The organism is Janthinobacterium sp. FT14W (assembly GCF_009208755.1).
GTDB lineage: Bacteria > Pseudomonadota > Gammaproteobacteria > Burkholderiales > Burkholderiaceae_D > Janthinobacterium > Janthinobacterium violaceinigrum.
In genome coordinates, this window is sequence record NZ_WFLL01000002.1 from 113554 (window position 1) to 169013 (window position 55460).

General features: G+C 63.2%; 59 protein-coding genes (2 of these 59 only partly in view). 17 read left to right on the forward strand and 42 right to left on the reverse strand.

All coding sequences use genetic code 11. The annotated features are described in order from the left end of the window. A protein-coding gene (locus tag GCN74_RS02680) for a LysR family transcriptional regulator (RefSeq protein WP_152255242.1) crosses the window boundary here: on the forward strand, positions 1 to 474 show its 3' portion. The gene continues 417 nt to the left of window position 1, outside the view; only the last 474 of its 891 coding nucleotides appear in the window; the start codon falls outside the window, past its left edge; it ends in the stop codon at positions 472 to 474. Here the strand turns inward: GCN74_RS02680 and GCN74_RS02685 are convergent. Beyond that, positions 441 to 917: a PACE efflux transporter gene (locus GCN74_RS02685; RefSeq protein WP_152255243.1), complete on the reverse strand. Its 477-nt coding sequence runs from the start codon at positions 915 to 917 to the stop codon at positions 441 to 443. The genes GCN74_RS02680 and GCN74_RS02685 overlap by 34 nt on opposite strands. 182 nt (positions 918 to 1099) lie before the next feature. Here GCN74_RS02685 and GCN74_RS02690 point away from each other — a divergent pair, with 182 nt between their 5' ends. After that, a complete protein-coding gene (locus GCN74_RS02690) occupies positions 1100 to 1555 on the forward strand; it encodes a hypothetical protein (protein ID WP_152255244.1) in 456 nt (151 codons plus the stop codon). A 116-nt stretch (positions 1556 to 1671) separates the two neighbouring features. After that, positions 1672 to 3837 carry a putative bifunctional diguanylate cyclase/phosphodiesterase gene (locus tag GCN74_RS02695; RefSeq protein ID WP_319633444.1) on the forward strand — a complete coding sequence of 722 codons (2166 nt, stop codon included), beginning with the start codon at positions 1672 to 1674 and terminating at the stop codon, positions 3835 to 3837. Here GCN74_RS02695 and GCN74_RS02700 read toward each other — a convergent pair. From GCN74_RS02700 to flgB, 13 genes are all read right to left on the reverse strand, one after another. Continuing rightward, complete coding sequence (locus GCN74_RS02700) at positions 3822 to 4922, reverse strand: glycosyltransferase family 9 protein (RefSeq protein ID WP_152255245.1); 1101 nt, start codon at positions 4920 to 4922, stop codon at positions 3822 to 3824. The genes GCN74_RS02695 and GCN74_RS02700 overlap by 16 nt on opposite strands. A 152-nt stretch (positions 4923 to 5074) precedes the next feature. Further along, positions 5075 to 6118: a hypothetical protein gene (locus tag GCN74_RS02705; RefSeq protein ID WP_226938835.1), complete on the reverse strand. Its 1044-nt coding sequence runs from the start codon at positions 6116 to 6118 to the stop codon at positions 5075 to 5077. A 5-nt stretch (positions 6119 to 6123) separates the two neighbouring features. Beyond that, a complete protein-coding gene (gene flgL / locus GCN74_RS02710) occupies positions 6124 to 7035 on the reverse strand; it encodes a flagellar hook-associated protein FlgL (RefSeq protein ID WP_152255246.1) in 912 nt (303 codons plus the stop codon). 10 nt (positions 7036 to 7045) lie between these two features. Then, complete coding sequence (gene flgK / locus GCN74_RS02715) at positions 7046 to 8407, reverse strand: flagellar hook-associated protein FlgK (protein ID WP_152255247.1); 1362 nt, start codon at positions 8405 to 8407, stop codon at positions 7046 to 7048. A gap of 81 nt (positions 8408 to 8488) precedes the next feature. After that, entirely contained in the window at positions 8489 to 8881 is a 393-nt protein-coding gene (locus tag GCN74_RS02720; RefSeq protein ID WP_413541517.1) for a flagellar biosynthesis protein FlgJ, read from the reverse strand. Next, entirely contained in the window at positions 8878 to 9990 is a 1113-nt protein-coding gene (locus GCN74_RS02725; RefSeq protein ID WP_152252585.1) for a flagellar basal body P-ring protein FlgI, read from the reverse strand. The genes GCN74_RS02720 and GCN74_RS02725 overlap by 4 nt, the downstream gene beginning before the upstream one ends. A 9-nt stretch (positions 9991 to 9999) precedes the next feature. Then, positions 10000 to 10662, reverse strand: a complete 663-nt coding sequence (gene flgH, locus GCN74_RS02730; RefSeq protein ID WP_193316940.1) for a flagellar basal body L-ring protein FlgH — start codon at positions 10660 to 10662, stop codon at positions 10000 to 10002. A gap of 11 nt (positions 10663 to 10673) precedes the next feature. Beyond that, entirely contained in the window at positions 10674 to 11462 is a 789-nt protein-coding gene (gene flgG, locus GCN74_RS02735; protein WP_170909686.1) for a flagellar basal-body rod protein FlgG, read from the reverse strand. Positions 11463 to 11494: 32 nt separating this feature from the next. Further along, positions 11495 to 12223 carry a flagellar basal body rod protein FlgF gene (locus tag GCN74_RS02740; protein WP_152255249.1) on the reverse strand — a complete coding sequence of 243 codons (729 nt, stop codon included), beginning with the start codon at positions 12221 to 12223 and terminating at the stop codon, positions 11495 to 11497. A gap of 26 nt (positions 12224 to 12249) precedes the next feature. Beyond that, a complete protein-coding gene (locus tag GCN74_RS02745; RefSeq protein WP_152255250.1) occupies positions 12250 to 13428 on the reverse strand; it encodes a flagellar hook protein FlgE in 1179 nt (392 codons plus the stop codon). Between the two features lie 58 nt (positions 13429 to 13486). Then, positions 13487 to 14140 carry a flagellar hook capping FlgD N-terminal domain-containing protein gene (locus GCN74_RS02750; RefSeq protein ID WP_152255251.1) on the reverse strand — a complete coding sequence of 218 codons (654 nt, stop codon included), beginning with the start codon at positions 14138 to 14140 and terminating at the stop codon, positions 13487 to 13489. A 3-nt stretch (positions 14141 to 14143) separates the two neighbouring features. Continuing rightward, positions 14144 to 14560, reverse strand: a complete 417-nt coding sequence (gene flgC / locus GCN74_RS02755) for a flagellar basal body rod protein FlgC (protein ID WP_152255252.1) — start codon at positions 14558 to 14560, stop codon at positions 14144 to 14146. Between the two features lie 8 nt (positions 14561 to 14568). Continuing rightward, on the reverse strand, positions 14569 to 14931 hold the full coding sequence (gene flgB, locus GCN74_RS02760; RefSeq protein WP_034758109.1) for a flagellar basal body rod protein FlgB: 363 nt from the start codon (positions 14929 to 14931) through the stop codon (positions 14569 to 14571). 254 nt (positions 14932 to 15185) lie between these two features. On the opposite strand from flgB, the gene flgA reads away from it, so the two are divergent. Next, a complete protein-coding gene (gene flgA / locus GCN74_RS02765; protein ID WP_152255253.1) occupies positions 15186 to 15833 on the forward strand; it encodes a flagellar basal body P-ring formation chaperone FlgA in 648 nt (215 codons plus the stop codon). A 6-nt stretch (positions 15834 to 15839) separates the two neighbouring features. On the opposite strand, the gene GCN74_RS02770 is transcribed toward flgA, so the two are convergent. From GCN74_RS02770 to GCN74_RS02850, 17 genes are all read right to left on the reverse strand, one after another. Then, positions 15840 to 16592, reverse strand: a complete 753-nt coding sequence (locus GCN74_RS02770) for a glycoside hydrolase family 73 protein (RefSeq protein WP_152255254.1) — start codon at positions 16590 to 16592, stop codon at positions 15840 to 15842. Next, positions 16579 to 17019, reverse strand: a complete 441-nt coding sequence (gene flgN, locus GCN74_RS02775) for a flagellar export chaperone FlgN (RefSeq protein WP_152255255.1) — start codon at positions 17017 to 17019, stop codon at positions 16579 to 16581. The genes GCN74_RS02770 and flgN overlap by 14 nt, the downstream gene beginning before the upstream one ends. Next, a complete protein-coding gene (gene flgM, locus GCN74_RS02780; protein WP_152255256.1) occupies positions 17016 to 17306 on the reverse strand; it encodes a flagellar biosynthesis anti-sigma factor FlgM in 291 nt (96 codons plus the stop codon). Before flgM ends, flgN begins: the two co-directional genes overlap by 4 nt. A gap of 16 nt (positions 17307 to 17322) precedes the next feature. After that, positions 17323 to 18384, reverse strand: coding sequence for a flagellar motor protein MotB (locus tag GCN74_RS02785; protein ID WP_152255257.1), 1062 nt, complete (start codon positions 18382 to 18384; stop codon positions 17323 to 17325). Beyond that, complete coding sequence (gene motA, locus GCN74_RS02790; protein ID WP_034757817.1) at positions 18311 to 19225, reverse strand: flagellar motor stator protein MotA; 915 nt, start codon at positions 19223 to 19225, stop codon at positions 18311 to 18313. Before motA ends, GCN74_RS02785 begins: the two co-directional genes overlap by 74 nt. A 68-nt stretch (positions 19226 to 19293) precedes the next feature. After that, positions 19294 to 20037, reverse strand: a complete 744-nt coding sequence (locus GCN74_RS02795) for a FliA/WhiG family RNA polymerase sigma factor (protein ID WP_152255258.1) — start codon at positions 20035 to 20037, stop codon at positions 19294 to 19296. A 33-nt stretch (positions 20038 to 20070) separates the two neighbouring features. Beyond that, positions 20071 to 20541 (reverse strand): flagellar basal body-associated FliL family protein, encoded by a 471-nt coding sequence (locus GCN74_RS02800; protein ID WP_226938836.1) that lies wholly within the window; start codon positions 20539 to 20541, stop codon positions 20071 to 20073. Between the two features lie 5 nt (positions 20542 to 20546). Continuing rightward, positions 20547 to 21746 carry a flagellar hook-length control protein FliK gene (locus GCN74_RS02805; protein ID WP_152255260.1) on the reverse strand — a complete coding sequence of 400 codons (1200 nt, stop codon included), beginning with the start codon at positions 21744 to 21746 and terminating at the stop codon, positions 20547 to 20549. Continuing rightward, positions 21743 to 22021 (reverse strand): hypothetical protein, encoded by a 279-nt coding sequence (locus GCN74_RS02810; RefSeq protein ID WP_226938837.1) that lies wholly within the window; start codon positions 22019 to 22021, stop codon positions 21743 to 21745. The genes GCN74_RS02805 and GCN74_RS02810 overlap by 4 nt, the downstream gene beginning before the upstream one ends. 31 nt (positions 22022 to 22052) lie before the next feature. Continuing rightward, positions 22053 to 22442 (reverse strand): flagellar export chaperone FliS, encoded by a 390-nt coding sequence (gene fliS, locus GCN74_RS02815; protein WP_034757830.1) that lies wholly within the window; start codon positions 22440 to 22442, stop codon positions 22053 to 22055. 58 nt (positions 22443 to 22500) lie between these two features. Further along, positions 22501 to 23910 carry a flagellar filament capping protein FliD gene (gene fliD, locus GCN74_RS02820; RefSeq protein WP_152255262.1) on the reverse strand — a complete coding sequence of 470 codons (1410 nt, stop codon included), beginning with the start codon at positions 23908 to 23910 and terminating at the stop codon, positions 22501 to 22503. Between the two features lie 89 nt (positions 23911 to 23999). After that, positions 24000 to 24437, reverse strand: a complete 438-nt coding sequence (locus GCN74_RS02825; protein WP_070289072.1) for a flagellar export protein FliJ — start codon at positions 24435 to 24437, stop codon at positions 24000 to 24002. A gap of 8 nt (positions 24438 to 24445) precedes the next feature. Beyond that, positions 24446 to 25756, reverse strand: a complete 1311-nt coding sequence (gene fliI, locus GCN74_RS02830; RefSeq protein ID WP_152255263.1) for a flagellar protein export ATPase FliI — start codon at positions 25754 to 25756, stop codon at positions 24446 to 24448. Next, positions 25753 to 26442: a flagellar assembly protein FliH gene (gene fliH, locus GCN74_RS02835; RefSeq protein ID WP_077403169.1), complete on the reverse strand. Its 690-nt coding sequence runs from the start codon at positions 26440 to 26442 to the stop codon at positions 25753 to 25755. The genes fliI and fliH overlap by 4 nt, the downstream gene beginning before the upstream one ends. Further along, the gene (locus GCN74_RS02840; RefSeq protein WP_077403172.1) at positions 26439 to 27479 is read right to left on the reverse strand and encodes a flagellar motor switch protein FliG; all 1041 of its coding nucleotides are present in this window, start codon (positions 27477 to 27479) and stop codon (positions 26439 to 26441) included. Before GCN74_RS02840 ends, fliH begins: the two co-directional genes overlap by 4 nt. Then, complete coding sequence (gene fliF, locus GCN74_RS02845; protein ID WP_152255264.1) at positions 27457 to 29193, reverse strand: flagellar basal-body MS-ring/collar protein FliF; 1737 nt, start codon at positions 29191 to 29193, stop codon at positions 27457 to 27459. Before fliF ends, GCN74_RS02840 begins: the two co-directional genes overlap by 23 nt. Before the next feature lie 60 nt (positions 29194 to 29253). Further along, positions 29254 to 29592 carry a flagellar hook-basal body complex protein FliE gene (locus GCN74_RS02850; RefSeq protein WP_152255265.1) on the reverse strand — a complete coding sequence of 113 codons (339 nt, stop codon included), beginning with the start codon at positions 29590 to 29592 and terminating at the stop codon, positions 29254 to 29256. Between the two features lie 572 nt (positions 29593 to 30164). On the opposite strand from GCN74_RS02850, the gene GCN74_RS02855 reads away from it, so the two are divergent. The 7 genes from GCN74_RS02855 (at position 30165) to GCN74_RS02885 (ending at position 36593) form a co-directional block, all read left to right on the forward strand. Then, positions 30165 to 31013: a FliM/FliN family flagellar motor switch protein gene (locus GCN74_RS02855; RefSeq protein WP_226938838.1), complete on the forward strand. Its 849-nt coding sequence runs from the start codon at positions 30165 to 30167 to the stop codon at positions 31011 to 31013. Between the two features lies 1 nt (position 31014). Next, positions 31015 to 31380, forward strand: coding sequence for a FliM/FliN family flagellar motor switch protein (locus GCN74_RS02860; protein WP_046684914.1), 366 nt, complete (start codon positions 31015 to 31017; stop codon positions 31378 to 31380). Continuing rightward, positions 31377 to 32147 (forward strand): flagellar type III secretion system pore protein FliP, encoded by a 771-nt coding sequence (fliP, locus tag GCN74_RS02865; RefSeq protein WP_092715676.1) that lies wholly within the window; start codon positions 31377 to 31379, stop codon positions 32145 to 32147. The genes GCN74_RS02860 and fliP overlap by 4 nt, the downstream gene beginning before the upstream one ends. A 3-nt stretch (positions 32148 to 32150) precedes the next feature. Further along, entirely contained in the window at positions 32151 to 32423 is a 273-nt protein-coding gene (locus tag GCN74_RS02870; RefSeq protein WP_034757874.1) for a flagellar biosynthetic protein FliQ, read from the forward strand. An 11-nt stretch (positions 32424 to 32434) separates the two neighbouring features. Next, positions 32435 to 33232, forward strand: coding sequence for a flagellar biosynthetic protein FliR (locus GCN74_RS02875; protein WP_152255267.1), 798 nt, complete (start codon positions 32435 to 32437; stop codon positions 33230 to 33232). A 137-nt stretch (positions 33233 to 33369) separates the two neighbouring features. Beyond that, on the forward strand, positions 33370 to 34509 hold the full coding sequence (locus GCN74_RS02880; protein WP_152255268.1) for a flagellar biosynthesis protein FlhB: 1140 nt from the start codon (positions 33370 to 33372) through the stop codon (positions 34507 to 34509). Further along, entirely contained in the window at positions 34506 to 36593 is a 2088-nt protein-coding gene (locus tag GCN74_RS02885) for a flagellar biosynthesis protein FlhA (RefSeq protein WP_152255269.1), read from the forward strand. Before GCN74_RS02880 ends, GCN74_RS02885 begins: the two co-directional genes overlap by 4 nt. Before the next feature lie 83 nt (positions 36594 to 36676). On the opposite strand, the gene GCN74_RS02890 is transcribed toward GCN74_RS02885, so the two are convergent. The 7 genes from GCN74_RS02890 to GCN74_RS02920 all read right to left on the reverse strand — a co-directional run bounded on the left by GCN74_RS02890 (position 36677) and on the right by GCN74_RS02920 (position 46112). Then, entirely contained in the window at positions 36677 to 37774 is a 1098-nt protein-coding gene (locus tag GCN74_RS02890) for a hypothetical protein (protein ID WP_152255270.1), read from the reverse strand. 57 nt (positions 37775 to 37831) lie between these two features. Next, positions 37832 to 38707, reverse strand: a complete 876-nt coding sequence (locus GCN74_RS02895) for a flagellin (protein ID WP_152255271.1) — start codon at positions 38705 to 38707, stop codon at positions 37832 to 37834. Between the two features lie 181 nt (positions 38708 to 38888). After that, entirely contained in the window at positions 38889 to 39764 is an 876-nt protein-coding gene (locus GCN74_RS02900; RefSeq protein WP_152255272.1) for a flagellin, read from the reverse strand. A 242-nt stretch (positions 39765 to 40006) separates the two neighbouring features. After that, positions 40007 to 40882 (reverse strand): flagellin, encoded by an 876-nt coding sequence (locus tag GCN74_RS02905; RefSeq protein ID WP_152255273.1) that lies wholly within the window; start codon positions 40880 to 40882, stop codon positions 40007 to 40009. Between the two features lie 141 nt (positions 40883 to 41023). Further along, complete coding sequence (locus GCN74_RS02910; RefSeq protein WP_152255274.1) at positions 41024 to 41752, reverse strand: acetyltransferase; 729 nt, start codon at positions 41750 to 41752, stop codon at positions 41024 to 41026. Further along, a complete protein-coding gene (locus tag GCN74_RS02915) occupies positions 41752 to 42906 on the reverse strand; it encodes a DegT/DnrJ/EryC1/StrS family aminotransferase (protein WP_152255275.1) in 1155 nt (384 codons plus the stop codon). Before GCN74_RS02915 ends, GCN74_RS02910 begins: the two co-directional genes overlap by 1 nt. After that, a complete protein-coding gene (locus tag GCN74_RS02920; protein ID WP_193316942.1) occupies positions 42903 to 46112 on the reverse strand; it encodes a tetratricopeptide repeat protein in 3210 nt (1069 codons plus the stop codon). The genes GCN74_RS02915 and GCN74_RS02920 overlap by 4 nt, the downstream gene beginning before the upstream one ends. Positions 46113 to 46387: 275 nt before the next feature. Between GCN74_RS02920 and GCN74_RS02925 the strand changes: the two genes are divergently transcribed. After that, positions 46388 to 47050: a NeuD/PglB/VioB family sugar acetyltransferase gene (locus GCN74_RS02925; protein ID WP_152255277.1), complete on the forward strand. Its 663-nt coding sequence runs from the start codon at positions 46388 to 46390 to the stop codon at positions 47048 to 47050. A gap of 72 nt (positions 47051 to 47122) precedes the next feature. Here GCN74_RS02925 and GCN74_RS02930 read toward each other — a convergent pair whose 3' ends face one another. Next, complete coding sequence (locus GCN74_RS02930; RefSeq protein WP_193316943.1) at positions 47123 to 48799, reverse strand: electron transfer flavoprotein-ubiquinone oxidoreductase; 1677 nt, start codon at positions 48797 to 48799, stop codon at positions 47123 to 47125. A 251-nt stretch (positions 48800 to 49050) separates the two neighbouring features. Between GCN74_RS02930 and GCN74_RS02935 the strand changes: the two genes are divergently transcribed. Further along, complete coding sequence (locus tag GCN74_RS02935; protein ID WP_152255278.1) at positions 49051 to 49827, forward strand: SDR family oxidoreductase; 777 nt, start codon at positions 49051 to 49053, stop codon at positions 49825 to 49827. A 100-nt stretch (positions 49828 to 49927) separates the two neighbouring features. Here GCN74_RS02935 and GCN74_RS02940 read toward each other — a convergent pair whose 3' ends face one another. After that, positions 49928 to 50494, reverse strand: coding sequence for a LuxR C-terminal-related transcriptional regulator (locus tag GCN74_RS02940; protein ID WP_034784217.1), 567 nt, complete (start codon positions 50492 to 50494; stop codon positions 49928 to 49930). Positions 50495 to 50641: 147 nt separating this feature from the next. Here GCN74_RS02940 and GCN74_RS02945 point away from each other — a divergent pair, with 147 nt between their 5' ends. Both GCN74_RS02945 and GCN74_RS02950 read left to right on the forward strand, forming a co-directional pair. Next, positions 50642 to 51343 carry a CoA transferase subunit A gene (locus tag GCN74_RS02945; RefSeq protein ID WP_071077803.1) on the forward strand — a complete coding sequence of 234 codons (702 nt, stop codon included), beginning with the start codon at positions 50642 to 50644 and terminating at the stop codon, positions 51341 to 51343. Between the two features lie 20 nt (positions 51344 to 51363). Next, entirely contained in the window at positions 51364 to 52014 is a 651-nt protein-coding gene (locus tag GCN74_RS02950; RefSeq protein ID WP_152255279.1) for a CoA transferase subunit B, read from the forward strand. Positions 52015 to 52066: 52 nt separating this feature from the next. On the opposite strand, the gene GCN74_RS02955 is transcribed toward GCN74_RS02950, so the two are convergent. Next, a complete protein-coding gene (locus tag GCN74_RS02955) occupies positions 52067 to 52477 on the reverse strand; it encodes a DoxX family protein (RefSeq protein WP_152255280.1) in 411 nt (136 codons plus the stop codon). A gap of 234 nt (positions 52478 to 52711) precedes the next feature. Next, the gene (locus tag GCN74_RS02960) at positions 52712 to 54049 is read right to left on the reverse strand and encodes a dicarboxylate/amino acid:cation symporter (RefSeq protein ID WP_226938839.1); all 1338 of its coding nucleotides are present in this window, start codon (positions 54047 to 54049) and stop codon (positions 52712 to 52714) included. 261 nt (positions 54050 to 54310) lie between these two features. On the opposite strand from GCN74_RS02960, the gene GCN74_RS02965 reads away from it, so the two are divergent. Together GCN74_RS02965 and GCN74_RS02970 are read left to right on the forward strand one after the other, a co-directional pair. Next, positions 54311 to 55192 carry an alpha/beta fold hydrolase gene (locus tag GCN74_RS02965; protein WP_152255282.1) on the forward strand — a complete coding sequence of 294 codons (882 nt, stop codon included), beginning with the start codon at positions 54311 to 54313 and terminating at the stop codon, positions 55190 to 55192. A gap of 45 nt (positions 55193 to 55237) precedes the next feature. After that, on the forward strand, positions 55238 to 55460 hold the 5' portion of the coding sequence (locus GCN74_RS02970) for a RidA family protein (RefSeq protein ID WP_152255283.1). The gene runs 128 nt beyond the window's last position; the window shows 223 of its 351 coding nt (coding positions 1–223); the start codon lies at positions 55238 to 55240; the stop codon falls past the right edge of the window.

The window sequence follows — 55460 nt, forward strand, 5'->3', positions numbered from 1 at the left end:
CGGGGCCGCATCAGCGCCTGCATGGCCTTCGCGGGCGGGCGCATCAATCACGAGGAACAGTTCCAGCTGGTGGGCAGCGATGCCTTGCTGGCGATAGTCTCGACCCGCCATCCGCCCGACGTGGCGGGCCGGCCCTTGTATATCGAGGAATTGGTGAATTTGCGCCAGATCATCGTGGCCAGCCGCGAACTCGACCTGGCCGATGCGCGCCCCGTGGTGGGCCTGTCCTACTGGCGCACGGACAGCCTGCCGATGGCGCTGGCGATGGTGGAGGCGGGACTGGGCTGGGGCAACTTTGCCGCCTCGGCCATCGAGCATTCGCTGGCGGCGGGGCGGGTGCGCACGGTGGACTTCAAGAATACGGGCAACGGCCTGGTCGTGCCCATCCACCTGGTGTGGATGAAGGACCGGCCGCTGGGCATGGCGGCGCGGTCCTTTCTTCAGTTGCTGACCGAGGTGCCGGCAGCGCCCTGAAGGCCGGCCGGTTCTTCCTTCGGCTGCTGCGCCGACAGGGGCACGCCGAACAGGCCGTCGAAGAAATAGTTGAAGATGAAGCTGTAGCACGGGATGATCAGCATCAGGGCGAAGTCCAGCACGAAGGCTTGCCACAGGCTGATGTCGAGCCACCAGGCGATCAGCGGGATCAGATAGATCACCAGCGTGATCTGGAAGCCGATCGCATGCAGGATGCGGCGCCAGACGGTGCGCGTGCGCGACACCTGGCGGATTTCCCAGTATTCGAAGGCCGTGTTGTAGAGCAGGTTCCAGATCACGGCGATGGTGGTGATCATGATGGCCAGGGGGCCCGTGCTGGTGGGCGATTCGCCCGAGAGCAGGGTCAGCCAGGCCGTGGAAATGGCCATGCCGATGATTTCAAAGGCGGTGACGTAGACGATTTTGCGTTTGATGCCTTGCATGTAAAGCCTGTAAAGGTGAAGTGGCGGCCATTTTAAGTCAGGTATGTTGACGTTAAAAGTTAATAGCTGTCAGTTTTTCTGATTGATATGCGCCAGCAATACCATGCTGGCCGCGAACGGTGGATAATGGCGGCTGGCGGGCAACCGGTCCCGCCGCATCACCGCAGAAGAGGTCGACAAGCATGCAAGGCGCAGCAGACAGCAACATCCCCGATACCCCCGCCGATACCCCCGCCAGCGGGGATGAACGTCCCCGTTTCCGTCCCCGTCCGTGGGAACACCTGGAAACGCCGTACGACGTGGAAGTGTGGATCGAGGAACATAACCGCAGCATGCAGGACAATATCCGCGCCACGGAAACGGGCGTGGGCATCTGCTTTACCCTGGCCGAGGGCGGCGACATCTACATGCAGACGAGCGCCGACGGCGCCGTCGTGCTGGACGTGACGCCGGACGCGGCCTGGGTGTCTCCCTTGATCAGCGCGGCCACGGGCTGCGGGACGCCGGCTTCGTCGCTGTGGATCTTGCCTGACGATAAGTTGATCCAGCTGATCGTGGGGCTGTCCAGCCTGGTGGCCAGCACCTTGCTGGTGGTGGGCCATGATTTCGGCTTGCGCCGGCGGGGCATGGGCCGCTGACGGCCATGTTGCAGAAATGTTATGCATGGCAGGCATGGCTCGACACTGCGCGTGGCGCGTGTTAGTCTCGCTACTGCACCCACCTGTTTGCCTGGGCGGCGGTGCAAAGGACAGCCATGGACATGCCTCCGCAAGCGGTACCTGCTCCGGATTCCTCCCCGCGCGGCCACGACGGCCTGCTGCCGCATGCCGCGCCCCTGCTGGACGATGGCGTCTTCAGCCCGGAGCGGATGAAGGCCGAACGCGAGCAAGCCTATTTCAGCGATTTGTACCTGCTGGCGCCCGTCGCCTATTTCGTGCTGGGCCTCGACGGCGTGATCTTGCAGGTCAACCTGGTGGCGGCCGAATTGTTCGGCCTGGCGCGCGGCCATCCCGGCCATGTGCTGTTCCGTTCCTATGTGCATGAGGCGTTCCGCCACGATTACGACCGGTTCGTGCAGCGCGTGCTCAATAGCAGCGAGCCCGAGCGCATCCAGCTGCAGGTGCGGCCCCGTCCCGGCGCGCGCGAGGCGGGCATGCCCGTCAGCCTGCTGGGCAGCGCCGACCCGAACGGCCAGGCGCTGCGCCTCGTGCTGGAGCAGGCCGAGGGCAAGCTGGCCGCGCTGGAACGCAGCGAAGAGCGCTTCCGGCGCATCGTGCACAGCGCCGAGGAGGGCATCTGGGAAATCGATGCGCAGGCGCTGACCAGCTTTGTCAATCCCAAGATGGCGCACATGCTGGGCTGCCAGATCGAGGAGATGCTGGGCCAGCCGCTGGCCGCCTTCATGGATGAGGAGGGGCGGGCCCTGATGGCGCGCAACATTGCGCGGCGCCAGGACGGCATTGCCGAGCGCCACGAATTCAAGTTCCTGCGGCGCGACGGCAGCACCCTGTGGGCCACCCTGGCCACCAATCCCATCTTCGACTCCGGCGGCACCTACCTGGGGGCGCTGGCGCTGGTCAGCGACATCACGGCGCAGCGCGCGGCGTCCGAGCGCATCTGGCGGCAAGCCAATTTCGACTCGCTGACAGGCTTGCCGAACCGCCAGATGTTCCTCGACCGCTTGCAGCACGAGGCGCACCATGCGCGGCGCGAAGGTAATTGCCTGGCCCTGCTGTTCATCGACCTCGACCACTTCAAGCAGGTGAATGACCGCCTGGGCCACGAGAAGGGCGACATGCTGCTGCGCCAGGCGGCGCAGCGCATCAGCGGGCACGTGCGCGCCACCGATACGGTGGCGCGCCTGGGCGGCGATGAATTCACCGTCATCCTGGCCGGCGTGGGCCAGCTGGGCGGCATCGAGCGCGTGCTGCAGGAACTGACGGCCGCGCTGGCCCTGCCATTCGTGCTCGATGGCGATACGGCGCAAGTGTCGGCCAGCGTGGGCGTGGCGCTGTATCCGTCCGACGCGGAGGCAACGGACACCCTGCTGCGGCAAGCGGACCAGGCCATGTATGCGGCCAAGAGTGCCGGGCGCAACGGCTACAGCTATTTCACGCCCGCCTTGCAGCAGGCGGCCGACCTGCGCCGCCTCACGGTGCGCGAGATGCGCGTGGCGCTGGCGCAGGACCAGTTCGAAGTACATTACCAGCCCATCATCCGCCTGTGCGATGGCTCCATCGAGCGGGCCGAGGCGTTGCTGCGCTGGCGCCATCCTCTGCGCGGCTTGCTGGCGCCCGCCGATTTCATCGCCTTTGCCGAGGCGAACGGCCTGATCATCGATATCGGCGAGTGGGTGTTTCGCCAGGTCGTGCGCCAGGCGCGGCAGTGGCAGGACGAGCATGGCGCCGCGTTCCAGATCAGCATCAACAAGTCGGCCGTGGAATTTCGCTGCGACGCCGCGCTGTACCAGGACTGGGGCGGGCACCTGGCGCGCCAGGGGCTGGCGCCCGGCGCCATCGTCATCGAAACACGGGAGGCCGTGCTGCTCGACGAGGCGCGCCAGGTGGTGGAGCGCCTGCGCCAGTTCCGCGCCATGGGCCTGGCGCTGGCGCTCGACGATTTCGGCAGCGGCCAGGTGTCGCTCGCGTGCCTGAAAACGGCCGATCTCGACTTCCTCAAGATCGGCCGCGCGCTGGTTGGCGAACTGGACCGCGATGATGCGGGGCTGGGCCTGTGCGAAGCGCTGATCGCGCTGGCGCAGCGCCTGGGGCTCAAAGTCGTGGCCGAAGGCGTGGAGACGGCATCGCAGCGCGACCTGCTGCGCGCTGCCGGCTGCGACTATGCGCAGGGATATTTCTTTTCCCGCGCCTTGCCGGCGGGGCAGATGGACCGCCTGCTGGCGGCTCAATCGGCGGCCTGAACGGTCACCTCCAGCGGCCCGTCGCCCTCCATCAGCTGCTCCGCGGCGGCCAGGGTCTCGGCCGCGCTGACCTTGGCCAGGGTCAGGCCCTGCGCCAGGATGACGGCGTAGCGGCGGCTGGCCGGGTAAAACCAGCGGTAGTTGTCGGTACGGATGTAGTAGCCGATGATCTTCTTGTCATACGCCGAGGCGAGGTGGATCACCGACGTGTCGGGCGACACGACCAGTTCGCAGCGGCGGATCAGGGCCGCCAGTTCGAGGATGTGGCCCGTGGGCGGCGCGCTCATCACATTCGCATGGCCGGCGCCGCGCACGATCTCGGCGGCGCGCTCCTGCGTGCCCGGCGCGGCGACCACCAGCAGCGCATGGCGCGGATAGCGCGCGGCCAGGGCGGCGGCGCAGCGCTGGGCGTCGGCCACGCTGACCGTGCGTTGCGCATTGCTGCCCTGGAAATTGAGGCAGAACAAGCCCTCGTGCGTGCGCAGCAGGGTGTCGCAGGCGGCGTCGACCCGGGCAGCGTGCGCGTCCACGCCGAACAGTTCATAGCGCATGTCGATGTCGCGCAAGCCGAATTGCCCGAACGTGGCGAAAAAGCTGTGCAGGATGTGGCGGCTGCGGTCGCACGGCACCGTATGGTCGAACATGCCCAGATTGGCGGTCGAGGTGCCGTACTTGGGAATGGCAAAGCCCGTCAAATAGCGCGCGCCCAGCCATTTGATGCGCAGCAGCAAGGGAATCGAAAAGCGGTTGTAGGGGTTGAAAATGACGTCGTAGCGGCGCCGGCGCAGGTCGGCGATGGTGGTGCGCAAGTCGCGCAGCAGCGGCTGCTTGTCCCAGATGAGGATCTCGTTGACATGCGGGTTATCGGCGATGACATCGCGGTTGGCGCTGCTGGCGGCCACGTCGATCTGCCAGTGCGGATAGTTTTTTCTCAGCTCGCGCAGCAGCGCCGAGGTAACGATCATGTCGCCGATCTTGTCGTTGCGCAAAATCAATACCTTGCGCACCTTGGCGATATCGAGGGGCTGCTTGTCGGATTTTCCCAGCAGGGCGTAACTGAGCAGCCGGGCGGCGGTTTTTATCAAGGGAACTCCGGAAGTGGAAGACGGGATGCGCTGGCGTATTTGTCAATGAGCAAGCGACAGCAGCATCTTACGGATTTCCACGGCCCGCAGATAGGGGGCGCGCCGGTTTTATTGCTGCGTGCGCCAGGGCGGCGCACGCAGGGGGAGGGAGCTTATTCCAGGCCCAGCAGGGCGACCACCCGTTCGCGGCTGATGCCGACCAGCGCGGAACTGATCGCCAGCAGCGATTCATAGCCGGGCTGGCTGGCCTTTTCCGTGAAGTTTTCCGCCAGCGTATCCATGCTGACATTCACCTGCACCGGTTGCGCGCGGGCGACCCGTCCCGTGGCTTGCGCCAGGGCCAGGCTGACGGAGCTGCGCGCCGCCTGCAGTTGCGCCAGCGCCTGCACCACTTGCTGCAAGGTGGCGCGCAGGGCTTCCACGTCGCCCGTATTCCACTCTTCCGGGGCGATGGCGGCCGGCTCCGCATCCGTGCGCACGCGGCTCATCTGGCCGGTCGGGTAGCGCACGCCGCTGCCGCGCACGGACAGGCTGTCGCGCACGTTGTTCCAGTTGGCTTCCGGCGTGCTGAATACCAGTTCGCCGTTCTCGCCCCGCTTGACGCTGATGCCTGACGGCATCAACGCGCGGTCGAAGCGGGACACGATTTCGCTCTCGCTCAGGCCGGGTTCGATATTTACCGAACGCAAGGCCTGGTTGGCGCCGCCCACGGAAAACGCCAGCACTTCCTGCGGGCCTTCCTGCAGGCTGGCCATGGTCAGGCCGCGGATGCTGAACTGCTGCTGGGCCGCCTGCGGGCTGCTATAGCTGAGCTGCGCATCGAGCGTGCCGCCCGAGGCGCTGGCGCGCTGGCGCCAGGTATTGCTGAACTGGCGTACTCGTGCTTCGACTTGCCCCTCGCGGCCCTGGCGCGCGGCCAGCTTGGCCGCCAGTTCGCTCTTCAGCGCCTGCAGCTGGCTGCTGCTGCGTTCCAGGTAGTCCAGCGTTTGCTGCGCGTTGGAAATCTCTCCCTGCAGCTGGTGATCCCAGTTGCTCAGGCCACGCTGCAGGCTCGCCGTCGAACTCCTCGCCGCCGGCGCCTCGCTGCGCGCGCCGGCATTGCCGTTGATGGCGGCGGACGCGTCATCGACGACGCGGGCTGTGCCGGCGCCTTTGGCATTGACGCCGGAAGAGGAAGAGGTCTGAACGATTTGCATGATGGTCAGAGAAGATCAAACAGGGAAATGGTGCCAACCTTGGTGTAGGCCTTGTATGTAGCCTGCAGGGCCGTCTGGTAGCCGGTCAGTTCGATGGCCGCAGCACCCATGTCGGTCTTTTTCAGGTCCAGCAGGGCCGAATCGTTCGACAGCGAGACATTGGCCAGGTTGCCGGAGAGCGTGGTGAGGATGTTTTGCGCGCCGCCGAAGATGGCGATCTTGCCGGAGAGCAAATCCATGCCATCATCGGTGCCGCCCAGGCCGTCGTTGACGATGGCGCGCACGGCCGGATCGTTGGGGTTGACGCCCGGCGTGCCGAGGGTGGTGGCGACCAGGTCGATCTTGTTGAGCCACACTTCCAGGTTCTTCACGTCGACGTTGGCCGCCTGCGTCACGCCATTGCCGACCACGACGGTCTGCGTGTCGGTATTGCCGACGTAGCTGTAACGCGCGCCGGGCGCTGCCGCCGGATCGTACTTGATGGGCGCCTGGTCGGTGGCCGTGCCGGAAAACATGTAGCGGCCTTCCTGGTCCTTCAGGTTGGCCGTGTACAGCACGCTGTCGCGCATGGCGGTCAGCGATTGCGTCATCGCATTCAGGTCGCCCGGCGTATTGCTGCCGTCGGCGGCCCACACCAGCAGGTCGCGCGCCTGGCCCATGTCGGTAACCATGCTCGACAGGTAGTTCTCGTTTTTCAGCAGGCGCACTTTGACCGTGGCGATATTGTCCTGGTACTGGGTCACCATGGCTTGCTCGCGCGTCAGGCGCGAAATGCGCACGTTGCCGATCGGATCGTCCGATGGCAGCTGGATGCGCAGGCCCGACGACATCTGCTGGGTCAGGTAATTGATGCGTTCCTGGTTTTGCTGGAGTGAAATATTGATCAGCGATTGGTACTGGCTGCTGGCGACACGCATATGCTTCTCCTTAACCCATCATTTGCAAAGTGGCATCAAACAAGGTATTCGCCACGGAAATGACTTTCATGTTTGCCTGGTACATATTCTGGAATTCCACCAGGCTCATCGCTTCTTCGTCCTTGTTCACGCCGCTGGTGGACTTCCAGTCGTCGATGGCTTGTGCGCGCACCGTATTGGCCGTTTTCAGCAGGGCCTGGTTCTGCTGGCTGTAGATGGCCAGCTTGCCGACCAGTTGCGTATCCGCATCGCTCATCAGGACGGAACCTACCCAGCTGACCGTGATCGGCTGGTTCTTGATATCGATCAGTTTCTGCAGGTTGCCGCTGTCGCCAGCCGCGCCCGTCAGCGACAGGGCCAGGTCCTTGGCGTTGAAGCCGGGGGTAATGCTCAGCTTGCCGTTTGCATAGGTCAGCAGGGGACCGCCGGCGGTGCCCGCCATGGTTTTGCCCAGTGCCAGTTGCGCGTTGACCTTGTTGGTCAGCTCAGTGGCCATGTCCTGCAGCGACTGCTGCAGCGGTTTCAGGGTATTTTGCTCGAACTCGCCCAGGCCGCCCATCTGGCCGCCGATGGCCACCGGATCGAGCGTGTACGAGGACTTGGCGAAATCGAGGCTCAGGGTTTGCTGGCCCGTGTTCGTCATGTTGCTGCTCAGGGTGCCGGCTATGCTGCCGATGACCAGCGGCTGGCCCGATTTCAGCGAGACATTGCGCGAGCCGTCCGGCTGGTCGAGCACCTCGATGCTCATCTGCGCGGCCAGGCCGTCGATCAGCTGGTCGCGTGCATCCATCAGCGACGACACATTCGTGCCCGCGGCCGTGGAAGTGCTGATGCGCTGGTTCAGCGCGGCGATATTGGCCAGGGTGGTATTGGCTTGCGGTACGATCGCTGCCCGTTGCTGCTGCACCGACAGCAACTGGTTGCTCATGACGGTACTGATGCTGTTGAAGCGCTGCGCCATGGCGTCGGCGGAGGTGACGATCTGCTGGCGCAGCGGCGTCGACGTGGGGTCGACGGCCGAGGCATTGAGGGCGGCGAAAAAGCCGTCGATGCCGTTGCTGATGCTGGATGCATCGTCGCCCATCACGCGCTCGAGCTGCGTCAGGTAAGGCTGGGTCTGCGAACGGGCGCCCTGGTCGGACGCGGCGCGCCACATTTGCTGGCTTTTATAGGCATCGGCAAAGCGCAGCAGGGCCGACACTTCCACGCCATTGCCTGCCGAGCGCACGCCCACGCCTGCGCCAAGCGAGGTCAGCAGGACGCCCTGGCGGGTATAGCCTGCCGTTTGCAGGTTGGCGATGTTCTGGCTGGCCGCATTGAGTGCGGCCTGGGCGGCGATGCTGCCTGACAATGCATTGCTGATGATGCTCATTGGGCAAGTTTCTTTCGTGAAGAGAGTGGCGCGTGCGGGAGGGCAGGCATTGAATCGTTGTTACCTTGTACAGGCGACGCTTCAGACGGATTTATTAAGCGGCGCTGCAATATTGTCGGTCTTGACAGCGCTTTTGGCGGCCACGGGGCTACCCGCTGCCGGCAGCAGCTGGCGCAGGATGGCGTCGGCGATGCCGAAGGCGCGCTGGCCGGCCATCTTGTCGGCCACCAGGTTGTCGGCCATTTCCAGCATGTCGCTGTTGATGGGGTCCTTGAAGACGCTGTCCTCGCCCGCCATCTCGCGCGTGCCCGAACGCATCTGGCGCAGCATGTGCGAGATGAAGAACGCTTCGAACTTGACGGCCGCCTCGGTGGCCTTGGCCGCATAGCGCGGGTCGGCCGGCGTGGCCGCCGCAGGGGAGCGGTCGTCGAGCGCCGAGGGCAGGGCGCTGCTGCTGTCGTTGATATTCATCATATGACCACCAGTTCGCCTTCGATGGCGCCTGCCTGGTCGAGGGCTTGTAAAATTGCCATGATGTCATCGGGCGAGGCGCCCAGGCTGTTGACCACGTCGATGATGGCTTGCAGCTTGGCGCCGGCCGGCCATTTGAACATATTGCCGTTGCCCTGGTCGACGGAGACCTTCGACTGCGGCGTGACGGTGGTCTGGCCGCGGCCGAACGGCGCCGGCTGGCTGACGGCCGAGCTTTCGGAGATGACCACTTTCAGCGAGCCGTGCGTGACGGCGGCCGCCTTCACGCGCAAGCCTTCGGCGATGACCACGGTGCCCGTGCGCGAATTGAAGACCACTTTCGGCGTGTCTACGCCCACATCGACGGACAGCGCTTCGAGCTTGGCCATGAAGGCCACGCGCTGGGTCGGGTTTTCCGGCGCCAGCACTTCCACGCTGGTGGCGTCGCGCGTGGTGGCGACGGCGCCGAAGCGGCGGTTGACGGCTTCGACGATATTGATGGCCGTCTCGAAATGCGGGTGGCGCAAGTTCAGGGTGACGGTCGGCTTGGTGGAGAAATCGCTGAGGATTTCGCGCTCGATGTTGGCGCCGTTGGGAATGCGGCCCGAGGTGGGCGTGTTGACGGTGACGGACGAGCCGCTCTTGCCGGTGGCGTTGAGGCCGCCGACGACCACGTTGCCTTGCGCCAGTGCATACGTTTCATTGTCGGCCGCGCGCAGCTGGGTCAGCAGCAAGGTGCCGCCGCGCAAGCTTTTCGCATCGCCCAGCGACGAGACGGTGACGTCGATGGCCTGGCCACGGCGGTATCCTGGTGGAAACACGGCGCTGACCATGACGGTGGCGACGTTCTTGCTTTTCGCTTCGGCGCCGTCCGGCATCTTCACGCCGAACTGCTTGAGCATATTGACCACGGACTGGCTGGAAAACTTCACCTGGGTGGTGTCGCCGCTGCCGTTCAGGCCCACGACGAGGCCGTAGCCGACCAGCGGGTTGTCGCGCACGCCCTCGATGCTGACCAGGTTGCGCAGCACCTGCGCGGCGCTGGCGGGCAGGGCAAGGCCGGAGAGCACGGCCAGCATGGCTGCCAGGGGCAGGGCGGAACGAAATTTCATGAGGTCACCTTAAAACGGCATCCATGGGCCGACGAAGAAGCGCGTCAGCCAGCCTGGTGTATTGGCTTCGGCCAGGGTGCCCTGGCCGGAATAGGCGATCTGTGCATTGGCGATGCGCAAGGACGAGACCTGGTTGCTGGAATCGATGTCGGCCGCGCGCAGGTAGCCGCGCAGGCGCACGAATTCTTCGCCCTGGTTCAGGGTCAGCGTTTTCTCGCCCTGGACGCGCAGCAAGCCGTTCGGCAGCACTTCCTGCACGATCACGGTGATGGCGCCGGACAGCGCATTTTGCTGCGTGCTGGTCGAGTCGCCCGCGAAGTTGCGGTCGGCCGACAGGTCGACGCCCGTCTTGGGCAGGGTCTTGCCGAGGATATTGGCCGCCTTCACGCCGACGGACGAGCCCTTGTTGAACGAGGTGCCGGCCTTCTTGCTGGCCTGCGTGGTTTCCTGCAGGGCCACCGTGACGACGTCGCCCACGCGGAAGGCGCGGCTGTCCGAGATCAGGTCCAGGCCCGCGTCGGGATTGAAAACGCCGCCACCCGTGCCGCCGCGCGCAGCGCTGCGCGGCGCCACGGGCAGCGGCGTATCGGAAAAGCTGGGCGCTACCGGCGCGGCCGGCTGGCTGGCGCAACCGGCCAGCAATACCAGCAGCATGCCCGCCGTGGCTTTCATGGCGACTGTCATCAGCGTGCCGCTTGCGCCAGGTATTGCAGCATATTGTCGGCGGCCGACAGCACCTTGGTGTTCATCTCATAGGTGCGCTGGGCCGCGATCATGTCGACCATCTCTTCGACCACCTGCACGTTCGAGCCTTCCAGCGCGAACTGTTTCAGCTTGCCCAGGGCGCCTTCGCCGGGACGGCCTTCCGTCGGCGTGCCGCTCGATGCCGTTTCCTGGAACAGGTTCTCGCCCAGTGCCAGCAGGCCCGTCGGGTTGACGAAGCTGGTCAGGTTCAGCTGGCCCAGCTGGGTGCCGTTGACGTTGCCCGGCACGGTGGCCGTGACCATGCCGTTTTCGCCGATGGTGATGGCCGTGGCATTGTTCGGCACGGTGATCTGCGGCACCAGGGGCAAGCCCTGGGCGTTGACCATCACGCCGTTTTCATTGATGCCCAGCTGGCCGGCGCGCGTGTAGGCCGCTTCGCCGTTCGGGCGCAGCACTTGCAAAAAGCCGTTGCCGGTGATGGCCACGTCGAATTCGCGGCTCGTCGTTTGCAGGCTGCCGGTGGTAAATACCTTTTGCGTGCCCACCATGTGCGTGCCGTTACCCAGCTGTACGCCCGACGGCGACAGGGTGTTGTCGGCGCGCTGCGTGCCCGGCTGCTGCTCGACCTGGTAAAACAGGTCTTCGAAGACGACGCGGTCGCGCTTGAAGCCTACGGTATTGACGTTGGCCAGGTTATTTGCGATGGCTTGCAGTTTGGCATCTTGTGCCTGCACGCCCGTCTTGCTGATCCACATTGCTGGATTCATGGTTTACTCCTGATAATTGGTTGGCGTTGGGCTTAAGCGCCCAGCAGGCGGTTGCCGGATTCCGTCATCGAGTCGCTGGCCTTGAACACTTTCATCTGCATCTCGAAACTGCGGTTCAGGCTCATGGTGGCGACCATTTCCTCGACGGCCGAGACGTTGCTGCCTTCCAGGTGGCGGTCGCGCAGGCGTACCGTGGGGTCGGTCTGCAAGTCTTCGCCGCTGCGCGCCACGATCAGGCCCGCCTCGTTCTTGGTCAGCTCGCCCGCTTCCGCATTGACCAGCTTGAGCTTGTCGACCGTCTGCATTTGCGCGGTGCCCGGCACCTGGATGGAAATCGTGCCGTCGGCGCCGATCGACAGGCTGGTGTGCTCGGGAATCGTGATGGGACCGCCTTCGCCCAGCACGGGACGGCCGTTGATGGTCAGCGCGCCCGTTTCATCGAGGTCCATGGCGCCGGCGCGCGTGTAGGCTTCGCCGTTTTGCCATTGCACCGCGAGAAAACCGTGGCCCGTGACGGCCACGTCGAGTTCGCGTCCCGTTTCCTTGATGGTGCCCGTGCGCGTGCCGATGGCGCTCGACTGCGTCTGCGTCATGTGGCGGTCGTCGTAGCCGTAGCCGTTTTGCAGCGGCTGGGCAGTGGACACTTCCATGTTGGCGCGAAAGCCGCCCGTCTCGATATTGGCCAGGTTGTTGGCGTGTACCTGCTGTGCCCGCAGGGCGCGGTCGGCCCCGCTCATGGCGGTATAAATCAGCGCATCCATTGCTCTTTACCTTTGCGTATCGTGGATTACAGCGCTTGCATCAGCGATTGCAGCATGGCGTTCTCGGTCGAGATGACCTTCGAGTTGGCCTGGTAGTTACGCTGCGACGTCATCAGGCCCACCAGTTCGGAGGTGATGTCGACGTTCGACTGTTCCAGCGAGCTCGTCACCAGTTTGCCGGCCATGCCCACGCCGGGACGGTCGTACATGGCGGTGCCGGACGTGGTCGAGGCGACCCAGCTGGTATCGTTGACGGCAGTCAGCGCGCCTTCGTCAGGGAAGGTGGCCAGGGCGATCACGCCGATGCTTTGTTTCTGGCCGTTCGTGTATTTCGCCACGACGGAGCCGTCGTTGGCCAGTTCCACGCCCGTGTAGGTGCCCGAGGCATAGCCGTCGGCGCGGTCGGTCGAGGTGGTCGCTTCACCGGCGAACTGGGTGGTGCCCGTGTAGTCGATGGCGATCGTCATGGGCGCCGCGCCAGGCGGCGTGGGCAGGGTCGGCGAGGCCGTTTTTCCCGTCAGCAGATTGCCGGAGGTGTCGAACGTCATGTTCGTCACCGGCGTCACGTCGACATTGTCGAACGTGTAGTGCACGTCGACGCCCGTCGCCGTCTTGACGAAGAACTGGCCCAGAGAGTGCTTGGTGCCCAGCGAATCGTAGACGATCGAGGACTTGCCGCTGTTGTAGCTGAGCTCATTGCCCTTGTCGAACGCCGGGGTCTTCACGGTCCATTCGGACGACAGGTTGGCGGCATACGCCAGCTTGGTCGATGCCACGGCGGGAATCTGGCCCGTTGGAATGAGCATGTCGCCCATGGTGCCCAGGGTGGTGCTGCCTTTCACGGCGGCATAGCCTTGCACGAGGCGGCCATTCGCATCGATCAGCTTGCCTTCATTGCTGGCCGAGAAGATGCCGACGCGGCTGTAGTTCATGGTGTTTTGCGCATCGCGCGTGACGAAGTAGCCGCGGCCATCGATGGCCGCGTCGAGCGCGCGGCCCGTGTTCAGCACGCCGCCATTGAGCGACATGCTCTGCGTCAGCGAGCCGATTTCCGTGCCCGTGGCGCGCGAACCGGCGTACATGGCCGAAAAGTTGGCGCGGCTGCTCTTGAAGCCATACGTGCCCGCATTGGCGATATTGTTACTGGTGCTGTTCAACTGTTGGTTGATGGACTGGATACCGGACAGGGCGATGTCGAAACTCATGTTGACTTCCTTTAGTGAAGGACGAGATTAGTGTTCAGGAAACGAAGGGAAGGGCGGATCAGGCCGTCTTACCGTTAAAACCGGTGATCGCGCCAGGGTTGACTTCGCCCAGGTTCGACACGCTCAGGATCATGCTGCCGCTGGACGACAGGCGCACGCTGTTGAGCTTGCCTGCGATGTCGACCGTTGGTTTTTCGGTGCCATTGGTGGTGACCGCCATGGTGTAGGTGCCAGCAGGCAAGCCCAGCGCGACGGGATCGATGGTGAAGGGCACGGTGCCGGCGGTCTTGGCGCCCAGTTCGATCTTGTATTCCTTGTCGTCAATGCCTTTCAGGGTGACGGTGGTCTTGGTGGTGCCGGCGGCCAGCGCGATGCTGCCGCTGACCTTGCTCTTGTCGAGCTGCACCGTTTCGCTGTTGACCATCACTTCGGAACCCACTTGCGCGCCCAGGGCCAGCACCTGCATCGATTGCAGCACGCTGGCATTGGCGCTGGTCAGCGCCGACAGGTTCTGCATCGCTTCCGTCTGGGCCTGCTGCGTCAATTGGTTGACGAACTGGCTCGGGTCGGTCGGCGCGAGAGGGTCCTGGTTCTTGATCTGCGCGACCAGCAATTTGGTAAACATGTCCTGGGTGGCATTGCTCTGCGACTTGACGGCATTGCTGCCGCTGTTGCTGCCGCCGGTGTTGTTTGTAAAGAGATTAGTTTCCATGGATTATGCTTCACCTAATTTGAGGAGCGATTGCTGCATCGACTTGATGCGGCCCAGAACTTCAACATTTGTTTCAAACGCGCGCGAAGCGGACATCATGTCGGTCATTTCGGCAACCTGGTTGACGTTGGGGTAGAACACCATGCCATCGGCATTGGCCATCGGGTGGCCCGGTTCATAGACCTTGCGCAACGGTTCATCGCTTTGCACCACGTCGAGCACCTGCACTCTGCCGCCGGCGCCGCTGGCACCGGCGCCATCCATCACGGCGGAAAACACGGGTTTGCGCGCGCGGTAGGTTTCGGCTTCGGAGCCGGCAACGGAATCGGCATTGGCCAGGTTGCTGGCGATGGTATTGAGGCGCACGGTTTGCGCCGCCATCGCCGAACCGGCGATCTTGGAAATATCCTGGAAGCTCATGCTGATCCTTATTGTCCGGAAATGGCCTTGGACAGACCCTTCAGTTTCATGTTGACGAAAGTGAGGCTGGTCTGGAAGTCGGTGGCATTCTGCGAGAACGCCGCCTGCTCGACGCCGATTTCGACGGTATTGCCGTCGCGGCTGGGGTGGTAGGGCACGCGGTACAGGGCGCTGGCGTCGTCATCGGTCGACAGCAGGCCCGCTTCGTTGTCCTGCAACTGCTGCAGGGCGCTGCCGAAATCCATGTCCATGGCCTGGAAGCCGGGCGTGTTTTCATTGGCGATGTTGGCCGCCAGCACGCGGGTACGGTCGGCACGCAGCGCCAGTGCATCGGCATGCACGCCCAGCGCGTCCTTGAAATTAATCCCCATGGTCATCCTTTGTATTGAATTCGATCGTGCTTTTTGCGGTTCGGGCTAGAAAATAGGTGGTGCAGAGGTAAAATCCCAGCCTGGTCATGTTGACGCATGGTAAGGTCATGCCGCTTCAGTATTTTTGATTAAGGTTAGCAATGATTCATTTCAACAGCATTACGATGATCCGAAACAGGGTGCCACGTCCTCATATACTGCTTCCGGGCCTATTTTTTCTGACCAGCCTATATAGTAGTGCAGGACGCGCAGAATTGCCAGCCGACAATATATTTTCGCGTGTGGAACAGTTGGCGCGCGAGCAATTGACACAGCAGGCGGCCACGGCAGGGCTGCTGGAACCCCAGTTTCAAGTGACCGTGGTGAAAAGCACGCGCCCCTTGCCCGCGTGCGCGGCGCCCGTTGCGCTGGAAACGGCGGACAGCCGTTCGGCCCAGCGCATGCGCTTTGTGGCAGTGTGTCCTGGAAGCAACGGTTGGCGCTATGAAATGCTGGCGCGCGGCACGATCACGGCCCAGGTGGCCGTGACGAACGCGCCCGTCACGGCGAATACGCCGTTGCAGGCGGGCGACGTGACCCTGGCGCGGCGCGACGTGACGATGGTGCCGGACAGCATTTCCTCCTTGCCTGGCGCCATCGGCCTGTCGAGCCGGCGCAGCTTGCGTGCCGGCGAAGTACTGCGCCAGGGGCAGCTGGCTGCGCCGATGCTGATCAAGCGGGGCACCGCGGTGAGCATCGTGGCGCGCAAGGAGCAGGTGGAAGTGAGCATGGCCGGCGAAGCGATGGACCCGGGCGCGCTGGGCGAGGTGATACGCGTGCGCAACGCCACCAGCGGCACGGTGATACGTGCCAGGGTGGTCGATGCGGGCGTGGTGGAACCGGCCGAAATTCCCGGCCGTTAAGGAAGATCAGTCTGTGGCGGCCGTGCGCTGCAAGCGCGTCGCCAGCTGGGTCAGCTTGGCGGCGTAGTGGGGATCGGTGGCATAGCCGCCCCGCGCCAGGCCCTGCGCAAAGGCGCCCGCGTCCGTGCCCGTGTTCAGGGCGGCGCGGTAGCGGGGATTGTCCAGCAGCACTTGCGCATAGTCGCGGAAGGCGCTGGCCTGGTCCGGATAGCTGCGGAAACGCTCTGTTTTCTTCAGCGCCGTGCCGCTGCCCGCCTCATATTCGGTCGTCAGGTTGCTGGCCACGTCGCCCTGCCACTTGCCGCCAGCCTTGATGCCGAACAGATTGTTCGTGTCCGCGCCCGTGCCCTGGCGCAGCGGACGCTGGCCCCAGCCCGATTCCAGCGCCGCGTGGGCGGCGACGATTTCCGGCGCCACGCCCAGGCGCGCGCCCGTTTCTTCCGTCCACGGCTTGATCGAGGCGAGGAATTGCTGCTGCACTTCGCCGATCTCGCCGCCCTGGTTGATGCTGCCCAGCACATTGACGGGCTGGCTCTGCTCCAGGTAGGCGCGTCCTTGCGGGCTCAAATGGGTGGCGTTGCCGCCGCCCTGCTCGATGAAGCGGGCCACTTCGCCCTGTACCTGCCGGAACACGCTGCCGAAACTGCCGGCGGCCACGGTGGCAGGGGTCGCGTGCATATTGCTTTGCACGGCATGCGTCGCCATCGTCGACGGCGTGGCGGCCATGGCGCGCATCTGTGAAAAATCAGCCTGGCGCATACGTATCTTCCTCGCCATGCAGCACGCGCTGCATGATGCTGTACTGCTCTGTTAACAAATCGCTGTTGCGGGTATTCAGGCGCTTGCATTCCAGCACCATCTGTTCCAGCGCCGCCCAGTCGGCCTCGGCCTTGCTGCGCGCGTCTTCTTGCAACAACGCAAATAATTGTGCCATATCGCCTTGCGGGCCCAGCAGGGCGGTGACGAGGCTGACGCGCTGGCGGCGGCGCGCATCGAGGGGCTCGACGGCGGCGATCACCTGCTCGGCCAGCGCCGTCAGCTGCGTGCTGCGGTGGTGCAGGGTGGCCTGGAATTGTTCCTCCAGCAAGGTTTGCAGGGCGGCATAGCCGACGCTGTCTTCCTGCATGCCGTGCAGCACGCGGCGCACGGCTTCCTGGCGCGTGATGCCCTTGCGCGGCGCGGTCACGATTCACCGCCGTGGAAACGCTGGATCAGGCCCGCCAGTTTCGATGGATCGAACGGCAACTCGCCCTTGGCCAGCGCATCGCGCAGCATGGCCACGCGGTCGTGGTCGATTTCGGGCATGGCGCGCAGGGCGGCCATGGCCGGTTGCAGCACGGCCGATTGCAGTTCCGCTCCCGCCGACGAGCCTGCCATGGCGCCTGCGGCGCCCGCGTGCTCGGCGATCGCCTCGGCAGGCGCGACGGCGCTGCTGCGTACGGCAGCACCGGTATTGCCCGAGGAGATTTTCATACGTTGTCCCTTGCCCTTAATTTGCATGCTCATCCCGCTCCTTCTTTGCGGGCAGGCCCAGTTTTTCGCGCAGGCGCTGCAAGGTTCCCGAATCCGGCTCACCCACCTGCAGCTCTTCGCCTTGCACCTTTTGCCCGGCCATGCCGAACATGGCGGCAATGCTGTCGGCCTGACCACGCGTCAATATTAACAGTTCGATGCGGCGGTTGATGCCCGCGCTGGCATTTTTCACGTCCAGCGGCGCGCGGTCGGCCATGCCCACCACCTGCAGCACGCTGTCCGGACTCATGCTGCCGATCAGCAATTGCGCGCGCGCCGACATGGCGCGGTTGGCCGACAGGGTCCAGTTGGAATAGCCTTCATAGCCGTTATTGGCGTATTGCAGGGAATCCGTATGGCCCACGATCAGCATCTGGTTTTCCATTTGCGCAAACACGGGGCCCATCTGGCGCAGCAGCTTGCGGAATCGGTCCGTCGGCACGGCGCTGCCGCGCACGAACATGCCTTGCTTGTCCGTATCGTGCAGCATGACGCGCAAGCCGTACGGCGTGATCACCGACTGCAAGTTGCTCTTCAATCCCGCTTCATCGCTGAGCTTGTCGAGCGCGCGCGAAAGGGCCATCAAGTCTTCCGGCGACTGATAGCTGACTTTGGTCTGGTTTTGTGGCGCGGTGCCGGCCTTGCCGTCCTGCGACTGCTTGCCTTCCGTGCGCGTGTCGCCCGTGCCCTTGCGGGGCATGGGGAAGCGCTCGATCAGGCTGCCGCGGGGGCCGCCTTTCTGTTCCGGCATGACGCCCTGGCCTTCGCCCTGGCGGCTGCCCGCCGACGCATCCATCATGATTTCCTTCATCGCCTGCTGCTCGCGCGCGGCCATCAGCCACAGCACGAGGAACAGCGACAGCAGGGCCAGGCAAAAGTCGGCGAACGCTACTTTCCAGGCGCCGCCGTGGCCATCGTCGTCATGCTTGCGGCCGGCACGCTTGATGATGGCCTGTTCATGTTTCTCATGCGGCTTTAGCACGGCGGCCTCCCCGGCCTTGGCCTTGCTCTTGCTCGGCGCCGCCATCTTCCAGCGCATTGATCCAGCTTTCCAGCTGCGCGAAGCTCGGCTTGATGTTCAGCTGCACCAGGCGGCGGCCCGCATCGATGGCCAGCAGGGGCGGTTTGCCCGCCACGTGCGTGACCAGCACGACCTTCACGCATTCCATGGTCGAGCCTTCCTCGCCCACCAGCTGTTTCATCATGTTGCACATCGGATCGAGCACGCCGTAGCAGAAGAAGATGCCGATGAAGGTACCGACCATGGCGGCGCCCACTTTTTCCGAGATTTCCGCCGCATCGGCGCCGTCGGCCACGGAATTCATGGCCATCACGATGCCGAGAACGGCGGCCAGGATACCGAAACCGGGCATGGCTTCGGCGATCTTGTGCAGGGACTTCGACGGTTGCAGCAGTTCGTCGTGGATGGCTTCCAGTTCCTGTTCCAGCACGCCTTCGAGTTCATGCGCGTTGATCTTGCCCATCGCCATCAAACGGAAGTTGTCGACGATGAAGGCCAGCAGCTTCGGCTCTTCCAGCACCAGCGGATAGCGCTGGAACAGGGCGCTTTCGCGCGGCGCCTCGACGTGGGCGTCCAGCGCCTTCAGGCCGCCGGCGGCCGTTTGCAGCAGTTCATACATCAGCAGCAGCAACTGGCGCTGGAATTCCGAGCCTTGCTTCTTGTGCGTGACGATCTTGCGCATCTGGTGCAGCATTTCACCGAGTACATGCTTGGGGTTGCCCAGCACCAGGGCGCCGACGGCGGCGCCGATGATGATGATCAACTCGACCGGTTGCCAGATCGCGTGGACGGTGCCGCCCATCAGGGCGAAGCCTCCGAATACACACCCCATCACGATTAAGATACCGATAATTACCATGTCAACTGCCTTTCTGCGTCATTGTGCTGCATCAATTTGATGGATTTTGCTGAAACTACTACTGAAACTTATGCGTCTTGCAGCATGGCTTTCATCTTGCCCAGTGCCGTCTTGTTCAATTGGCAGACGCGGGCGTCGCTCAGGTCGAGTACGGCGGCAATTTCTTTATAGCTCAGTTCGAATTCGTAATACATCTGGATCACGCGCTGCTCGCGTTCATCGAGTGCCCGCAGCGCCTGCTCCAGGCTGCGCCGCACCATCAATTGCTCTTCCGGGCTCGGTGCGCTGTCGGCCTGTCCCAGGCTTTCCTGCAGCACTTCATCGAAACTGGCGATCAGCTCGGCGTTCTCTGCCAATTGGTATTCCTGGAAGGCTTCCGGCGTCAGCTTCAGGGCGGCCATGATTTCCGCTTCCTGCGGCTCGCGTCCCAGGCGCCGGGTCAGGGCGCGCACGCTGTCGCGCAGGCGGTGGCTTTCCTGGCGCACGGCGCGCGGGCGCCAGTCCTGGCGCCGCAGCTCGTCGAGGATGGCGCCGCGGATGCGCAGGCTGGCATAGCTGCCGAACGACTGGTCCGGCACGCCGTAGCGGCGCAAGGCTTCGAGCAAGCCCATCAGGCCGATCTGTTCCATGTCGTCGCGGTCGATGGCACCCGACACCTGCGAATTGAGCTGGCGCACGATGCGCTTCACCAAAGGGGCATAGGCCACCAGATGTTGTTGCTCTTCGGCAACACTGAGCATGGCCGCGCAAGCGCTGGCAGCCGCGTATTCGCCGGCGCCATACGCTTCCTGGTATTGCTCTACATAGGCCACGGGATCTCCCACTAGGTCGGCTGGCGTGTTGGCTTATTCAATGATCAGCTTGCCGACCATGACTTCCGTGAAGGGCTTTTCCATCTGTTCGCGCTCATAGCTGACATTGAAGGCCTTGTTGATCTGCTCGGCATACTGCTCCACCGTCATGGTCTGCGCCTTGTCCATTGGAAAGCTCGACAGGGTGCTGACGGCGATCGAACGCATCAGCGGCAAGTGGTCCTTGGTCAGCTTTTCCTTTTCCTCGGTGGTGGCGATCACCAGGTCGGCGGACAGGTAATGCGTTTCAGCATCGCCAGGGCCGCGGCGCAGCATCACGATGACCTTATCCAGGGTGATGAACTTGCGCGCCTTCTTGCCCGTGGCGGGCGGCGGCGGGGCTTTCGCTTCGGCCACCTCGGCATGTCCGGCTACGGGCTTGGCCAGGTACCACATGGCGCCGCCAGCCGCGCCGGCGGCCAGCACGGCCACGGCGACAAAGCCGCCTATCAGTTTCATTTTCATATTCATCAGGTGTACTCTCGCTCATGCATGGCGTAAGTGGTGCTGGAAGAAGTGCCGGTCGGCGTGCCGTCGGACAGGGCGCGGCCCGGCTCGGCATCGTCCTGCTGGCGGCCCGGTTGACGCTGGCCGCGCGCATCGCCTTCGGCAAAGGCCTGGGCGGCGGGGCTGCGCGGGGTGGCGCTGATATTGACGGCCACCTCGGTGTACTGGCGCTGCGCCAGGTCGCTGCGCATGTTCTCGCCGATGCCTTGCAACTGGCGCAACACTTCCGCATTCGACGCCGTGACGTTTACCTGCAGCGCGCCGGCCGTGTGGCGGATGGAAATTTCGATGCGGCCCAGCATGGGCGGGTCCAGGCGGATCGTCGCATGTTCGCTGTTGCGGCCGATCTGCGTCTGCAGCCGTTCGCCCAGCGCTTCGCGCAGCGGTTCCTGCCATTGCTGGGCGGGACCGTTGAGCTTGATCGTGTCGCCGGCCGCGGCCGCCGCCGCGGGAGTGCCTGCCGCGCCCGTCAAGGCCAGGTTGGGCGTGGATGATGCCGGCGTCGCGGCGCCGCGTTCGCCGTCGCGCGCGGCCGTGGCAACGCTAGCGGCAGGGACGGCGGCTATGGCCGGAGCGCTTTGCTGCAGCAGCGATTCGAACGGCTGCGCCGGTGCGCTGCCCTTGGCAGCCGTCGCCGGGTTGGCGGCGGCCAGCGGCTCGCGCGTATCGCGGCCTGCCGGTTGCGCCGTTGCCTGGGCCGTGATGGTGATGGCAGCCGGATGCAGGCTGATGTTGAGCGCCGGATTGGCTTGCGCCGCAGTCGCCTGCGTTTGTGTCTGTACTTGCGCCTGCGCGCTGGCGCGCGCCTCGGCCGCGGCAGCGTCTGCCGGCGGCAGCATGGCGACGGGCAAGCCGAGGAGGGGAGCGGCCATGGCCGGCAGGCTGTTGTCGGCCTGGCTGTCGCTGTCGCTCTCTTTGGCGGGCGCAGCCGTATTGCTCTCGCCGGCAGCGGTATCGGCCGTCTGCCCGCCCGTCACGTCGAGCACCTGCGCGAACAGGGGCAGGGCGGAGGGGGCGACGCCGCTGCCAGCGGCAGCGGCACTGCTTCCATAGCCCGGCGTGCCGGGCAAGGTGGTAATCTGTGCCGGCGCTGGCGCCGGTGCGGGGGCCGCACTGGCTGCCGGTACCGGAGCGGCCGGCGCCGTGTTGAAGTTCATGATCATGCTTGATTCCCGTCCGAGTCGTATTCGCCGAGCGCGGCGTAGGCGACCCAACCTTCCTTATTTGCCTGTAATGCACCCAGGTGTAAACCCAGGCGTTCTTTTTCCTCAGAGCAAATTTTAACCGCTTGCGCGTGAATTTTGCGCAATTGCAACAATTCTGTTTGTTCCAGCGCATTCCATGCGCCCCGTTCGGCCAGCAGCGGGATGTTTCTCGCCAGGCTGGCCGAGAGTTTTTCCAGCGCTTCCCAGTCCGGCTGCGCGACTGCCGCGCTCAATTGCCGGCTCAGCTGCTGCAGCGCAGCGCGCCTAGGCATTGTTGGCCTGGACGCCCACCCAGCCGCGCTTGATGGTCGTCATCAAGGTCGTCACTTCGTCGATCAGGGTCGGGTCCAGCTTGATCCCGGCCGTGTACAGGCGCGCCACGCAGTAGTCGTACAGGCGCGCCAGGTTGACCACCACTTCGCCGCCATTGTCGAAATCGAGCGAGCTCGACAAACCGTTGATGATCTGCGTGCACTTGTCCAGGCTGATCGCCTTCTGTTCGTAGCGCTTGCCCACGATATGCCCGCGCGCGCGCGCCAGTTCTTCCAGCAGGCCGTCCGTCAGCACCAGCACCAGCTCGACCGGTGTGGCGCGGGCGGTCTGGGAGTCCAGGTTGACGGCGTGGTAGCTGCCGTAAGCTTCATTGTTCAACATGTCTTGGTTCTCACTGTTTCACGGTTTAACTGGCTGCGGCGCGGCGGGCGCGCCCGCCTCAGGATTTGTTGTTGCCGAACATGGCATCAAACATGTCGGCGTTCTTTTGCATCTGCTCTTGCAGGATCTGCAAGCGGGTGAACTGGTCCAGATAGCGCTTGTAGGCAGTGTCGTACTGCGCGCTCAGGCGGTCCATGCTCGTGCTCAGGTTTTTTTGCAGCTTGTCGTTGGCGGCCAGGCGCTGGGTGATCTGGCCCTTGGTGACGTTGCCCCACTGGGCCAGCACCTTGTCCAGGCTGCCCAGCACGCCGGCAGGGGCGGACAGGCTGTTGTTGCCGAACAGTTTGTCCAGGCCGCCCGGGTTGTCGGCCAGCTTGGCCGTCAGCTTGGCGCTGTTCAGGCTGATCGAACCGTCGCGCTGCGCGGTAATGCCATACGACACCAGCGACACGCCGTCGACGGTCAGGCGCAGGGCGTCGCCCATGCTGGTGCGCAGGGAATTGAGGCCCGAGTCGTGGGCGAAAATGCCGGCGGCTACGTTCTTGGCCGGGTCGCCAGGGCTGGCCATGCCATCCATCAGGCTTTTCAGCTTGTTGTAGGCATCGACGAAGGCTTGCACATTGGCGATGGTGCCGGAATTGTCGGTGCCCACCGTGACGGTGACGGGATTGTCGCCGGCCGTCATGGCCTTGGTGAAGGTCATCTTCACGTCGGGCACGTTGGTGAAGGTATTCGATGCCTGCGTAATCTTGGTGCCGGTGCCCTGGGCGCCCAGCCAGACGACGGCATCCTTGGCCGCCACCATGGTCTTGATGTTGGCGGCGTCCGTCAGCGCGGTTTTCAAGGTGGCATTGGCGACGCTGTTCGCGTCCAGCGTGACGGCGTTTTCCACGCCGGTCAGGTTCGACGTCAGGACCAGCTGCGCCTGGTTGCCGATATTGATGATCGACGCCGTGACGCGCGCATTGTTCTTGCTGTTGCCATTGATGGCAGCGGCCATTTCCTGCGGCGTCAGCTTGCCGTCGCCATCCTTGTCGGCAGCGGCCAGGTCGATGTCGAGCGTGTTGTCGCCCACGCCATCGCCGATTTTCACTTTCAGGCTACCCGTGCCGTCGGCCACGTTCACCGTGCTCAAGCCGCCATACGCAACCTGGCTGGCAGTGGCCAGCTGCTCCACGAAAAACGAGTAGCTGCCCGGCGTGGCCTTGATCCCGGCCGTGGCCGTGCCATATGCCGTATTGCTGAAGGTGGCAGCCTGGCTCAGCACGGATTTGCTGGTGGTCATCGCCGTCATGGCAGCCTGGAAGGCCGAAATGGCCGACTTCAGGTTGCCCAGCGCCGTCGCGGTGTTGTTGGCCAGCGTATTCTTGGCGATCAGGTCCGCTTTCTGCGTCGCAACTGCCTTGGTCGCCAGCTTTTCAGCCGTGGTGATTGGATCGTATTGCGGTGCGGTAATTACGCTTGCCATGCCAGACTCCTGAATAAAGGGATATACCGGTACAAGGCGACCCCCATTCCCGTTTCGTGAAGTTTTCCTGAAAGAAACTTACACAAACCTCATTTTACCTGCCCGCGGAACCAGAATTGCGTCGCCAGTTCGTCTTGCCGCTTGGCATCGACACGTTGTTGCTCATTTGCAACATGTTTCTGTTTTTGCGTCAGCACCTGGTCCAGCACTTCCCGTTTGGCCCAGGCCGTATTCAGGGCGCGCTGCGAGACGGCCATGTTGGCCTCGTGCAGGTGCAGATCGGTACGGTGCTGGTCGGCCATCTGCATGACGGCCTGCTTGAAGTTGCCGCAGTTGACGGACAGGGCCAGGGGCAGGGCGCCGCTGGGGCCGCTATCCGTGTACAGGCCCGTCAGGCGCTCCAGGTTCTTCTGGTAGCGCTCGCGCACGGCCGTCTGCGCCGCCATTTCGCCTTGCAGGCGTTCCACTTCGGTGCTGCGCAGGCCGACCAGGGTGGTCAGGTTGCGGATGGTATGCGCGTCGCTCACGTATGCTCCTAGGCCATGATCTGTTCAAGTTGTTCGATGCACGGTCCCATCGGCGCCTCTTCCTTGGTGCCCTGGCACAGGAAGGCTTCGATGGGTGCGTGCAGCTGTACGGCGCGGTCGGTGATCGGGTCGGCGCCGGGCACGTAGGCGCCCAGCGGGATCAGGTCGCGCACGCGCGCATGGCGCGCCATCGACGCTTTCAGCGCGCGCGCCGCCTGCATGTGGGTGGGCGTGATCACCTGCGCCATGCAGCGGCTGATCGAGGCGGCGATGTCGATGGCCGGGTAGTGGCCCCGCTCGGCCAGTTCGCGCGTGAGCACGATATGGCCGTCGAGAATCGCGCGCGCCGTGTCGACCACGGGGTCCTGCTGGTCGTCGCCTTCGGCCAGCACCGTGTAGATGGCGCTCATGCTGCCGTCCGGGTGGGCGCCATTGCCGGCGCTTTCCACCAGTTGCGGCAAGTTCGAAAAGACGGACGGCGGATAGCCGCGCGTGGCCGGCGGCTCGCCCAGGGCCAGCGCCACTTCGCGCAAGGCCATCGCATAGCGCGTCAGCGAGTCGACCAGCAGCAGCACGTGCTTGCCCTGGTCGCGGTAGTGGGCGGCGATCGAATGGCACAGTTCGGTTGCCATGATGCGCATCAAGGGCGATTCGTCGGCCGGGGCGATCACCAGCACGGCCTTCTTCAAGCCGTCGGCACCCAGCGATTTTTCCACGAATTCGCGCACTTCGCGGCCCCGTTCGCCGATCAGGCCGACGACGACCACGTCGGCCACCGTCTGGCGCGTGATCAGGCCCAGCAGCACGCTCTTGCCCACGCCGGAACCGGCCATCAGGCCCACGCGCTGGCCCTTGCCCAGGGTCAGCATGCTGTTGATGGCGCGCACGCCCACGTCCAGCGGCTCGACCACGGGTTGCTTCTTCAGGGGATTGATCTTCGGCGGCGTGACTTCCAGGATGTGTTCGCCGCCGAGGCGGCCCAGGTCGTCGATCGGCTCGCCCAGGCCATTGACCATGCGGCCCAGCCAAGACGGGCCGATCTGCAGGCTGGCCTTGTCGGGCAGGGGCAGCACGCGCGCGCCGGTGGTCAGGCCCGTGGCCTTCTTGAACGGCATCAGGTAGGACAGTTTTTCGCGGAAGCCCACGACTTGCGCATCGAGCCACTCGCCGTTCACAGTTTCAATTTGACAACGCTGGCCCGTGTGCAGCCGGCAGCCGGCGCTTTCCAGCAGCAGGCCGGAAGCGCCGACCAGGCGGCCCGTCGGCGTCGCGACCGGGATATCGCCGATCTCGAAACTGCGCAGCGTGTCGGCGATCATGCAGGCGCGCCCTGGTCTGCATGTTCGGCGGCCAGCGCCAGGTGGCTGCTGACCTGTTCCATGCAGGCCGACAGGCGCTGGTGGCAGCCCGCGTCGACTTCATTGTCGCCCGCCTTGATGCGGCATTCGCCCGCGTCGAGGCGCGCATCGGCGATCAGGTTCCAGCGCTTGGCGCGCTTCGGATCGAGTTCGCTGATGCGTTTCAACTCTTCGGGATTGAGGAAGACGTCGATTTCTTCGCGCGTGGGCGGCATCGAGGCCAGGGTCTCGTCGACCAGGGCCAGCAATTGCACGGGCTGCAGCGCCAGTTCCGCGCGGATCACCTGGCGCGCCACCTTGGCCACCAGGTCGACCACTTCCTTGCGCTGCGCTTCGCGGTAGTCGGCGCGCACTTTTTTCAGGTCGCGCAGGATGGCGTCGACGGGGCGCGCCAGGCGGTCCAGCGCCACCAGGGTTTCATTGCGGCCTTCTTCGCGGCCCTGCGCCATGCCGTCGCTGCGTCCGGAGTCGTAGCCGTCCTGCTGGCCTTGCACCAGGCCCACTTCGTAGCCGTCGCGCTGGCCTTGCTCGAAACCTTCCGAGACGGACGCCTGCCACTGGCCATCCGTATCCTCGTTGGAGGCGCGCTGGCCGGCGGCGATGAATTGCGACAGGGGCGGGAAACGATACGAGCGGAAGTGTTTCATTCGATCACCGCTTCAGCAAACAGTTGCACTTCGATCTCGCCCGCGTCGGCGAGGCCCTTGACGGTGGCCATGATTTCCTGGCGCGTCTGTTCGATGCGGCTCAAAGGCACGGGGCCGGAGCGGCGCATCATGTCTTCGAAGCTTTGCGCCTGGCGGCGCGGCATGGTTTTCAGCACGGCGTCGCGGATCGACGGTTCCGCACCCTTGAGGGCGATGGCCCACTGTTCCATCGGCACGTCTTCCAGGATGCGCGTGAGCGTGACATCGCTTTGCGTGGCGAGGATCAGGAAATCGTACATGCTCAGTTCGATTTCCGACACCACCTCGGGGTCGTGCGCGCGCAGCAGTTCGACCAGCGCGGCGCGGTTGCCCGGCATGCGGTTGAGAATCTCGGCCGCCTGGCGGATGCCTTCCACGCTGGTGCTTTGCGTGTCGAGCGTGCCCAGGCAGCGGCCCACCAGTTCGTCGAGCTCGACCAGCAGGTCGCGGTCGATCTCGTCCAGGCGCGCCAGGTTCAGCAGCACCAGGTCGCGGCCTTCGACGGGCAGGGCGTCGAGGATCTGGCCCGCCAGCGCGGGCGGCAGGAAGGCCAGGAACACGGCTTGCATCTGCACGTGCTCGTTGACGATGTATTCGGCCAGCCATTTCGGCGAGGCCCATTGCAGGCGCGCCATTTTGGGGCGGATGGCGTCGCCGTAAATATTGTTCAGCACGCTATTTGCGATATCGCTGCCCAGCGCCATGTCCAGCGAGCGCTTCAGGTAGCTGCGCGAGGCGCCGTGCACGCCGCTTTGCTGGCGGTAGTCGTCGAAGAAGGTCTGCATGGCCGTTTTCACGGACTCGACCTTGATGCCGCTCATGCGCGACATCACTTGCGTGACTTCCAGCAATTCTTCGCGCGACAGGCAGCGCAGCACGTTGGCCGCCTGTTCTTCGCCTATGCTCAGCAGCACGATGGCAGCCTGTTCCACGGGGTTCAGGCTGGCGCTTTCGTATTCGGCGCCGTCGGAGGGATTATTGTTGTTGAGTTCGGCCATTTTTCTGCATCCATTGTTTGACGACTTCGGCGACACGCTCGGGTTCTTTTTCAGCCAGCACTTTCAGGTGGTCGACCATCACGTCGACCGCCGAGCCTGGTGGCGGCAAGTCATAATTTTCCAGCAGGGGCACGACCGGCATGCTGCCGGCAGCGGCGGCTGCCGCCTGGCCTTCCAGGGCGGGCAAGCCATTCAGGCCCAGCGCCGGCGCACCGGCGGCGGCCACGCCATTGGCGCCGGCGGCAGTGCTGCCGGCCAGTGCCAGGGCGGGATCGATCTGTTTCAGTGCCGGCGGCGCCAGGCGCGAAGTCAGCAGGCGCATCAGCGGACGCAGGATCAGGAAGTAGCCGAGGACGGCGCCCAGCGCGTACAGCAGCCAGCTACTGAAATCGACGACGGTGTCGCGCTCTTCCCACCACTGCGCCACGGGTGGCTTGGCAGGGAAGGGCAGCGCCGTCAGGCTCAGGCTGTCGCCGCGCTGGGCGTTGATGCCCAGGCCGCTGCTGAGCATTTTTTCAATATTGCCCAGTTCGGCAGGAGTCCAGCCCGTCTTCGGATTCGGTGCGGCGGCGCTGTTGAGGACGACGGCGACGCTGAGTTTTTCCAGGCGGCCACGGCTGCGCTTGATCTGCGTGATGCTGCGGTCATACGCGTACTGGCGCGTGGTGGCGTTCTTGCGGGCCGTGCCGTCGTCGGACGGTTTCGGTGCGCCATCGGCGGGCGCGGCGCCCGCGGCGTCGGCCGGGGCCGGCACGGCGGCCGCTGGCGGACGGTTCGACAGGCTGCCGGGAATGCCGGCCACGGTGCGGTTGCGTTCCTGCTCTTCGCGCATCGCCTCGCTCGTCACTTTCGGGGCTTCGCCGTATTTTTCCAGCGTTTCGTCCACGCGGTCGTTGTTCACGGCGGCCGTCACGCTGAGCTTGAAGTTGTCTTCGCCGATGACGGGACCCAGGAGGCCCGAGACGTTGCGGCGGATCTCATCCTGGAAGCGCTTCGCGCCTTCATTGCCGGCGGCCGAGGCATCGAAGCCGTCCGTCAGGTCGACGTGCGAGGACAGCAGGTTGCCGCCCTGGTCGACCAGGCTCACGCGCGTGGGCGCCAGGCTGGCGACGCTGCCGGCCACCATGTTGATGACGGCGGCGATCTGTTCCGGCGCCAGGGTGCGGCCCGGTTTCAGCGCCACCACCACGGAAGCGGACGATTTGTCGCCGTCGCTGGCGACGAACGAGGTCGACTTGGCAATCGACAGATGGACGCGCGCCGAAGCGATCGCGTCCATCGTCATGATGCTTTGCGCCAGTTCGCCTTCCAGGCCGCGGCGGAAGCGCACGTCCTGCACGAACTGGGATACGCCCAGCGGGTCATTCTTGTCCATCAGTTCCAGGCCGGCCGGCAGCTGCGCCGTCACGCCCTTCGAGGCGAGCAGCATGCGTACCTTGCCCAGCATGGCGTCGGGCACCAGCACCTGGCCGCTGTCCGGATGCAGGCGGTAAGGGATGTGCTCGGCGTCCAGGGTGGCCATCATGTCCGTCACGGCCACTTTTTCGCGCGCGCCAAACACCGGCTTGTAGTTGGCCTGGTCGCGCCAGGCATACATGGTCACCATGGCGGTGATGCCGATGGCCAGCACGACGATGGGAACCAGGTTTTTCAGCAGGGCGGGCGGGATGGCGGGCTGGGCGCCAGGGCGCCAGCGCGCAAATGCGGACTTCATGGTGGTAATCACTTGGGGTAACTTTCGCTGGGAGGCTGGGCGGGGATCAGGACGTGAAGATTACAGAGGCAGCTTGATGAGTTCGTCGACGGCACCCATGACCTTGTTGCGCACTTGCATCAACATGGAGAAGGACAGGCTTGCTTCCTGGCTGGCCAGCATGGCGCCGACCATGTCGTCGCTCTTGCCGCTGTCGACATCGCTCATTTTCTGTGCGGCCATGCGGTCATCGCCGTTGACCTTGCCGATGGCGTCTTTCATGCTTTGCGCAAAGGAGAAGCCGGCTTGTTCCGGCGCGCCAAACTGGGCGGCGGGCATGATGCTGGCGCCCAGGGCGCGCGCGTCATTGCTCAGTGCTGCCAGATCGGCCTTGATCAGACCTGCGAGTTCGTTGCTCATCTTGCCCTCTACTTTCAATATGCGGTGACGTATCAATCAGAAATACTGGTGTTGCCATTCCGGCAGTCGTGGATGGCATGCCATCCTGCCCGGCCCGACCTGCAGACCCATCAGTTTTATCAGTTGCCACACCATCCGCTCAAGCAGACTCAAACAAACCCAGCAAACCCACACCGACATGATTTACATGGCCATGATAACTAATATTTAACTGATAAGAGTTTCTGCTGGTGGCAATAAGGGGACTGGAAACTGCCATAAAAACCGGAATCAGGTAAGCGGAATGGCGCACTGCAAATCACTATTTTCTCGCTATAAGCTTACCTCGGGGCAACTATAAAGTAAAGAGAGGATTGGCTCAAGGAATATTGATACATGGCAATATTTAGCATTTTCATGTATTGTTCAGCACCGTAGTCATCTGGCATGCGATACGATGCGCAATCGTTTGCTTGCGGACCCGCCGGCAAGGTCAAGATGATGCTGTATTTAATTTCGGGCGATCCGTATAATTTGTTCTGCCACCGCAATACGACATGACCCACATGATAACCACTAAGACAGATCAAACTGTGCGCCATCAAGTCCTCGATTCCTGTCTGCTTGGACGTCCTGTCCATTTGCTGCATGTATTCGGCGCCCAGCTGCGCGACGACCTGGCCGTGGCCCTGCGCCAGCCGATGAGCCGTCGCTATTGGGGCAATTTCCAGATCGACGCCGTGAACTTGTCGCGCGTGGAAGACGAGGACAGCGTGAACCGCTGGCTGAGTTTTTCCACGCCGGCCAGCCAGCTGGGCTTTACCCTCGAACGCCAGATACTCTTGAGCGTGCTGAACTATCGCTATGGTAGTGCCGGCGCCAAGGGCGTGCTGCCCGATCCCGCGCAGGTCCGCGTGACGGCCACGGAGGAGCGCCTCGCTGTGGTGCTGGGACAACAGTTGGTCAGCAGTTTGTTCGCCCGCGTCCACAAGAACCTGCAAACCCTGGGCAAAAGCAGCGACATCGACACCAGTGCCGAAGTCGCCGTGCAGTCCGGCGTGCCCCCGGCACGCGGCAGCTGGATCGTCACCGTGGCGCTCAGCGACGTGGAAGCGGGGCAGAGCGGCCACTTCTGGTTCTCGCTCGACAAGCGCCTGATGGCCGACGTGCTGCGCGGCTTGCTGCCCGAGCGCGCGCAGGCGAAGAAAGCCTTGCGCGGCAGCGTGCGTCCGCTCGCTTCGCGCCTGCAAGTGACCCTGGAAGGCCGTCTCGTCAGCAAACAGGTGCAACTGGGCGCCTTGTTCGACTTGCGCGTGGGCGACGTGATTCCCGTCAGCCTGAGCCGCACCGACGTGATGCTCGACGATTCCCGTTTATTTACAGCTGCTGTTTCCGAACACAAGGGCAAGCTCTGTTTAACCTCATTTGAAGATGTCGAATAATATGAATATGACCGATACCAACCAGAGCGAAACCCTGCTGGAAGACCTGGGCGATGACATGATCATCGACCAGGGCGACGTGTCCGACGTGGCCAGCACCCGCGCACGGCGCGACATTCCCCAGATGATGCGCAAGATTCCCGTCACCCTGACCCTGGAAGTGGGCTCGGCCCGCATTTCGCTGGAAGAGCTGATGGCCATCGGCCCGGAAAGCGTGATCGAACTCGACATGCTGGCCGGCGAACCGCTGGTGATCAAGGTCAATGGCACGCCGATCGGCCGTGCCGAAGTGGTGGTGGCCGGCGAGAACTATGGCCTGAAAGTCATCGACCTCGACGGCCTCAATCTCGACCTGATGACAGCATGAAGCTGGCGGTACCCGGTTTGAGCCGGCGCCGCGGCGCGCTGGCTGCCGCGCTGGCCGTGCCCGTTCTGATGCTGTGCTGCAGCGCCGCCGGGGCGCAGGATCTGCTGTCCGGCGTAGTGCCGGGCGCGAAGACCGACCTGTCGGTGAAGATGCAGATCCTCGTCGTCATGACCCTGCTCGGGCTGCTGCCCGTGATGGTCATGATGATGACCAGCTTCACCCGCTTCGTCATCGTGCTGTCCCTGCTGCGCCAGGCCCTGGGCCTGCAGCAGGGCTTGCCCAACCGCATCGTCACGGGCATCGCCCTGATTCTCACCTTGCTGGTCATGCGTCCCATCGGCGACCAGGTCTGGAAGGAGGCATTCGTGCCCTACGACCGCGACCAGATCGGCATGCAGGAAGCGCTGAAGATCGCCGAAGTGCCGATTTCGCGCTTCATGCTGGCGCAGACGAGCAAGGCGGCGCTGGCGCAGATCGCGCACCTGGCCGGCGAGCCGTCCACCATGCGCCCGCAAGACCACAGCTTCACGGTCAAGCTGGCCGCGTTCGTGCTGTCCGAACTCAAGACGGCGTTCCAGATCGGCTGCATGCTGTTCATCCCGTTCCTCATCATCGACCTGGTGGTGGCGTCCGTGCTGATGGCCATGGGCATGATGATGCTGTCGCCGCTGGTGATCTCGCTGCCGTTCAAGCTGCTGCTGTTCGTGCTCGTCGACGGCTGGACCCTGACCGTCAACACCTTAGTAACCAGCATACAGGGCTACTGATCCATGTTTACCCCTGAAGTCGCCGTCGACCTGATCATCGAAGCGCTGCATGTCGTCATGCTGCTGGTGGTGATCCTGGTCGTGCCGGGTTTGCTCATGGGCCTGCTGGTCGCGCTGGTGCAGGCGGCCACCTCGATCAATGAACAGACCATGAGTTTCCTGCCGCGCCTGCTGGTCACCCTGCTGGCCCTGATCCTGGCCGGACGCTGGATGGCCGGTTACCTGATGGATTATTGCGTGTCCATTTTTCAGCGCGCCGCCACCCTGGTCGGATAGCGCCGCGCGCCATGGATCAGATTTTCAATCAGGTGCTGCCGTTTCTGCTGGCCGTGTGGTGGCCGTTCTGCCGCATCCTGGCCATGCTCAGCGCCTCGCCCGTGATCGGCGACGCCATGGTGCCCGTCCCCGTGCGGGTGCTGCTGTCGCTGGTGCTGGCGATCCTGATGCTGCCCGTGATGCAGGCGTCGGGCATCTCGCAGGACTTGCTGAAGATCGATCCGTTTTCCCTGCACGCCCTCGTGGCCACCCTGGAGCAGGCCGTCATCGGCTTCGTCCTCGGCCTGGCCTTCCACTTCGCCATGTCCGTCATGTCGGTGCTCGGCTATCTGGTGTCGAGCCAGGTGGGCTTTTCCATGGCCGTCATGAACGATCCGCTCAACGGCACCTCGTCGGACGTGATCACGGGCCTGCTCACCATCATGTGCATGATCGTCTTTTTCGCCATCGACGGCCAGCTCGTGCTGACGGGCGTGATCGGCGCCAGTTTCACGGCCTGGCCCGTGGGGCAGGGCTACGGGCCGCTGCTGCTGCAGACGGTGGCGTACAACGTGGCGTGGATCTTCGCCGCCGCCATGCTGCTGGCCTTGCCCATCGTCTTTTCCACCATGGTGGTGCAGCTGGGCTTCGGCTTCCTGAACCGCGTGGCGCCGTCGCTGAACCTGTTTTCGCTGGGCTTTTCCATGATCACCATGTTCGGCCTGCTGATGCTGGTGCAGATCGTGCGCTTTATCCCGGAACACTATATCGCCATGACCAACCGCGTGCTGGACATGATCGCCGAACAGATGCGGGTGGCCCATGGATAGCGCGCGTGCCAACAAGCTACTGCGCAGTCCACTTCCGGGCATCCGTTGCTCGCTGTACCTCCGTACAGCTGCGCTACTCAACCCGGCATTGAACTTGCTCGCTACGCTTGTAGGGCACGTGCGGAAAGGTGTGGCCCATGGCCGATAGCAGCACGGGCGACAAGACCGAAAAGGCTTCAGCGCAGAAGCTGAAGAAATCGCGCCAGGAAGGGCAGGTGGTGCGTTCGCGCGACCTGTCGACGGCGCTGGGCATCCTGATCAGCATGAAGGTCTTCATCTACCTGCTGCCCGGCTATCTGGTGAGCTTCCGCGAGCTGTTCGCCATGGCCTTCATGCCGCTCGACAGCAAGGGGGCGCTGGAAAATGCCATGTCGATGGCGTTTACCACGTCCGTGGGCTTGCTGATCAAGATGATCGTGCCCCTGTTCTGCGTGCCCCTGTTCGTGGTGCTCGGCTCCTTGATCCCCGGCGGCTGGGTCATCAGCACGAAGAACTGGATGCCGAAGATGGAGCGCCTGAGCCCGGCCAAGAACCTGGGCCGCTTGTTTGCGCCCAAGCATGCTTTTGAATTCGGCCTGTCGATTGCCAAGGCCGTCGTGCTGGGCATGGTGCTCGTGCACGTGAGCCGTTCCAGCCTGACGCAGTACGTGGACCTGCAACACCGGCCCCTGCAGCAAGCCATGCTCGACGGTTCGGCGCTGATGCTCGACGGCCTGATGGCGCTGATCTCCGTCTTCGTGCTGTTTGCCATCATCGACGTGCCGGCGCAGGCGTTCTTCTTTGCCCGCAACCAGCGCATGAGCAAGCAGGATGTCAAGGAAGAGCACAAGAGCAGCGAAGGCCGCCCCGAAGTGCGCCAGCGCATCCGCCAGCTGCAGCAGCAGATCGGCCGGCGCAGCGTGCGCAAGACCGTGCCCGACGCCGACGTGGTGATCGTCAATCCCGAGCATTACGCCGTGGCGCTGAAGTATGACCAGGACCGCGCCGAGGCGCCGTTTGTCGTTGCCAAGGGCGTCGACGAGATGGCGCTGTATATCCGGCAAGTGGCGAAGGAACACAATATCGAGACGCTGGAGTTGCCGCCGCTGGCGCGCGCCATCTACAACACCAGCCAGGTGCAGCAGCAGATTCCCGTGCAGCTGTACCAGGCCGTGTCGCAGGTGCTCAACTACATACTGCAGCTGAAAGCATTCCGTACTGGGCAGCGTGCCGCCCAGCCCCCATTTCCCACCGAGGTGGTCGTGCCATCTTATTTGAGCGAGGTAGTACCTTCATGAATTTCCTGAACCGGTTGGTTGCCGAAATGCGCCGCCACAAGTTCGCCACGCCGCTGTTCCTGCTGGTGATCCTGGCGATGATCATCCTGCCGCTGCCGCCCGTGCTGCTCGATATCTTGTTCACATTCAATATCGTGCTGGCACTGATCGTCATCCTGGTCAGCGTCTCGGCCAAGCGGCCGCTCGATTTCTCCGTCTTCCCGACGGTGATCCTGGCCACCACCATGCTCAGGCTGACCCTCAACGTGGCGTCCACGCGCGTGGTATTGCTGCACGGTCATACGGGGGCGGACGCGGCCGGTAAGGTGATCGAGGCCTTCGGTAATGTGGTGATCGGCGGTAACTTTGTCGTCGGTATCGTGGTCTTCGTGATCTTGATGATCATCAACTTCGCCGTCGTGACCAAGGGTGCCGAGCGCATCTCGGAAGTGTCCGCGCGCTTTACCCTGGACGCCTTGCCGGGCAAGCAGATGGCCATCGACGCCGACCTGAACGCCGGCCTGATCAACCAGGAAAAAGCCCAGATCCGCCGCAAGGACGTGGCTGCCGAAGCGGATTTCTACGGCGCCATGGACGGCGCCTCGAAGTTCGTGCGCGGCGACGCCGTCGCCAGTATCCTGATCCTGATCATCAATATGGTGGGCGGCGTGGCCATCGGCTCGCTGATGCACGATCTGTCGTTCGGCGATGCTTTCCGTCAATACGCACTGCTGACCATCGGCGATGGCCTGGTGGCGCAGATCCCGGCGCTGCTGCTGTCGGCCGCCGCCGCCATCCTGGTTACCCGCATCAGCGATTCGGGCGATTTCGAACAGCAAGTGGCGGGCCAGGTGCTGACCTCGCCGACGGTGATCTTCAGCGCGGCCGGCATGATGGTGGCGCTGGCCCTGATCCCGGGCATGCCGTGGTTCATGTTCATGACCTTTGCCGCCGTGCTGGCGTTCGTGGCGTGGCGCCTGACCAAGCGCGTGAAGGGGCCCGACGCGGCCGGCCTGGCGGCCATCGAGGCGGCCTTGCGCGACGAGCGCCCGGCCGAGCTGGAATGGCAGCAACTGCCTGCCGTGCAGCCGTTGATGGTGATGCTTGGCTATAAGCTGGTGGGCATGGTCGACAAGACGCAGGGCGAGCCGCTGAACAAGCGCGTCAAGGGCGTGCGCCAGAGCCTGTCCGAGTCGATGGGCTTGCTGTTGCCGAACATCGGCGTGCGCGATGACCTGGCCCTGAAGCCGTCGCAGTACGCGATCGTGCTGTCGGGCACCGTGGTGGCGCAGGCGGAGGTGCAGGCCGACCGCCTGATGGCGATCCCGTCGCCGAACGTGTATGGCCAGCTCGACGGCATCCCCGGCATCGAGCCCGCCTACGGCATGCCCGTCACGTGGATCGAGCCCGGCGAAAAGGCGCATGCGCTGGGCCTGGGCTACCAGGTCATCGAGGCGCCCAGCGTGATCGCCACGCACTTGTCGAAGATGGTGCGCGAATACCTGCCGGAGCTGTTCCGCCACGAAGACGTTTCCAACATGATGGAACGCCTGACGGCCATGTCGCCGAAACTGGCGGGCGCGCTGGACAAGGCGCTCACGCACACGCAGCTGCTGCGCGTGTTCCGCGTCTTGCTGGCAGAAAACGTGTCCCTGAAGGATATCGTGCCGATCGCCACCACCTTGCTCGACAGTTCGGAAACCACCAAGGACCCGATCCTGCTGGCGGCCGAAGTGCGCTGCGCGCTGCGGCGCCAGATCGTCAGCGGCCTGTTCGGCCAGAAGATGGAAATGCAGGCATTCAACCTTGGAGGGGAACTGGAAAACATGCTGCTCGGTTCGCTGAACCAGGCGCGCCAGTCGGGCAAGGTCACGCTGGATAATTATCCGATCGACCCGCATCTGCTGTCGCAGCTGCAGGTGAACATGCCGGTGGCGCGCGAGCAGATGAAGCAGCAGGCCACGCCGCCGCTGCTGCTGGTGCTGCCGCAGATCCGTCCGCTGCTGGCCCGCTACGCGCGCCTGTTCGCGCCCGGCCTGCATGTGCTGTCGTATAACGAAATCCCGGAAAACCGCGAAGTGAGCATCATCGGCACGGTGGGCTAAACAAAAAAAACGGCGCTGCGGGCGCCGTTTTTTTTGCTGCGTCAATTGTGCCGCATCCATGGTGCTGCATCTATTGCGCTGTATCAATCCTGCTCGTCGATCGGCGGCAGCAGATCGTGTTCCTGGCCGTCGGCCAGCAGCAGCACGGTACTGCCTGGCGCCGCGTCTTCCTCGTCGCCATAGTCGTAGCCGAATGGCGCCGCCACTTCCTTCGAGACGACGACGGGTTCCTCTTCGGCTGCGGCCGGCGGTGCAGGGGGCTCGTCGGGATTGGCCGCCGCTTCCGCCGGCGGCTGCGTCAGCAGCAGCGCCACTTCGGCCATGGCGCGGAACAGGGGCAGCGACAGCGAAGCGGCCGCCGCCTGCATCGGATAGTTGCCGTGCACGCGCTGCGCGTGCAGCTGGCGGTTCAGGCGGCAGCGCACGACGCGCAGTCCCGCGCGCCGCACGGCGTCGGCGATCTTGGGCAGGGCCAGGCGCAGGTGGCGCAGGGCGCCGTCTTCATCGGCGGCAAGTTCCAGCAGCACCCCATCGCCGGCCGGTTCCATCTGGATCACCACCCGGCCGATGCCGATGATGATCACTTCGACGCGCAGCGCCACCTTGCCGCGCCGCTTCGGCGCGGCGTCTTCATCCTCGTCGCTGGCCAGCACGCGCAGCAGCAGGCGCTGGCCGGCCCAGCCATACACGGCAAAGCGCCACGCTTCGCTGTCCACCGTCAATGGCGGACGGGGGCCTTCGCGCAGCAGGGCCGGCTGCTGTTCCGCCATGAACAGGTTGCCCGGCACGTGCTGGCCGCGCGCCTGTTCCTGCAGGGCGGCGTACTGCTCGCCATAGGTCTTGACCATCACGCGCCACGAAGCGGCCAGCTGCGCCGCGTCGGGCGGCTGCCATATCAGCTGGCGCGTGAAGAACAGCTGATTGACTTGCATGGCGCTGCTGTCGCGCGGCATGGCGCCGCCCGCACCGTCGGCATTGGGCTTGATGAGGGACGCCAGGCCGTCCTGGCCCTGCTGCAGTTGCGCGGGCAGGGTGCCCGCGTCGGGCGCGGGCGCCATGTAGGGGCCGATGGGCACGAGCGGCTGCACCACGCCCGGCACCATGGGCGTGGCGGGGCTGACGTCGAGGCGCTGGGTAATCAGGGGAGCCGGATTGCCCGATGAAATACGGTCTATCGCCATGCCATTGCTTCCAGGTGGTAAGTATGAATAAGATCCGCCATCGCGCCCGGCCAGCAATTATTGTAGTAGAGAAAGAATCAGCTTGCTCATGCTCTGGCTTTGCTTGAGCATGGCCGTACTGGCTTGCATCAGCATCTGGGCCGAGGTCATGTTGGCGCTTTCCGCCGCATAGTCGACATCCATGATGCGGCCGATGGCGGTCTTGGTGTGGGTGATCATGTTGGACAGGTTATTGTAGACATGTCCGAGCCGGTTTGCAGTGGCGCCCAGCGCCGAGCGCACGCTGCCGACCTTGTCGATGGCCGCCGCCAGCTGGTCGATCATGCCGTTGGCGCTGCCGTTGCTGGCAAATTCGCTGCCCGCCGTGGCGCCTGGCGCGAAATTGACCGAGATCGCCTGCAGCGCCGCATCCAGGCTGCCCATGTCGCCGGACACATCAAATTGCATGGTCTCGCTGCCGCTGGCGCCGATCTGGAACGTCATCGCTTGCGACAGGGTGCCCTTGCCGGCGCTGCCATTGCCCAGCAATAAAGTGCCGCCATAGCGGGTGTTCGTCATCACGTTGTACAGTTCGGCACCCAGCGCATCGTATTCGCCCTGCATGGCGTCGCGGTCTTTCTGGTTCGACGAGGCGTCTGCCGCCTGCGTGGCCAGGTCCTTCATGCGCACCAGCATGGCGGTGACTTCGCCGAATGCGCCTTCGGCCGTCTGCAGCAGCGAAGTGCTGTTTTGCGTGTTGCGCATGGCCACCGCCATGCCGCTGGTCTGGGCGCTCAGCCTGGTGGCGATCTGCAGGCCGGCCGCATCGTCCATGGCCGAGTTGATGCGAAAGCCCGTGGAGAGGCGCGTCATCGACGTCGACAGCATTTGCTGGGCCCAGCCCATGGCCCGCTGGGCTGACAGTGCGGCAGTATTGGTATGAATGCTCAGCACGTGGCGGCTCCGGTAGGCGATTGTTCGGTGTTCTACCTTGTATAGGCGACTATGCCGGCAACATCGTTAAACGTGATGGCAATTTAGCTAAAAATGCCAGGAATGCATGCTGGTGCGGGCGAAAAAAAAGCCAGACCGGAGTCTGGCTTCGAGGTACGGGCCGCAAGCGGCCGGGCCGATATTATTGCAGCAGGGACATGACCATCGAGGACATGCTGTTGCTTTGCTTCAGCATCGCGGTGCCGGCTTGCAGCAGCATTTGCGACGACGTCATGTTCGAGCTTTCGGTAGCGAAGTCGGTGTCCATGATGCGGCCGGTAGCGGCTTTGGTGTTGGTGGCGATGTTCGACAAGTTGGTGTTGACGTGGTCCAGACGGTTAGCCGTCGCGCCCAGTGCCGAACGCACGGTGCTGACGCTGTCGATGGCGGTAGCCAGCAGGCCGATGGTGGCGTTGGCGGTGGCGGTCAGTTCCGTTGCGCCCGTCGATGCTGCCGACGAGAAGTTTTTGCTCAGGCCGGTCAGGGCTGCGTTCAGTGCGGTCAGGTTGCCCGACACGTCGAAGCTCATTTTTTCCGTCGAGCTGGCGCCGATCTGGAACGTCATCGAGGTCGACAGCGTGCCGGAGGCAGCAGCCGCGCCGTCGCCCAGCAGCTTGGTGCCGCCGAACGTGGTGTTGGTCATGACGTTGTACAGTTCTTGGCCCAATGCATTGTATTCAGCTTGCATTGCGGTTTTGTCGTTGGCGGTCGACGAGGCATCGGAAGCTTGGGTAGCCAAGTCTTTCATGCGCACCAGCATGTTGGTGACTTCGGCGAATGCGCCTTCAGCCGTTTGCAGCAGCGAGGTGCTGTTTTGCGTGTTGTTCATCGCAACGGTCATGCCGCTGGTTTGTGCTTTCAGGCGGGTTGCGATCTGCAGGCCGGCAGCGTCGTCCATTGCCGAGTTGATGCGGAAGCCGGTGCTCAGGCGCGTCATCGAAGTCGACAGTTTGGATTGGGTATTCGAGATCGAATTTTGTGCCGACAGGGAAGCAGCGTTGGTGTGAAGACTCAGCATGGTGTCATTCCTAATTGGGTGGTTACGGTGAGGAGCGACGGTTTATCTGCTCCTATCAGTACAAGACGACCGTGTCGCCACCTTAATTAAATGCTTTAAGGAAATTTCTTAAAATAATTGGTATTTCTTGCTTCGCCGGCCCGTTCGACTGGTATCGCAGCATGCCTGCGTCTGCTGCGCACGAAAAAAAGCCAGACCGGAGTCTGGCTTCGAGGTACGGGCCGCAAGCGGCCAGGGCGATATTATTGCAGCAGGGACATGACCATCGAGGACATGCTGTTGCTTTGTTTCAGCATCGCGGTGCCGGCTTGCAGCAGCATTTGCGACGACGTCATGTTCGAGCTTTCGGTAGCGAAGTCGGTGTCCATGATGCGGCCGGTAGCGGCTTTGGTGTTGGTGGCGATGTTCGACAAGTTGGTGTTGACGTGGTCCAGACGGTTAGCCGTCGCGCCCAGTGCCGAACGCACGGTGCTGACGCTGTCGATGGCGGTAGCCAGCAGGCCGATGGTGGCGTTGGCGGTGGCGGTCAGTTCCGTTGCGCCCGTCGATGCGCCGCTGGAGAAGTTCGCGCTCAGGCCGCTCAGGGCGGTGTTCAGCGTGGACAGGTCGCCCGATACGTCGAAGCTCATTTTTTCCGTCGAGCTGGCGCCGATCTGGAATGTCATCGAGGTCGACAGCGTGCCTTTGGCTGCGCCGCTACCGTCGCCCAGCAGCTTGGTGCCGCCGAACGTGGTGTTGGTCATGACGTTGTACAGTTCTTGGCCCAATGCATTGTATTCAGCTTGCATTGCGGTTTTGTCGTTGGCGGTCGACGAGGCATCGGAAGCTTGGGTAGCCAAGTCTTTCATGCGCACCAGCATGTTGGTGACTTCGGCGAATGCGCCTTCAGCCGTTTGCAGCAGCGAGGTGCTGTTTTGCGTGTTGTTCATCGCAACGGTCATGCCGCTGGTTTGTGCTTTCAGGCGGGTTGCGATCTGCAGGCCGGCAGCGTCGTCCATTGCCGAGTTGATGCGGAAGCCGGTGCTCAGGCGCGTCATCGAAGTCGACAGTTTGGATTGGGTATTCGAGATCGAATTTTGTGCAGACAGGGAAGCAGCGTTGGTGTGAAGACTCAGCATGATGTCATTCCTAATTGGGTGGTTACAGTGAGGAGCGACGGTTTATCTGCTCCTACCAGTACAAGACGACCATCCTTTCCGTTTTATTAAATGCCGTATGGAAATTTATCTTCCATTGCCTTCATGGCAATATTGGCAGATTCAATCCGCCACGCCGCCGTGTTCCGCCTCCCATTGCCGGCGGCTGCTTTTCAGGATGTCGATGACCAGCAATGCCTTCGCTTCGTCGGCGCACAGGTCTTCCATGAACATGGCGTTATTGTTGCGTACCCATGGCAGCGGCATTTCCCACCATGCCAGTTCCAGCAGCGCGGCACGGACTTTTTCCGTGAAACGGTAGCGTATCAGGCGCGCCGGCGACCCCGCGTAAATACCATAGGGTTCCGAGCGGAAATTGGGTGGCAGCAGCGAGCGGGCACCGATGACGCAGCCGTTTTCGATCACGCTGCCGCCCAGCACCATCACTTCGTCGCCGATCCAGACATCGTTCTTGATCACCGTGTCGGCATACTGCGGCGGGGGCGCATTTTTCAAGCCGCCGCCGAGGATGGACAGCATGTACGTCGAGATCGTGCGCATTTCATGCTGGCCATTGAGGATGAAACTCAGGCGCGAGCCGCCGGCCACATAGCGGCCGACGCACAGGCTTTGCTGGCCGCTGTCATATTTCACCAGCGAACCGACGCCGAAACAGGAGCCGCGCCCGATATAGAAGTGGCCGCTATCCGCTTCCTGGTCCAGCCAGTTGCGGAAAAACTGGTGGGGCAGGGTGCTGATGGCGCCATCCGCGTAGCCCAGCACCGTGAATTGCGCCGACCAGGGGTGGTTTTCCGCCACGCCGGAAAAATTGGTTTCTGTGGAAATTTGCATCAGGCGATATTCCGTACGGGTTCTTGTTGCAGGGCGGGGGCGGCGATCATGGCGATAATGGCGTCCACGGTTTCCATCGCCAGGTCCGGATAGATGGGCAGGCAGATCACCTGCGACGACGCCAGCCGCGCCACGGGCAGGTTCGCGTGCGCGGCGGACGGCATGCCGCGGTACATGGGGAAGTCGCTGATGAGCGGATAAAAATAGCGGCGCGCATAGATTTCCTGGTCGCGCAGCAGCTGGAACAGGGCGTCGCGCGACAGCGGGTAGCCGGGGCCCACGAGGATGGGGAAATACGCGTGGTTGGCCGCCTCGCCATCGCCCTGCTGCAGGCAAGTGATGCCGCCGATGCCGGCCAGCTGCTGGCGGTAACGCGCATCGATCGCCTTGCGCTTCTGGCGCGCGCCGTCGATGCCCTTGAGCTGCAGCAAGCCGAAGGCGGCGTTGATCTCGCTCATCTTGCCGTTGATGCCGGCGGCCACGACCGTGACTTCATCGACGAAGCCGAAGTTTTTCAGGTGGTCGATGCGCTGCTTGGTCTTGGCGTCGGGACAGACGATGGCGCCGCCCTCGAAGGTGTTGAAGATCTTGGTGGCGTGAAAGCTGATCACGGACAGGTCGCCGTGATTGAGCACGCTGCCGCCCCGGTGGCGCACGCCGAACGCGTGTGCCGCATCGTAGATCACCTTCAGGTTGTAGTTGTCGGCGATTTTTTCGATCGCTTCGATGTCGCATGGCCGGCCGTAGCAGTGCACGGGCATGATGGCCGTCGTCTGCGGCGTGATGGCCGCTTCTATCTTGCTCGGGTCGAGGTTCAGGCTGTGCGGCTCGATGTCGGCAAACACGGGCTTGATGTTATTCCACAGCAAAGAATGAGCGGTAGCGACGAACGAATACGGCGTCGTGATCACTTCGCCATTGATGCGCAGTGCCTGCAGGGCCGTCATCAGGGCCAGCGTGCCGTTGGCGAACAGGCAGATGTGCTTGACGCCCAGGTAGTCGCACAGCGCCTGCTCCAACTGTTGGTGGAAGGGGCCGCCATTGGTCAGGATCTTGTTGTCCCAGATCGTCTCCAGGTACGGCAGGAAGTCCTCCAGCGGCGGCAGCAGGGGCTGGGTGACATAGACGGGTTTGTTTTTTTGAGCGCTCATCATAATCCGATCGGCGGGTTGGGCACGGCAACGGGGGCTTCGAACGAGACGGGCGGCAAGCCTTCGCACCAGCGTTGCCAGATGATGCGCAGGCCGTTTTCCAGGCCTTCCGTGATCAGCTTGGGTTTGCCCAGGGTGGAGCGTTCCAGGCGGTGCCGCATGCTGAAGCGGTAGGCGCCCAGCAGCATGGGGTTGGCCGCCATGGCCATGCTGCGGCGCACGAAATCATCTTCGTCGGTGGCGACGAAGTCATCGAGTTCGACCTGGCGCATGATCATGTTGCCGGCGCGGCTAGGCATGGTCGGGCCTGCCGTCGTGAGCGTGGGCACGCCCATCCACAGCGCATGCAGGGTGGTCGTGCTGCCGCAATACGGGAAGGCATCGAGGCAGATATCGATGCGGTGATGGATGGCCATGAACTGGGCCATGCCCGTGCGGCCTTCGAAGGTCAGGCGCTCCGGCGCAATGCCTTCTTCCGCGAACCAGGCCGCCAGTTGCGGCGGCGCCTCCGATTTCGGCATGGCCGCCACGATCATCTTGGCGTCGGGGACGGCGCGCAGCACCCTGGCCCAGCGCGCGATGACCTGGCGGTTGATCTTGTTGGTGCGGTTGAAACTGCCGAACGTGATGTAGCCGTTGGTCAATACGGGCGCGGGCTGGACGGCGGGCGCCAGCTTGGACGGCAGGAAGGGCACGCAGGCGGGGAGCAGCAACAGTTTCTCGGAGAACTGGTCGCCCAGTTCGTCCGGCGGCGTGAAGAACTGGTCGCCCAGATAGTAATCGATCGATTGCAGCCCTGTCGTGAGCGGGTAGCCGATCCAGCTGACCTGCACCGGGGCGGGCTTGGCGGCAAACATGAGCAGGCGGTTCTTGCCCGTGTGGCCGGACAGATCGATCAGGATGTCGATGCCATCGTCGCGGATCAACTGGCCCAGGTCCGGATCGGACAGGTGCTCGACCTGGCGCCAGTGGGGAATGACTTCCCGCAGGCGCTTCGTGATATCGTCGTTTTGCGGATTGTTGTGGTACGCATACAGCGACAACTTGGCGCTATCGGCGATATTTTCCAGTATCGGGATGAGGAAATGCGGCACCGGATGGTTGTGCAGGTCGCCCGACACGAAGCCGACTTTCAAGGTGCGCAGCGGGTCGCGGACATTGCTGTGCCCAGCGTGTTCCTTGGCGATATGCGTTTCAAAGGTGTCGCTGAAGCGCTGATGCTCCGCATACAGCGCCTGCGGATCGATCTCGGTGCTGTGCGACAGCAGGAACAGGTAGTTGCTGAACAGGGTTTCCCACAGGGGGCAGACGGCCAGGCCCTTGCGGCAGGCTTCGATGGCTTCTTCTATCCGGCCGATATTGCTGAAAGTGGCGCTGATGTTGACGTAGGCATCACGATAGTCGGGATTGATTTCCAGTGTCTTGTGGTAGCACTCGAGCGCCAGCAGCTGTTCGTTCATGAGCACGTAGCAATTGCCGAGTGCAAAGTATGCGCGCTCGAATGCGGGGTCGATCTCGAGCACGGCCAGATACGTCTGCTTGGCCTGTTCCAGCTGCTTTTGCGCCTGCTGCGTCGAGCCCAGGTTGCACAGCGCCGAGATGTTTTTCGGTTCCAGTGCAAGCGCGCGCTCATAGGCGGCGGTGGCTGCGTCGTATTGCTCGAGCTCTTGCAGGGCGACACCCAGGTGGTTATGCGTTTCGCTATCGCCGGAATCGAGTTCCAGGGCGCGGCGGTACACCTCCACTGCGAGGGGATGGCGCTTGATGGTGCTGTAGTAGTCGGCCAGCTGCCGGTGGCTCGCGGCGCTGGCGGGGGCCAGGTCGATGGCTTGCTGGAAGTATTTCAGGGCGTTGTCGCGGTCTTCGGCGGCGCCGTAGGCGATGGCGAGCTGGCCGCTCGCTTGCGCATCGTCCGGCTGCAGGCGCAGCACTCTTGCGCAGTACTCGATGGCGGCCGTGTAATTCTTCTGTTTGCATTGCAGCAACCCCAGATTGCTCAACGCCTGGGTGAAATCGCCATCGAGCGCGATCGCCCGTTCATACGCGGCGATGGCTTCCTCGGCCTGGTCCAGCGACTGGAGCGCGCGTCCCAGGTTGTTGTGCAGCTTGGCGTCGTCGGGATGCAATTCGATGGCGCGCCGGTAGCTGGCCACGGCGCCCGCGTAGTCTTCGGCCCCATGCAGCGCCGCGGCCAGATTCGCATGCGCCGCCGTGGTGTGGGGCGCCAGTTGCAGCACGGCCCGGTAGCTGACGATGGCCGCTTGCCATTGCTGCAAGTCTTGCTGGGCATTGCCCAGATTCAGGTAGATTTCAGCATCGCCCGGCAGCAGGGCCAGCGCGCTTTGATAGCACGCGACGGCTTCGGCGCTGCGCTGCATCGATTGCAGTGTATTGCCGAGATTGAAATGGCCCTTGGCGTAGTCGGGGCGCAGCGCCAGCGCTTGCCGGTATGCCTCTTCGGCCTGCTCCAGCTTGCCCTGTGCCTGCAGCGCCGCCGCCAGGTTGCCATGCGCCTCGACAAAGTCCGGATTCAGTTCCAGCGCCCGCGTATAGCTGTCGATCGCCTGATCGTACATGCCCCGTTCCTGCCATGCGGTGCCCAGGTTGCCATGCGCTTCGGCATCGTTGGGCGCCAGTTGCGCGGTTTTTTGCAGGGCTTCGAAGGCATCCTTGCCCTGCAATTGCAGGGCGGTGCCCAGCACGCTCCAGGCAAAGTCCGATTCGGGGTAGCGCTGCGTCAGGGCGTGGCTGGCCGCTTCCAGTTCGGCATGGCGGCCGGCTTGATACAGCTCAATGACGTGTTGCGTTTCCTGCGCCGTCGGCGTGCCTGCGATTGCCGTTTCTATACGGCTGCGCAAGCCCTGCGATTGTTCGTTGTCGAGGCCGCGCGCGATGGCCGCCGTGACGATCTCCAGCGCCTGTTCGCGTTCGCCCGCCTTGAGCAAGCCATCGGCATACGACAGCCAGAACTGGCCTTCGTCGGGGTTCACCGACAGCGCCTTGTGCAGATATGGCAAGCCGGCCTGGTATTGCCCGACCTGTCCCGCCAATAAACCCATATTGTGGTTGGCAATGGCGTGATATGGCTGTGCCTGCAAAATCGCCAGGTAAAGCTCTTCCGCCTCGGCAAAACGGCCAGCCTGGTGTTCGGTGATTGCCTGCTGTAATTCGGCGTCGAGGGGCACTGTGGGAAGGGCGGTTGCGTTCATGGGCGGGCGGCAGTTGAAATATTTAGCAAAGGGAATTGTAACTGGTGGAAGTGCTTCTGAGAAACTTTCCAGGTGGAATTTATCCGGGAATGCTGTCGCAATGCAAACTTGGTGTTGCTGGCTGGTCAAAGCATGGGGGAAAGTGGCTGTTTTAGAACAATCCGGACGCCGGACGGGCGGCATGCCTAGCGCCGGGCTGCTGGTATGATGCCCGGGATGGGCCCATTCCTTGCCGGATGGCTGCCGCCCGATATCGTTCACTTTTCAGCTTGAATATGCAAAACATTTTAATCATAGGCTCGTCTGGCCACGCGAGGGTCGTCATCGACGTGGTCGAACGGCAGGGGATATTTCACATTGCGGGCTTGATCGACGCGTTTCGGACGGTCGGCGAGGAAACCTCGGGCTATCGCGTTCTTGGCGCCGAGTCCGATTTGCCGCTCCTGGTGGAACAGCTCGCTGTCGCAGGCGTGCTGGTGGCCATCGGCGACAACTTTGTAAGGGCAAGCGTGACCGCCCGCGTGGCGGCATTGTGTCCGCAACTGCCATTCGTCAGCGCCGTGCATCCTCAGGCCAGCGTCGCCAGGGCCGTGCGGCTCGGCGCGGGCAGCGTGGTGATGGCGGGCGCGGTGATCAATCCCGGATGCGACGTCGGGCAGGGCTGTATCGTCAATACGCGGGCCTCGCTCGATCACGATTCCGTGATGGAGGCATTTGCCAGCCTGGCGCCCGCTGCTGCGACTGGCGGCGGCTGCTTCATCGGCACGGGCAGCGCCCTGGGCATGGGCGCCTTGCTGCTGCAGCGCATGCGCATCGGCAGCCATTGCGTGGTCGGCGCCGGCGCCGTGGTGACGCGGCCAGTGGCCGATCTGTGCGTCAGTTATGGCGCGCCGGCGAAAACGATACGCAGCCGCCTGGCCGGCGACAAGTATCTGTAAGGCCGCGGCAGCCGAAGCGGGGCGGCGCTACCGGATGCGGTAGCGCCGCTGCTGCGGCATGCCGGACGGCGCTTACATGTTTGGATAGTTCGGTCCGCCGCCGCCTTCCGGCGTGACCCATACGATGTTCTGCGTCGGGTCCTTGATGTCGCAGGTCTTGCAGTGCACGCAGTTCTGCGCATTGATCTGCAGGCGTTCGGCGCCGTCGTCGTTCTTCACGAACTCGTACACGCCGGCCGGACAGTAACGGGCTTCCGGACCCGCATACGTGGCCAGGTTGACGTCGACGGGCACGCTGGCGTTCTTCAAGGTCAGGTGGATGGGCTGGTCTTCCGCGTGGTTGGTGTTCGAGATGAACACGGACGACATCTTGTCGAAGGTCAGCTTGCCATCGGGTTTCGGATACACGATCTTCTTCGACTGGGCGGCCGGCTTCAGGCATTCGTGGTCGCCGTGCGAGTGGTGCAGGGTCCACGGCGCCTTGCCGCGGAAGATCAGCTGGTCGATGCCCGTCATCAGGCTGCCCAGGTACAGGCCTTTCGACAGCCATGGCTTGACGTTGCGCGCCACGTGCAGTTCTTCATGCAGCCACGATTGTTCAAACGCGACAGGGTAGCTCGTCAGTTCGTCGTGCTGGCGCTGTTCGCCCAGGGCGCCGAAGGCCGCGTCCGCCGCCAGCATGCCGCTCTTGATGGCCGCGTGGCTGCCCTTGATGCGGCTCATGTTCAGGAAGCCGGCATCGCAGCCGATCAGGGCGCCGCCCGCAAATACCAGTTTCGGCAGCGATTGCAGGCCGCCGGCCGCGATGGCGCGCGCGCCGTACGAGATGCGCTTGCCGCCTTCGAAGAACTTGCGGATTTCCGGATGCGTCTTGTAGCGCTGGAATTCCTCGTACGGGGACAGGTACGGATTTTCGTAGTTCAGGCCGACGACATAGCCGACCATCACCTGGTTGTTTTCCAGGTGGTACAGGAAGGAGCCGCCGTAGGTTTTCGTGTCCAGCGGCCAGCCGCTCGAGTGGATCACCAGGCCCGGCTTGTGCTGGGCGGGGTCGATTTCCCACAATTCCTTGATGCCGATGCCGTACGATTGCGGGTCCTTGCCGGCGTTCAAATCATACCTGGCCATCAATTGCTTGCCCAGGTGGCCGCGTGCGCCTTCCGCAAACAGGGTGTACTTGGCGTGCAATTCCATGCCCAGTTGGAAGTCGGGGCCCGGTTCGCCGTCGCGCTTGACGCCCATGTTGCCGGTCGCTACGCCCTTCACGGAGCCGTCGTCGTTGTAGAGGATTTCTGCGGCAGGGAAGCCGGGGAAGATTTCCACGCCCAGGTTTTCCGCCTGCTGGCCCATCCAGCGCACCACATTGCCCAAGGAAACGATGTAGTTGCCGTGGTTTTCAAAGCAGGCGGGCACGGCGAAGCCCGGCGTTTTATATGCCTTGGTCTCGGTCAGGAACAGGATGCGGTCTTCCGTCACTTCCGTGTTCAGGGGCGCGCCCAGTTCTTTCCAGTTTGGAATCAGTTCCGTCAGCGCTTTCGGGTCCATGATGGCGCCCGACAGGATGTGCGCGCCCAGTTCGCCGCCTTTTTCCAGTACGCAGACGGACACTTCCTGGCTCTTTTCCGCGGCCAGCTGCTTCAGGCGGATCGCGGCCGCCAAGCCTGCGGGGCCGCCGCCCACGATCACCACGTCGTATTCCATGGTGTCGCGCGGTCCGTACTGTTCAACTAAGTTATTAGGCTGTGTCATGGTCTCGATTTATAGTCACTAAATGGGTGGGTGAGGAATCTTCGAAGAAATTTAAGCACGAGTGTGCTTGTTTTTGGCGAGGATTGCAACTTTGGCGCCATTTTGCGTGACATTGCCCCTCGCCGCAATCTAAATCCGGTCATTTTGTGTAATGATGGCGTTTACTTTTGCTCGAGTGCGCCGCGGGCGATTTTGCCCGCCTGCCATCGGCACGGCGCAAAGTGTTATCTAAAATAAAACAGGAGTAGCTCGTGGGCATAGAAGTCAATTTCGAGGGCAAGATTGCCCTGATTACCGGCGCATCGAGCGGCCTCGGCGCGCGCTTTGCGAAAGTGCTGGCCCAGGCCGGCGCGCAAGTCGTGCTCGCTTCGCGCCGCACGGAGCGCCTCAAGGAGCTGCGTGCCGAAATCGAAGCGGACGGCGGCGCCGCGCACGTGGTGTCGCTCGACGTGACCGACTTTGCCAGCATCAAGTCGGCCATCGCGCATGCGGAAACGGAAGCCGGTCCCATCGATATCCTCGTCAACAATTCCGGTGTCTCCACCACGCAACGCCTGGTCGACGTCACGCCAGAAGATTACTCCTTCGTGATGGATACCAATCTGCGCGGATCGTTCTTCGTGGCCCAGCAGGCGGCCAAGCGCATGATCGCGCGGGCCAAGGGCGACCCGAAGAAACAGCACCGCATCATCAATATCGCCTCGATGGCGGGCTTGCAGGTGCTGCCGCAGATCGGCGTGTATTGCATGAGCAAGGCGGGCATGGTGCACATGACGCGCGCCATGGCGGTGGAGTGGGGCAAGTACGGCATCAACACGAACGCCATCTGTCCCGGCTACATTTCCACGGAAATCAACGAAGATTATTTCGCCACCGAGCAGGGCAAGAAGCTGATCGAAATGCTGCCCAATAAACGTCCGGGCAAGCCGGAAGACCTCGATGGCCTGCTGCTGTTGCTGGCGGGCGAGGATTCGCATTTCATCAACGGCGCCATCATCTCCGCCGATGGCGGCATGAGCACGTTTTAACGCCATAAAACCTGCTGCGCGTCGCGCTTTGCGGCCACCAATCGCTGCCGCTCGGGACGGTTTTACTTGGCGTTAAACGATAGTCACCTTGGCTGCAGCCCTAGCGCTGCAGCTGCAGTCCCACCAGCTTGTGCACCAGCTCGGACGACGTGGAGGCGGCGAACTTGCGCATCAGCTTGGCGCGGTGCATTTCCACCGTGCGGGGGCTGAGGTCGATCTGGCGGGCGATGACCTTGCTGGTCTTGCCTTCCACCAGCAGGGCGGCGATTTCGCGCTCGCGCGGGGTCAGCTCCGCCGTCACGGGACGCTTCTCGCTGACATCCTCGAACGTCCAGATGCCGGGCCCCAGCGGCTGCGCGGCCAGCATGGCGTGGCCCGTGACGTGGCACCAGAACAATTCCCCATTGCTGCGGCGCATGATGCGCTCGTCCGAATAGCGGCCCTTGGCGTTCATGATGGGAATGATGCGGTCACCGGTGCGCAGGAATTCATCGTGCGTGGGGTAGAGTACTTCGAACGACTGGTCGTCCAGCTGGGCGCGCGCATAGCCGAACATGGCCGCTAGTGCTTCGTTGCAGCTGCGCATGATACGGTTTTCCGACATGCACATGCCCACGGGCGCGTGCAGGAAGATGCTTTCATAATCGATGGCTGACGCGGCGTTCATCTGATGCGTATCACTCTCACAGGGGGATTGCCGGCACGGCGCCGGTAGTTCTACGGTATTGTACTTTCCACTCGCGTATTTTATGCTGAGTCGCTGCCTGAGTCATGGACTCAAGACCAAAGCTTAACAAAAGATAGAGGGACACCCATGAATAAAGTTTATCCTGACGCCGCCTCGGCGCTGGCCGGTATCGTCCAAGATGGCCAGACCATCGCCGTCGGCGGCTTCGGCCTGTGCGGCATCCCCGAAGCCCTGATCGGCGCCTTGCGCGATTCGGGCGTGACGGGCCTGACGGCCATTTCCAACAACGCGGGCGTGGACGGCTTCGGCCTGGGCCAGCTGCTGACCACGCGCCAGATCAAGAAAATGATCGCCTCCTATGTGGGCGAAAACAAGGAATTCGCGCGCCAGTACCTGGCCGGCGAACTGGAGCTGGAATTCACGCCGCAAGGCACCCTGGCCGAGAAGCTGCGCGCCGGCGGCGCCGGCATTCCCGCCTTCTTCACGAAAACCGGCGTGGGCACCATCGTTGCCGACGGCAAGGAGCTGCGCGAATTCGACGGCGAACAATACGTGATGGAACGCAGCCTGGTGGCCGATGTGTCGCTGGTCAAAGCCTACATGGCCGACCGCGCGGGCAATTTGGTCTACCGCAAGACGGCGCGCAATTTCAATCCGAACGTGGCCATGGCGGGCAAGATCACCATCGTCGAAGTGGAAAAACTGGTGGAAGTGGGCGAGATCGACCCGGACCAGGTGCATACCCCCAGCATCTTCGTGCACCGCATCGTGGTCAACGCGCACCCGGAAAAACGCATCGAGCAGCGCACCGTGCGCACTGAAGCATAAAAAGGAATACGGAGAACATCATGGCTTGGACTAGAGACGAAATGGCCGCGCGCGCGGCGAAAGAATTGCAGGACGGCTTTTATGTGAACCTGGGCATCGGCTTGCCGACCCTGGTGGCCAACTACGTGCCGGAGAATATCGAAGTGTTCCTGCAGTCGGAAAACGGCTTGCTGGGCATCGGTCCGTTCCCCACCGACGATGAAGTCGATGCGGACCTGATCAACGCGGGCAAGCAGACGGTGACGGCCTTGCCGGGCGCCGCCTACTTCAGCTCGGCCGACTCGTTCGGCATGATCCGCGGCGGCAAGATCAACCTGGCCATCCTGGGCGCCATGCAAGTGTCGGAAAAGGGCGACCTGGCGAACTGGATGATTCCAGGCAAGATGGTCAAGGGCATGGGCGGCGCCATGGACCTGGTGGCCGGCGTCAAGCGCGTCGTCGTGCTGATGGAACACGTGGCCACGGCCAAGGATGGCACGACGTCGCACAAGCTGCTCAAGCAGTGCGACCTGCCGCTGACGGGCGTGGGCGTGGTCGACGTCATCATCAGCGACCTGGGCGTGATCGACGTGACGGAAAACGGCCTGAAACTGGTGGAACTGGCGCCGGGCGTGAGCAAGGAACAAGTGCAGGCGGCCACGGGCGCGGAACTGGACGTGTCCGCCGTGTAAGCCACGCGGAGCGTCGCAGGGAAGAAGGGCGGACAGCGATGTCCGCCCTTTTTTATGCGCCCGCCTTGCCGCGCAAGCCGTCGAGGCTGTAGGCGCCGGCGCCCGCTGCCGCGAAATACAGGAAGGTGAAGCAGTACATCACGGCCATTTCGCCGCCGTTCAGGATGGGCAGGAAGCCGGCAGGCGCATGCGCCATGAAGTAGGCGGCCGCCATCTGGCCCGACAGGATGAAGGCGACGGGACGCGTGAACAGGCCGACCAGCAGCAAGGTGCCGCCGACGAGCTCGATGACGCCGGCCGCACCCATCACGGATAACAGTTGCAAGCCGTCGAACATGGCCACGTGGGGCGCGCCGAACAGTTTTGCCGTGCCGTGCTGCAGGAAGAGAAAGCCCAGGATGATGCGTAGCAGGCCCAGCAAACGTGGGTTCCAGGTGGCGTAGAAGGCGGGCGTGAGGGACATGACGTACTCCATTCAAAAGGGTGGATGGTTCGGTGTCAGGCTTGCATTAACGCAATGTCATTATGCGGGAGCTTGCCGGCGAACAGTGGTGTAACTGTAATCGTTTTTCATTCATTGATCATCCGATTAAATATTGATGCATGATTTACTGTTTGTTGACGATGCGATAAAACCCCCGCGCATGAAAAAAGCCCCGCAGATCGCTCTGCGGGGCTTTTCAATGAAGCGTACGGCTTACTTGACGATATTTACGGTCGGGGCGACATAGGCGTCGTCGGTGGGGTGGGTTGGATGGGCCAGCTCGCTGTGCAGCTTGTCCATGTCCAGTTCTTTTTCCCATTTCGACACGACGATGGTGGCCACGCCGTTGCCGACAAAGTTGGTCAGCGCGCGGCATTCGCTCATGAAGCGGTCGATGCCCAGGATCAGCGCCATGCCCGCCACGGGGATGGTCGGCACCACGGCCAGGGTGGCGGCCAGGGTGATGAAGCCGGCGCCCGTGATGCCGGAGGCGCCTTTCGAGGTCAGCATCGCCACGCCCAGGATGGTCAGTTCCTGCCAGATGGTCAGGTCCGTGTTGGTGGCCTGTGCCACGAACAGGGCCGCCATGGTCATGTAGATGTTGGTGCCGTCCAGGTTGAACGAGTAGCCGGTAGGTACGACCAGGCCGACCACCGGTTTCGAGCAGCCCAGGCGCTCGAGTTTTTTCATCAGGGCCGGCAGCGCCGATTCCGACGAGCTCGTGCCCAGCACGATCAGCAGTTCTTCCTTGATGTACAGCAGGAAGCGGCCGATGGAGAAGCCCGTGTACTTGGCGATCAGGCCCAGCACGACGAAGACGAACAGGAAGCAGGTCAGGTAGAACGAACCCATCAGTTTAGCCAGCGGGATCAGCGAAGCCAGGCCGTATTTACCGATGGTAAAGGCCATCGCGCCGAATGCGCCGATGGGAGCGACTTTCATGATGATGTTGACCATGCCGAAGATGGCATGCGACAGCTCGTCGATCAGCTTGGTGACAGGACGGCCGCGCTCGCCCAGCAGGGACAGCGAGAAGCCGAACAGCACGGCGATCAGCAGCACTTGCAGGATGTCGCCCTTGGCGAAGGCATCGACGAAGGTCTTCGGGATGATGTTCATCAGGAAGTCGACGGTGGTCATGCCTTCGGCGTGCGTGTATTGCGCGATCGACTTGGCGTCCAGGTGGGCCGGATCGGCGTTGAAGCCGGCGCCCGGTTTCAGTATATTGGCAACCAGCAAGCCGATGGCCAGCGCGAACGTGGAGACGATTTCAAAGTACAGCAGGGCCTTGCCGCCGACCCTGCCGATTTTCTTGACGTCCTGCATGCCCGCGATGCCGGAGACCACGGTACAGAAGATCACCGGGGCGATGATCATCTTGATCAGTTTGATAAAGCCGTCGCCCAGCGGTTTCATGTCGACGGCGTTCGAAGGGTAGAACACCCCCAGCAGCACGCCGGCCACGATGGCGAACAGCACCTGCACGTACAGGATTTTATAGAATGGTTTTTTCACGAGTGGTCTCCTCTTGCGGGTTGATGCTGCGATCATCCGCCCATTGCCAGGTCCGCTCAATTGTGGATAACCGCAGATATGCATTTTCGCTATATCGGGTATTGCCCCATGACTGGCGTGCTGCGGCGCAGCATTTCAGGCGTGCGCTTGGAGCATTGCCCGCGCTGCGCTACACTGCCGTAGCGTCGCGCGCGAGGCAGCCGGCAAATCGCCGGTTTCTTTGTTTTTTACTACCAAATAACGACGCCTCACAAAATCGGCGCGCAGCAGGTTTTGTCCGGCGTTATAAGGAATCGCATGATCGAAGCCAGCATCAAGTCAGTGCAATGCATCTCGCCGGCGGGCCTGCACCGCATGTCGTACAAGGAGTGGGGCGCGCCCGACAATCCGAACGTGCTCGTCTGCGCCCATGGCGTGACGCGCGTGGCGGACGACTTCGACAACCTGGCGCGCGCCATGGCCAGCGATTACCGCGTCATCTGCCCCGACGTGGTGGGGCGCGGGCGCTCGGGCTGGCTGGCCAATCCGCAGTTTTACCGCGTACCGCAATATGTGAGCGACATGGTGACCCTGCTGGCGCGCGTGCTGGCCAATGGCGAGCGCCAGACGGTGGACTGGTTCGGCACCTCGATGGGCGGCTTGATCGGCCTGGGCCTGGCATCGCTGCCCGACAGCCCGATCAGCAAGCTGGTCCTGAACGATATCGGCCCCACCCTGGCGCCGGAAGCGTTGCAGCGCATCGGCGACTACATCGGCCAGGACCTGCGTTTCGAAACCTTCGAGCAGGGTGCCAGGTTTGTGCGCGACGTGTCCGCCAGCTTCGGCCCGCATACGGACGCGGAATGGCATAAACTGGCGGTGGATGTACTGCGGCAAGACAAGGATGGCCACTGGCGCCGCCACTACGATATGGGCCTGGCCATGCCGTTCCGCTCGGCCACGCCGGAATCGGCGGCCAGCGACGAAGCCATGCTGTGGGCCGCGTACGATGCCGTGCGCTGCCCCACCTTGCTGGTGCGCGGGTCGGAATCGGACTTGCTGTCGCACGAAACGGCCACCTTGATGCTGGGCCGCGGCCCGAAGGCGGAACTGGTGGAAATCGCCGGCGTGGGCCATGCGCCCACGTTCGTCCACGACGACCAGATCGCCATCGCCCGCAAGTTTTTGCTGGGTAAATAATAGCCGGTAAGGCTGTACAGATTTTGAAACGACTGAAAGAAGAGCATGGAAATTACACGACTGCACGTAGGCAAGCGCCTCTCCGAAGTAGCCATACACAACAACACCATCTACCTGGCCGGCCAGATCGCCGAAGACACGACGCAGGGCATCGTCGGCCAGACGCGCGAAGTGCTGGGCCACGTCGACCGTTTGCTGATGGAAGCAGGCAGCGACAAGACCTGCATCCTGTCGTGCCAGATCTACATCGCCGACATGAAAGACTTCC

Coding starts and splice junctions, on each gene's coding strand:
- fliH (WP_077403169.1), bottom strand. CDS start 26,442: ATGAAACACTTCCGCTCGTATCGTTTCCCGCCCCTGTCGCAATTCATC.
- GCN74_RS02850 (WP_152255265.1), bottom strand. CDS start 29,592: ATGAGCAACGAACTCGCAGGTCTGATCAAGGCCGATCTGGCAGCACTG.
- GCN74_RS02785 (WP_152255257.1), bottom strand. CDS start 18,384: ATGCGCTGGAAGATGGCGGCGCCGAGCAAGAGCAAGGCCAAGGCCGGG.
- GCN74_RS02965 (WP_152255282.1), top strand. CDS start 54,311: ATGATCGAAGCCAGCATCAAGTCAGTGCAATGCATCTCGCCGGCGGGC.
- fliS (WP_034757830.1), bottom strand. CDS start 22,442: ATGTTGAACAATGAAGCTTACGGCAGCTACCACGCCGTCAACCTGGAC.
- GCN74_RS02685 (WP_152255243.1), bottom strand. CDS start 917: ATGCAAGGCATCAAACGCAAAATCGTCTACGTCACCGCCTTTGAAATC.
- flgB (WP_034758109.1), bottom strand. CDS start 14,931: ATGGGGATTAATTTCAAGGACGCGCTGGGCGTGCATGCCGATGCACTG.
- GCN74_RS02890 (WP_152255270.1), bottom strand. CDS start 37,774: ATGGCGATAGACCGTATTTCATCGGGCAATCCGGCTCCCCTGATTACC.
- flgK (WP_152255247.1), bottom strand. CDS start 8,407: ATGAGCATCATCAGCAATGCATTGTCAGGCAGCATCGCCGCCCAGGCC.
- GCN74_RS02920 (WP_193316942.1), bottom strand. CDS start 46,112: ATGAACGCAACCGCCCTTCCCACAGTGCCCCTCGACGCCGAATTACAG.
- GCN74_RS02940 (WP_034784217.1), bottom strand. CDS start 50,494: ATGAACGCCGCGTCAGCCATCGATTATGAAAGCATCTTCCTGCACGCG.
- GCN74_RS02880 (WP_152255268.1), top strand. CDS start 33,370: ATGGCCGATAGCAGCACGGGCGACAAGACCGAAAAGGCTTCAGCGCAG.
- GCN74_RS02740 (WP_152255249.1), bottom strand. CDS start 12,223: ATGGATGCGCTGATTTATACCGCCATGAGCGGGGCCGACCGCGCCCTG.
- GCN74_RS02705 (WP_226938835.1), bottom strand. CDS start 6,118: ATGCAAATCGTTCAGACCTCTTCCTCTTCCGGCGTCAATGCCAAAGGC.
- GCN74_RS02745 (WP_152255250.1), bottom strand. CDS start 13,428: ATGAGTTTCGACATCGCCCTGTCCGGTATCCAGTCCATCAACCAACAG.
- GCN74_RS02870 (WP_034757874.1), top strand. CDS start 32,151: ATGTTTACCCCTGAAGTCGCCGTCGACCTGATCATCGAAGCGCTGCAT.
- flgH (WP_193316940.1), bottom strand. CDS start 10,662: ATGAAAGCCACGGCGGGCATGCTGCTGGTATTGCTGGCCGGTTGCGCC.
- GCN74_RS02900 (WP_152255272.1), bottom strand. CDS start 39,764: ATGCTGAGTCTTCACACCAACGCTGCTTCCCTGTCGGCACAAAATTCG.
- GCN74_RS02905 (WP_152255273.1), bottom strand. CDS start 40,882: ATGCTGAGTCTTCACACCAACGCTGCTTCCCTGTCTGCACAAAATTCG.
- GCN74_RS02925 (WP_152255277.1), top strand. CDS start 46,388: ATGCAAAACATTTTAATCATAGGCTCGTCTGGCCACGCGAGGGTCGTC.
- GCN74_RS02720 (WP_413541517.1), bottom strand. CDS start 8,881: ATGATGAATATCAACGACAGCAGCAGCGCCCTGCCCTCGGCGCTCGAC.
- GCN74_RS02805 (WP_152255260.1), bottom strand. CDS start 21,746: ATGATCATGAACTTCAACACGGCGCCGGCCGCTCCGGTACCGGCAGCC.
- GCN74_RS02840 (WP_077403172.1), bottom strand. CDS start 27,479: ATGGCCGAACTCAACAACAATAATCCCTCCGACGGCGCCGAATACGAA.
- flgC (WP_152255252.1), bottom strand. CDS start 14,560: ATGAGCTTCCAGGATATTTCCAAGATCGCCGGTTCGGCGATGGCGGCG.
- GCN74_RS02770 (WP_152255254.1), bottom strand. CDS start 16,592: ATGCGCCAGGCTGATTTTTCACAGATGCGCGCCATGGCCGCCACGCCG.
- GCN74_RS02945 (WP_071077803.1), top strand. CDS start 50,642: ATGAATAAAGTTTATCCTGACGCCGCCTCGGCGCTGGCCGGTATCGTC.
- GCN74_RS02860 (WP_046684914.1), top strand. CDS start 31,015: ATGAATATGACCGATACCAACCAGAGCGAAACCCTGCTGGAAGACCTG.
- GCN74_RS02955 (WP_152255280.1), bottom strand. CDS start 52,477: ATGTCCCTCACGCCCGCCTTCTACGCCACCTGGAACCCACGTTTGCTG.
- GCN74_RS02690 (WP_152255244.1), top strand. CDS start 1,100: ATGCAAGGCGCAGCAGACAGCAACATCCCCGATACCCCCGCCGATACC.
- GCN74_RS02695 (WP_319633444.1), top strand. CDS start 1,672: ATGGACATGCCTCCGCAAGCGGTACCTGCTCCGGATTCCTCCCCGCGC.
- fliI (WP_152255263.1), bottom strand. CDS start 25,756: ATGATCGCCGACACGCTGCGCAGTTTCGAGATCGGCGATATCCCGGTC.
- motA (WP_034757817.1), bottom strand. CDS start 19,225: ATGGTAATTATCGGTATCTTAATCGTGATGGGGTGTGTATTCGGAGGC.
- fliF (WP_152255264.1), bottom strand. CDS start 29,193: ATGAAGTCCGCATTTGCGCGCTGGCGCCCTGGCGCCCAGCCCGCCATC.
- GCN74_RS02960 (WP_226938839.1), bottom strand. CDS start 54,049: ATGATCGCAGCATCAACCCGCAAGAGGAGACCACTCGTGAAAAAACCA.
- GCN74_RS02875 (WP_152255267.1), top strand. CDS start 32,435: ATGGATCAGATTTTCAATCAGGTGCTGCCGTTTCTGCTGGCCGTGTGG.
- GCN74_RS02800 (WP_226938836.1), bottom strand. CDS start 20,541: ATGAAAATGAAACTGATAGGCGGCTTTGTCGCCGTGGCCGTGCTGGCC.
- GCN74_RS02885 (WP_152255269.1), top strand. CDS start 34,506: ATGAATTTCCTGAACCGGTTGGTTGCCGAAATGCGCCGCCACAAGTTC.
- flgG (WP_170909686.1), bottom strand. CDS start 11,462: ATGAATCCAGCAATGTGGATCAGCAAGACGGGCGTGCAGGCACAAGAT.
- GCN74_RS02915 (WP_152255275.1), bottom strand. CDS start 42,906: ATGATGAGCGCTCAAAAAAACAAACCCGTCTATGTCACCCAGCCCCTG.
- fliP (WP_092715676.1), top strand. CDS start 31,377: ATGAAGCTGGCGGTACCCGGTTTGAGCCGGCGCCGCGGCGCGCTGGCT.
- flgL (WP_152255246.1), bottom strand. CDS start 7,035: ATGCGTGTCGCCAGCAGCCAGTACCAATCGCTGATCAATATTTCACTC.
- GCN74_RS02725 (WP_152252585.1), bottom strand. CDS start 9,990: ATGAAATTTCGTTCCGCCCTGCCCCTGGCAGCCATGCTGGCCGTGCTC.
- flgM (WP_152255256.1), bottom strand. CDS start 17,306: ATGAAAATCTCCTCGGGCAATACCGGTGCTGCCGTACGCAGCAGCGCC.
- GCN74_RS02950 (WP_152255279.1), top strand. CDS start 51,364: ATGGCTTGGACTAGAGACGAAATGGCCGCGCGCGCGGCGAAAGAATTG.
- GCN74_RS02930 (WP_193316943.1), bottom strand. CDS start 48,799: ATGACACAGCCTAATAACTTAGTTGAACAGTACGGACCGCGCGACACC.
- fliD (WP_152255262.1), bottom strand. CDS start 23,910: ATGGCAAGCGTAATTACCGCACCGCAATACGATCCAATCACCACGGCT.
- GCN74_RS02910 (WP_152255274.1), bottom strand. CDS start 41,752: ATGCAAATTTCCACAGAAACCAATTTTTCCGGCGTGGCGGAAAACCAC.
- GCN74_RS02750 (WP_152255251.1), bottom strand. CDS start 14,140: ATGGAAACTAATCTCTTTACAAACAACACCGGCGGCAGCAACAGCGGC.